A 55,634-nucleotide genomic window follows, 5' to 3' on the forward strand; every position below is an offset into this window, starting at 1 on the left:
AAAACAAAAAAAGGGGCCGAACTAGGTATTGCCTCGCTCGTGTCAGTCGTTGACATTGCAACGGTTAACAATACGATTGCGATTTTAATGTCGGGTCCGTTAGCGAAAAAAATTGCCGATAAATACGATGTAGATCCGCGGAAATCAGCGAGTTTGCTCGATATTTTTGCGAGTTTTTGGCAAGGGATGTTACCGTATTCACCCCAATTATTAGCAGCAGCCGGCATTTCAGGTATTTCAACGGTTGGTATGTGGCAAGTGTATTCTATTTATCCATTGTTGATGGGTGCGATGACGATTATGGCGATTTTAATTGGTTATCCAACATTGAAACGAAAAAAATAAGTGAGCAGGAGTTGTGCTACGGCATAACTCCTGTTTTCATTTCTATTAAAAAGCGGGTATAGAGCACAATAAAGGGGTGATAGTGATGATAGAACTGTATGATTATATGACAGCACATTTAGCAGACATTCAGCGAGATATTGTAACGCTCGTTGCAGCGGAATCCCCGTCAATGGACCGCGATGCCGCAAATCAATGTAAAGAAGCCATTCAACAATTGCTTGTACGTGAATTTCAAAAACGAGCGCAAGAATTTCCACAAGACCATCATGGCAGCCATTTACGCTTTGAATACGGGGAAGGGACAGAACAATTATTGTTAGTTGGCCACTATGATACCGTCTGGGAAAAAGGGGCCATACCGTTGAAACAAGTTGGCGATAAAATGTATGGCCCGGGAATTTTAGATATGAAATCAAGTATTGTCATGGCGATTTGGGCGCTCAAAGCATGCCGCGCATTAGCAATTGATATTCCGTACAAAATCGTTTGTATTTTTAATAGCGATGAAGAAGTTGGTAGTAAAACATCGCGCGAATTAATCAAAGCAGAGGCGAAAAAAAGCAAAGTAGTGCTCGTGTTAGAACCGCCAGAAATGAGTGGGGCGTTAAAGACGAGTCGCAAAGGGGTCTTATCGTATGATATTGAAATTATTGGCAAGGCAGCACATGCTGGCAACAATTTTACCGCAGGCGTTAGTGCCATTTTCGAAGCGGCAAAGCAAATTGAACATTTGAGTCATTTAACGGATTTAGAGTTAGGTACAACTGTAAATGTTGGGACAATTCATGGTGGAAGTGCCAAAAATGTTGTGCCAGAGCGCGTACAATTAGGCGTTGATGTGCGCGTGTTAACGAAACATGAAGAAGGGCATATGGTACACGTAATTGAGCATTTAAAGCCAACGCGTAGTGATATTACGCTAACAGTAACAGGTGGCGTAGATCGACCACCAATGCCGCGCCTTGATAGCACTGAGCATATTTTTGACGAAACGTATGCGATTGCTGGTGAACTGAATTATATTGTGACACAAATTGCGGCTGGTGGTGGCAGCGATGCAAATTTTACGAGTGATATTGCGCCAACACTAGATGGTTTAGGCGTTATTGGCGAAGGGATGCATGCGCGCGAAGAGCATATCCTCCTTTCAGAACTTCCTAAACGCTTTGCGCTGCTTGCCAAATTGTTGAGTGAACTGACCTAATGCACGAACTTTTTTTGTAGAAATTGTGTGGAATGTCGCACAATTGGTAAAACGTGTGATTTTCCGTTGCGAAGTGACTGTTAGAGTTGAAATAGAAAAGTTATAATAGATAGGAAGTGAACGATAAGGAGAGATTTATATAATGAAAGGTTTAAAATGGAGTTTAGCTACTTTTGCCACAACGGCGTTACTACTTGCAGGTTGTAGTGAAGATGCAACACAGCCACCAAAGGGTGAGTTGTTGACAACGAACAATAAAGATAAAGGTGTATTAGGCGATTATTGTTGGGAAGTTGAAGGCAAGGAAAATTGCGAAAAAGGTGACGATATCGTGGAGTCATTAGAAAAAGCAGAAGCGATTCCAGCAACGATGGGCACAGCACTTACGCTATCGATTAATAGCGACGACCGGCCAACATCAGGCGAATTAGAATGGATTTCTGAAGAAGGAACAAAAGGGAAAGAAAAACTAAAAGGTTCGCTATTATTTGCACCACAGGAAAAAGGCGTTTACTACTACACGTACACAGCGAAGTGGGACGGTTCTGGTAAAAATGGTTATAAAGGCGAAGCGGAATACTATTACAAATTACGCGTGCAATAAACAGCGCAATGACAGCTCAGCAACCGTCTAGTCAAACGATTGCTGAGTTTTTTAGCGCTAGTTAACTAGCAGCGCGTTTACAACGATGCCTAATCTATGGCATCATAAAACAGATGAATGATGTAAAGGAAGCGATAGAATGACAAATAAATTTACCGTAAACAATATGCTGACAGAACGCGAAACAGGGCGCGTTACAAAAATCTATGCGATGACGCCGGACCGCCAACCGTTTGATTTACTTGATGTTAGTATTTTAAAACATTATGGCGTCGTGACAATCGACGGTTTAAAAGAAAAATTAACGTTGCATGATATTGCTGGCGATTTACAACAGCAGGGCCATAGCATGACACTGACACTAGCAACGCGCGATGATGCCACTAAATTTATTGAACATATTGCACCGTTGTACAACGATGTATTGCCATAATTAATAGCAGAAACAAAGAGGCTGGGACATACGTGTAAAAACACCTTCTCAGATGAGCATAAGAAAAACCGGAATCGCGCTGTGGCGCGGTTCCGGTTTTTTGTTGCGAACGCTAAAAAGGAACATGAACTGTTTTGTCCCAGCCTCTACTGTACGACAACTTCTAAAAAGGTTAAGTCAATGCAGTCTTCAGGCGCTAGTAGTATGTCATCTAATTCGCCATACGTTACTGACATATATTGAACTGAAGCGTCATGCTCACGTGCTAATTGTGCAGCCGCTTCTTCATTAGTGAAGGCATAGGCAGCTTCTTCGTCCGATAGGAACGTACTGCCGTGTGAATAAAAAAGGCCGTCTTTTTCGACGACATAATAATGAATACAATCGCTCGCTTTCATACGCTTAAGTCCTTTCCGTTCTAATTTAAGACACAAAGAGTAATTTAACATAGTTTATTCGAAAAAGAAAGAGACATTTCTGCTGAAAAGGCTAAATGCGTGGGTATTTATCACGATAAAAATAGAAACAGCATGCGGGGTGACAGCAATGGAATTTTTTAAAAAGCGCCGAGAACAGCACAGTATTCAGCGTACATATGATAAGCGTGGTTTTGATAAGGAAGGTCTGCATTTAAATGGCACACGTTATGATTACGAGGGTTATGATTGTGCATATTATAATGCGCAAGGCTTTAAGCGTGATGGTTACAATGATGCGGGCTTTGATAAAGAGGGCTTTCAGCGTAGTGGGTATGATCGCACAGGCTATAACCGGGCGGGACAAAATCGCCACGGCTACAATCGTCAAGGGTTTAATGCACGTGGTTTTACAAAGGAAGGAAAACGTTATAATTTACGTGGTTTTGATGCACAAGGCTATAACGTACGTGGCTTCAATCAAAAAGGGCGCCACCGAAACGGCACGATGTTTAATGATGCGGGCTATAACGCGGTCGGTTATGACGCGCACGGTTATAACGCGCAAGGCTATAATGCCTCGGGTTATAATGCGTTGGGTTATGACAAGCAAGGACTTAATAAATACGGAGAAAAGCGCTTTGAACAGCAAGTAGCTGCATTGAACCAACAACAGCAACCACTAACAAAATTAGAGCGGCAATTGATTCAATTTGCGACGCAGCAACAAGCGCCAAAGCCAGTTGTAAAAGCGCAACGTGATTATACGACGCAAAAAGCGTATCATCCAAAAGGCAAGGCTGCTGGTCCATTTGATGCGCGCGGCTTTAATGAGTACGGTATGCATCAAAATGGGACTCCACTTGATGCAGATGGTTATTCAAAAGAAGGTTTTGATAAATATGGTTTTGACCGCGACGGATTTAATAAAGCTGGTGTGAATGCACAAGGGCAGTCGCGCAAAAAAATGGATAGGTCCTAATAGATGAGGGTGACAGTTGAGCATAGCTGTCGCCTTTTCCTCTATGCAATTATATAACAAAGTCAGAAAATTTAGATTTTAAAAAAACCGTTGACACCTTTTCATGACCGTGATAACATTTCAATACATTAGTGATTTAGCAGGCGAAAGTAAAATGGTAAAGAGCTAGATAATAGGTTATGAAATAGGGGGACATGAAGATGAAACGTATCGTAGCATTGCTCTTCATGCTAGTAGGGATTGTTTCTGTCCTTGCGGCATGTGGCTCATCTGATGAAAAATCAGGAGCAGAAGGCAAAGACAAATTAATCGTTGGTATTGATGATAAATTCGCACCAATGGGATTCCGTGATGATAAAAATGAAGTTGTCGGTTTTGATATTGATTTAGCAAAAGAAGCAGCAAAACATATGGATATGGACGTTGAATTCCAACCAATCGATTGGTCAACAAAAGAATCAGAACTTGCAAGTGGTCGTATCGATTTAATTTGGAACGGTTATACAATTACGGATGAGCGTAAAGAAAAAGTATTATTCTCAAAACCATACTTAGAAAACGCACAAGTAATTGTCACATTAAAAGATTCTAAATTAACAAAAATTGCAGATTTAGACGGTAAAAAAATGGGTGTTCAAGCGCAATCTTCTGCACTAGACGCATTTAATGATAATGCCATTAGCAAAAAAGTAAAAAATGTCTCAGAATTTAAAGACAATGTGTTAGCATTAAACGATTTAAAAGCAAAACGTGTTGATGCGGTCATTATCGATAAAGTTGTAATTGATTATTACATGACAAAACAACAAGACACATTCAAAATTATGGATGAAGAACTAGCACCTGAACAATATGGTGTTGGGATTAAAAAAGGCAATGAAGAGCTTCAAGCAAAATTACAAGAAGCTTTAGATAAAATGAACGAAGACGGTACAGCTGAAAAGATCTCAGATAAATGGTTTGGTGAAAACAAAGTTCTTAAATAGTGTATCTTTCGGAAGGGGATGTCCTAAAATGGGGCATCTCCTTCTGGTCGTTTCAACACCCTATTGTCGTTCAATATAAAGGAGGAATTTAATGATGGCAGATTATTGGTCATCCGTCATTTTGCCAATGCTTGAAGGCGCACAAATGACGCTGTTACTATTCTTTATCGCAATTATCGTATCCGTGCCACTCGGATTTTTATTAACGCTTGCGGTAAACAGTAAAATAAAGCTATTTTCTTGGCTTGCAACAATTTATATTACAATTATGCGTGGGACACCACTATTACTACAATTATTAATCATTTGTTTTGGTTTACCGATGATTCCAGGAATTGGCGAATATTTAACGATTGATCGTTTCGCTGCAGCATGCTTAGGATTTATTTTAAACTATGCGGCCTACTTCGCCGAAATTTTCCGCGGCGGCCTATTATCGATTGATAAAGGGCAATACGAGGCAGCAAAAGTGTTAGGCTTAACAAAGTCGCAAACAACACGTAAAATTATTTTGCCACAAATGTTCCGCGTGGCATTACCATCGGTTGCGAATGAATCGATTACGTTAATTAAAGATACAGCGTTATTATATGCGGTAGCTGTACCAGAGTTACTGCACTTTGCAGAAACAGCGGTAAACCGCGACTTCTCAATTGTGCCGTACTTTATTGCCGGTGCGATTTATTTAATTATGACGATTATTTTAACAATTTTCTTCAAGTGGTTAGAACGCCGCTTTAAATACGAGTAGGAGGTATCGACATGGCATTAATTGAAGTTCAAAATCTAAAAAAATCATTTGGCGATAATGAAGTATTGAAAAATATTACGTTTACAGTCGAAAAAAATGATGTGATTGCGATTATCGGTCCTTCAGGTTCAGGGAAAAGTACGATGCTGCGCAGTTTGATTCATTTAGAAGAAATTAACGGCGGTACTGTAAAAATTGCCGGCGAAGCGTTTGTTGAACAAGGTGTTTACAAACGCCCAGATGTCATTAAAAAGGCAACGGCTAAAATGGGCATGGTCTTTCAACAATTTAACTTGTTCCCACATTTAACGGTGAAAGATAATTTAGAATTAGCACCAAAAATGGCTGGCAAAAAGGCTGATATTGCGGCGATGACAAGCGATTTATTGCAAAAGGTAGGGTTATCTGCGAAGGAAAAAGCCTATCCAAAAAGCTTGTCGGGTGGTCAACAACAGCGTGTAGCAATTGCGCGTGCATTAATGATGAATCCAGAGATTTTATTATTCGATGAACCGACATCAGCACTAGATCCAGAGCTGACTGGCGAAGTATTAAAAGTAATGAAAGATTTAGCTGAAGAGCATATGACGATGATCGTCGTCACACATGAAATGGGTTTTGCGCGCAGCGTAGCGAATAAGGTCGTCTTTATGGACGGCGGCGAAATCGTTGAAGCGGGGACGCCAGATGAGCTGTTTGGCAATCCACAGCATGAGCGTACAAAAGCATTTTTAGCAAAAAATTTAAAATAGTATTTATTGTGTAACAGACGAAAGAGCGCATCGGTTTTTTATAAATCGGCGTTCTTTTTTGCTGTTTTGGCTACTATAAAAGCAGCTATTGCTGAAATTTTTGCTTCTTTCCTTGAAAAAGGTGTTGTACAATAAAAACAGTTATCATTGAAATTGGCGATATTTGGATGATTTAAATTACATAAAGGAGGCTCTTTTGACCATGGAAAAATCGGATTTGATGAAACAAAAAATTGATGAGCTTTCAGAAAATCAAGCGAAAAATTTATTGCTCGATTTATATACGGAATTAGACGCCAACGATGAAAGTTGGTTTACTGAACAGTTAAAACACCAATTGGAATGGGATACATCGACGGTGCATATTGTATTTGGACGAACGGCTGCACTTAGCTTAAAGCAGGCGATAGATGAGCGCGTCATCGCTTTTCCAGACGTTTTATCGATGGGACCGATTAAAGCAATTGACACGTGGAAAGGCATGGAAGCACGTTATGCATGGTTTAAATTGCATTTAACAGATACATATAATGAATTTAAAAAAATGAAACGCAACATGATGCAGTCGTTTCGTGATTTAAAACGCTTAACAGCTGAACAAGATGTCGTTATTTGGACATGTGCCAATTCAGCCGAGCAAATCGGTTTGCGTATCGTGATGGCGGCGTTACCAATTGTACAGTCAATCGGCGTTATTGATACATATCAAGGTTATCGCGATATTGAACAACATGATACGCCGGGTTTTCCGCGGACAACCGGTGAAGTAGTGCCCGAGCTATTAACGAAAATTGCACAACTTGAACTCGCGATGTTGTCAGATGAGGTCATTGCGACGCTAAAAGAAGAAGGACAGCGTTGGTTGACGAGCGAAGCACTGTTGCATTTATTTGAAGCGGGTGAATTAACAGCTTTCGACGAAACGATTTTAGATGATTTTATTTTAGAGCATGTAGAACGGTTGCAAGTAGATGGTTATGTAAAAGCTGCCGAACTGTTAGGTGAAGTTTATAGCACGATGAAAGATTATACGGGTGATAACTTTTTAGAATACCGTGTTCGTGCGTTAATTGCACAACAGCAACTACTCTACCAAGGTGATTTACACGATATGATGTTATACGATATTAAATTAGCAGCAGAACCGAGTGATGACGATGTGGACAAATTACTTTAGTAAAATGAAAGGGGTTGGACAAAACCCCTTTACGGTATACTCGAAAGATATTATCGTAACATTTATTGGCACTTTTTTAACGATTGCCGGATTAATTTATTTAACGCAACATTTGCATTCACAGTGGATTATGGCGTCACTTGGTGGTAGTTGTGCCCTGGCGTTTGGATTATGGCAAGCACCGGTATCACAACCGCGCAGTATTATTGTTGGGCATGTATTATCATCAACGATTGCCTTAGTGATGTATCATCTAGCTGGTAATGGGGCCATTATGATCGGATTGGCGGTAGCATTAGCAGTGGCCGCTATGATGCTAACGCGTACGATGCATCCACCAGCTGCTGCCAATCCATTAGTAATTATGCTTGAAGGTAGTCATCACTGGGGATTTTTATTATTCCCGGTCTTAACCGGTGCCGTGTTCGTCGTCATTATGGCATTGCTTATTAATAATTTACGCCAAACACGTAGATATCCAACGTATTGGTAGCAATTTGTCACCGGTTATTCATTGCTCTTCATAGCTGAAATTGCTACTATTAAAAAGATACTGGGCGTATGCCTATTAGACAGAGGAGTATAGAAGAGCATGAACATTGTTATTCTCGTAGTTTTCTACTTAGTGTCTGTATCGTTAGGGATGCTAGCTATTTATTTAGGCGTACCAACAAAATATGCGGTAGGATTTTTCGCCGTATTAGCGTTTGTACTTGTCATTGGTTATTCTTATACGATTACCTCAAGTAAGAACACGAAACTTATTTTACGCTTAATGCGTATGCAAAAAACAGACCCATTATTCCAATACCCAATTACGTTATTGGAAGGGACAAAAGAACAAGAAGTAGATGAAATCGACCGCATCTTACATAAACATCGTAAAAATGCAGATACGCTATCAGATTTCCAATTCCGTAAAGCTATTCTTGAAGGTGATTTAACGGCAGCAAAAGCAGTTGTTGGCTCAATGAAAAAAAGCCCATTAAAACGTTTTAACCAAGCACAGTGTGAAGTATACATGGGCAAGTTTGGTATGGCGCGCGAAATTCCACAAGTGCAATTTTGGATGGACCATGCGATTGAAGCATTAATTGCTTATGAACAAGGTAATAAAGAACAATATATTGAAGAGATGGATAAATCCATTGATAGTGCAAAAGGTACTTACCGCGTACAACAATATGCACTGAAGGAAAAAACATTACGAGAATGGCCCGAAACAAAACCTTCTCGTAAACGTTTCCGCTAATAAAAAACGACAAAAGCGCTCGTTATGCTCATGCATGACGGGGGCTTTTTGTTATCGCCCGAGAAAAGCATTTAAGTTATATTGAAAAAGAATTGAAAGTTCGGTAAACTTGAAAAGAATAATGCGTTATTTTACACATAAATTAGAAAAATAATAACAGCTAGTGAGTTGAACGTATGTGAGGGGCCAGAAAATGAAGAAGACACTTGAGAACTTCCAAGAATTGTCGACGAATCAAAAGTTTTTAGAGTTTATCGCAACGGATACACCCTTTACTTATAGTGAAATGTTGCAAAAAAATTCAGCCAATATTTTATATTTAGTAGAAAATCGCCGAACACAAGAAAAGATTGTTTTAAAGCGGATGCGCAAGCGTACGTTAAATCGTTCGAAATATGAAAAACGGTTTGAACAGGAGCAACAAATATTACGAGCACTCCAACTAGAAAATGTACCTCAATGGTTAGCCAATGGTTTCGTCGCTAAAGTTCCTTTTTTTATGATGAGCTATATTGAGGGACGTCCAATTTTAGATAACGGGCCCTATGCGGTAATCGATGCCCTTCGGATGATTCAACGTGTCAGTATCGTACTGAAAAAAATCCATCTGCAAGGGTATGTTCACCGCCATTTAACACCAGAAAATATTATTGTTCATGCAGAAAAATTGGCGATTGTTGGGTTTGATCAAGCTGCAAAAATAACACTGCAACATTCGCCAACTGAAGAATTATATAAGCAAACGACCGTTTGTAGTGATATCGACCAATTAGCGCGGTTGTTTTTACTACTGACCGATGAAACGGGGCGTTTAAAGTGGAGGAAGGCTGAGGTCGTACTTGAACAGCGCCGCTATACGCAAAAAATCAATGAGCTATTGTCACGCGCTATGGGCCTGAATCCCCTTTTTGAGTCATTGGAAATGTTTGATGAAGCTTTAGCTACGTGTATAGATGAATTATTATAACTAAAAAAAGAGGTGTCGTTAATCAACCGCGACACCTCTTTTTTTGAAATTGGATAGTTGACAAAATATTCAATAAATTTTACTGTTATAGTAGATAGATGGGAGGAATTTACATGTCAGTAGAGTTATTTCAAACGTTACCAACAACAGCTGTGAGCGATGCGTTAAATGGCAAAAACCATTTGCCAGCAACGATTAAACCACTTGATGCGCGTCATCATATCGCTGGGAAAGCGGTGACCGTTAAACTACCAATTTATGAAAATGGTGCGGTTATGGAAGCGATGTTAGGAGCAGAGCCAGGCGATATTTTAGTTGTCGATATTGAAAATAATACGTCGCGCGCAATCGCTGGAGATTTTGTTATTGGAATGATGCAAAAACTTGGCATTGGCGGCCTTGTTGTGAACGGTGCGATTCGCGATGTTGATGCGGTATTAGCACTTGATTTTCCAGCATTTGTGACAGGTATTACACCTGCTGCTGGCGTCAAAAATGGCGGTGGGAAAGTCAATGTTCCGGTGACAATTGGTGATACAACGGTGCAGCCAGGCGATATTGTCGTGGGCGATGCGAATGGCGTAGTAATCATACCAACGGAAGTGGCGGCCGAAGTTGCGCAGCGTGCCATTGACAAGTTAGTCAAAGATGAGCAGCGTGAACGTACCGTTACAGCGTCACACGAGAGCATTATTGCGCATTTAACAAAAGTGACAGATGCTTTAAAATAATAGTATACTGACTCATGAGGTGTTTTCATGAATCGTTTCGGAATTTATTCTATTTTATGTGGTGTCATAGCGATACTTACGCTATTTAGTTTGAGTGGCGTACATATGCACATCTTGTTATTTGTTACCTTGTTTGCTACGATAACAATTACGGGGTTAGTATTTGCTGTAAAAGCAAAAGATGCTGTGTATTTATTAAGTGGCGGCCTCTTAAATGGCTTATTATTTATTTATACCGTTCTTTTAACATTCGCATCATAATAACGATGACAGAGTCCTGTAGTATGCAGGGCTTTTTTTGTGGCCAATTATAGGCTTGTACATGGTAACAACGATTAGGTAATGTTAAAATTTGGGTAACGATGATTAGGAGGGATAATAATGGGATTAATTAAAGCAAGTGTGGGTGCTGCAAAAGGTGTCTTAGAAGATCAATATCGCGATTATTTTTATTGCGAGGCAATGTCAGCAGATGTCCTCGTACAAAAGGGTGTACGCCGTCAAACGAAGCGCGGTTCGAATAAAGGCAACGAAAATATTATTTCAAATGGTTCGATTATTGCGGTTAATGATGGGCAATGTATGATGATTGTTGAGCAAGGGAAAGTAGTCGATGTTTGCCAAGAGCCCGGTGAATTTGTATATGATACATCGACAGAGCCAAGTATTTTCTATGATGGTAATGTTATGGACAATTTAAAAGAGACGTTTAAAGAAATCGGTAAACGTTTTACATTTGGTGGTGAACCAGCGAAAGACCAACGTATTTATTTCTTTAATACGAAAGAAATTATCGGGAATAAATATGGAACACCGGCACCGATTCCATTTCGTGTTGTCGATCGCAATATTGGTTTAGATATTGATATTTCGATTCGTAGTCACGGAGAATACTCCTATCGCATAACGAATCCGTTATTATTTTATACGAATGTTAGTGGCAATGTCGCCGATTATTTTACGCGAGATGTATTAGATGGGCAGTTAAAGTCCGAAATGATGACTGCATTACAACCAGCATTTGCGCAAATTTCAGCGCAAGGTGTGCGTTATAGCGAAGTGCCGGCACATACAATTGAATTAGCCAATGCGCTTAATAAAGTATTATCGGAAAAATGGGAGCAAACGCGCGGCATTAAAGTAGGCACAATTGGTGTGAGCACGATGAAAGCATCGGATGAAGATGAAGCCATGATTAAGCAGTTACAACGCAATGCAGTACTACGTGATCCAACGATGGGCGCGGCACAAATTACCGGAGCACAAGCAGATGCGATGATGAACGCGGCAAAAAATGAAAATGGTGCGATTGGTGGCTTTATGGGCATGGGGATGGCGCAAAATGCGGGCGGTATGAATGCCGGCGAGTTATATAAAATGGGCGCTAAAACGCCATCACAGCCAACCGCAGCAAATGCATGGACGTGCGACTGCGGCACGACAAATAGCGGTAAATTCTGTTCAAATTGTGGCAAAGCTAAACCTGAAAAAGAAACATGGTCATGTAGTTGTGGCGCTGAAAATAGCGGGAAGTTTTGTTCGGAATGTGGCAAGCCAAAACCAACTGCGCAAATATGTTCGAAGTGTGGTTATGAAGTACTTACAGGTCAACCGGTTCCGAAGTTTTGCCCCGAATGCGGTCAAGCCTTTAATCAGTAAGGGGGCTTTAATATGACGCAACAACATGACGGTGACGCCAGTGCAGTAAAAGTTGATTTTGATACCGAGTGTCCGATGTGTAGCGCTTCGATTGTATTTGACCCGACATCGGGAAAGTTGACTTGTCCGTATTGTGGCTATGAGGCCGAAATTGCAACTCCTGAAAAAGAAGCACAGCGTACGGCGCAAGAGATGGATTTTAAAGCGGCAGACCGCCGTGAAAGTTATGACTGGGGTGTCGATAAAAAAACACTCGTCTGTGAAGAATGTGGTGCAGAGTCAATTTATGATGCGTTACAAGTTGCGGATACATGCCCTTATTGTGGTTCGCACCAAGTGATGGAAGCATCTACGATTGAAACATTGGCGCCTAATGGGGTGTGTCCGTTTCATGTGACTGAAAAAGAAGCGGGCGCAAACTTCCAAAAATGGATAAAAGGGCGATTTTTTACACCGAGTGCTGCAAAGAAATCGGCAAAACCAGATGCCTTTAGTGGTGTGTATATTCCGTATTGGACGTTTGATTCCAATACGATGTCGCATTATACGGCAGCGTATGGCATTATGCGTATTGTTGAGGACCGAGACGGGAATACGCGTACTGAAATTGATTGGTACCGCACGTCGGGTGTTTATCAACGTTTTGTAGATGATGAGCTTGTGCTGGCATCAACGCGCTACGACGGTGAATTATTACGGAAAGTCGAGCCGTACAATACAGTTGATAACAAGGTCTATAAACCGGATTATTTATCGGGCTTTTTAGCGGAGCGTTACAGTATCGGCTTAGATGAAGGCTGGGGCATTGCGCAGCGGCAAATTCATGCGACGCTTGATTCGGAAATTACACAGCGCATCTTGCGGCAGCATGGCGCTTCGCAAGTTGCTAATTTACAGTTTTCAACGACGCATGATCAAATTACCTATAAATATTTACTGTTGCCGATGTGGCTATCGTCATTCCGCTACAAAGAAAAAGTGTATCAATTTATGGTGAATGGCCAAACGGGGAAAGTCGGTGGTCGTGCACCAATTTCACCAATTCGCGTGACGCTTGCGGTAATTGTTGCATTAATTTCCATCTATGTAATATATGCCTTTACTCAATCGTAGTCGGAATATGCTACAATAAAAGAAAAATGTATAGAGGAGTTATTCGTTTTGTTATGGTTTAAGCGAATCTTCTTTTCAATCTGGATCATTGCAGGCTTATTTTTCACAATCGTGACGTATGATAGTTTATCACGTGAAGCGAATATGGTCATGCACTTAACAGCAGCCGCAGTGTTAGCTATTGGTGCAGCGCAAGTATATTTTACATTTGAAAAGAAATAATAACGTGTTGAAGAGGTTAAGTATTGAACTTAACCTTTTTTATTTTCAAATTTTCGGTAATTGTGTAAAATAAGAGCAACAACGTATGAAGAACTAGCAAATAGACGCTTTAACTAGGGGGATGGACATGAATACAACAACTGCGTTAGAAATGAACGCTTTACGCATACCGCATGAAGTGTGTTTAGAATTCGAACAGCAACGTTATACGTGGAAAGAGTTAGATGAGTTGTCCAATCGCTATGCGAAAGGCTTGGCAGATCGCGGCATTCGACGAGGGGACCATATTGCGCTATTAATGAAAAATTCCGATGATTTTGTGATTGTTAGTTATGCAATTTGGAAAGTTGGCGCGATACTTGTGCCGATTCATTATTTATCTGCAATGCCTGAAGTGGCTTACATATTACAAAATGCCAATGCCGTTGCATTTATCGTAGATGAAGCCTTTATTCCACTGGTGGAACAGGCTGTTTCACAGTTAGAGCAATCATTAAAATTTGTCGTTCATCGCGGGACGCAACTACATGCCAGCTTTTTGCCGCTAAGTGCCTTATGTGCAACATCGACAAAGCCGGTCGGAACGCATTTAGAAGATTCACATTTTGCGGAAGTGCTTTATACGCAAGGGACGATGGGCAAGCCAAAGGGTGCGCTTTTTACCCATAGTCAGGTGATGGATACCGCGTTTATTTACGAGCGTTTAAGTCAGATGACGCGCCACGATGTTTATGCGGTGAGCGTGCCATTATGTCATGGAATGTCGCTCAATGCCATTATGCTGATGACGGCATTAGTTGGCGGCAAACTAATGATTCAAGAGCATTTTGATGCCAATGAAATTTTACAGTGGATGCAGACGAAAGGCGTTACACATTTCTTTGGCGTGCCATCAATGTACCATGCGTTAGTTCAACAAGCGCCCACTGATTTTTCAGCGCCAGATTTGCGCGTTGCGAGCTACGGTGCGTCACCGATGCCTGTCGAGCTTATTGAGCAGGCAATGGCATTGTTTTCAACTACGCAATTTTTTAATATTTATGGTACGACCGAAAGTGGACCAACAGGGTTGATGTTGTTGCCGTCTGAGCAGCTGCATCATAAAGGGAAAACGGGGAAGCCAATGCCATTAACAGCGGTGCGCATTGTCAATGATTATATGGAAGATGTGACACCGGGTATGCAAGGAGAAATCATTATTAAGAGTCCAGCAATGATGACCGAATATTATAATGACCCCGCCGCCACGTTTACGATGAAAAAAAATGGCTGGTTATTTACGGGTGATTTAGCGGTTGAAGATATCGATGGTTATATTACGATCGTTGGGCGCAAGGATAATATGATTTTATCTGGTGGCGAAACGGTATATGCGGTCGATATTGAAAATGTGTTACTCGCTCATCCAGCGGTTGAAGATGCGGTGATTATGGGGATTCCTGATGCTGTGTGGGGTGAGATTGTTGCGGTCGCAATCGTTCCAAAAGACAATCAAACGGTAACAGAACAACAGCTTATTGCGTATTGTAAAGAGCATTTAGCAAGTTATAAAATTCCAAAGAAGTTTTTATTTGTCGACGAGTTGCCGCGTAGTACTTCTGGAAAACTGTTAAAAGACTATTTAAAAGAAACGTTAAAAAAATAATTTTTTGCAAAGGAATGACACATCGGTGTTATTCCTTTTTTGTTTGTGCGAACTATTGGTGTCTACTAGGCGTCGTTATGTATAATAATAGTGAAAGAGCAGGTGTTGTATGAGAGCATTATTTAAATTAGTGATGATTGCGCTCGTGTTAGCCCTTTGTTTTCAATATGTAAAAGAAGAGCAACCACAATTGTTAGATGACGCGGCTGATAGCTTGGAATGGTTGGCGCAAGGTGGTCAACAAGTTGTCGAAATCGCACAAAATGGCGTCAATTCAATTAGTGATACCGCGAGTGAACCACAAAAGAAAATTACCGTTGATACATTAAACGAAGTAACGCGCATCAAAAGCGAGTACGGCGTTGATTGGATTGTATCGCATAATCAATACAAAGATTTCACATTAACGTTAGCAGATGAGTCGGGTGGTTATGTGGCAGGCGAGGGCCGCAAAATTTTAAATGTTACGATTGGTCAAACGACTCGAGCAGATGTTCAAAAATTATATGGAGAACCACTAGATGGCATTCGGCATGGTTTGACGATGTATCAATTTTCAAAACAAGATGAACAACAGCAACTTGTCTATGAAAAAGATGGCTATTATTTATGGTTCTTTATTGATGAACACAATAAAAATCGTGTACGAGCCGTGCAATATGTTACCGTTCAAACAGAACAAAAAATGAAAAACTATTATGCGACACCGGATAAGGAATTGCGCTTAAGCTATGAGCGTTTAATGGTATTATTAATGAATCAAAGTCGCGTAGAAGCGGGATTAAAGCCGTTACTGTATGATAAAGAGTTAAAAGTCGCAACGCGTGCACATAGTCAAGATATGATTGATAAAGGTTATTTTTCGCATACTGGAAGTGATGGCAGCCAGCCGAAAGATCGTATGACGGCAACCGGTTATACAAATGAACGTCTTTATGCTGAAAATTTAGCATATGGTCAAATTAGCCCGATTTTTGCACATGAAGGATTAATGAATAGCTTAGGGCACCGCGAAAATATTTTACGCAAAGAAGCAACGAATGTCGGGGTAGGTGTCGCATTTGACGAGAAAAATGTGCCGTATTACACGATTAATTTTTATACGCCAATGTAAATAACTTATATGAAAGAAGAGTGAGTAGGAAAGTGGAAACTCATTCTTTTTTTATCGCTTTTTATGATACAATAGAATTACTAGGTAGTATAAAAAAACTATTATCCATTATCAATAATGAGGTTCAAAAGTATTAGAAGGTTGAGGGGAACATAAGATGGATATGATTCAAGCACAGCGTGATACACGAGAATTGATTGTTAATACACAATATATTATAAAGATGGCGGATGGCGATGCCTATGAAGGTTTTAATAGTGCGTGGGCGAAAATGCGTACGATTAGTGCACGTAAAGAACAAATCTGTTCAAGTTGTTCAACGACGATTCGCTATATGGAGCCGATGAATGTCTATTTAGCGTTGTCGAGTGATGATGGCCATTTTCATCGTCAAAATATGTGTATGGCGTGTATGACAAGAGAACGTCGGCAAGCGGCAGCCTATATTGCGACAACATTTGAGCATGAGTTAAGTAGTGCAGCGCGCCTTGATTCCACACATTTGAGAAATATGACATTGGAACAAGGGCAACGAGTCGCTGAACAAATGTGTTTAGATGCGGTGTATTTACGTGAACATATCCCGGCGAATATCATTGTGCGAGATGGCATGTATCTTTACGAAAATATTCGCGCAGTAGCGGCGCGTTCAAAACATTATTGCTATCGCTGTAGTGCCATGATTCCAGTAGAGGAAACAACATTTGTCATTCCAGCAAAAGCAAAAAGTTTAAATCGCCAAGAAATGAATTTTATTTGTCAAACATGTGCGACAAAATCATTGCGTGCTTCTGTTAAACGGATTGAACAATATGAACGTGAAAAACAACTTTGAAAAAGAGGTTTCCTAATAAAAGGAAACCTCTTTTTTATGTAGGGAAATAATCTCAATATAGCATAGTTCTTATAACAAAAAAAGATAACAACACGCTATTCATCTCAAAAAAAGATAAACAATACGTTATTTATATATGAAAACGCTTACTAGTTGAAAAAAATAACTGAAAAAATGCGTGTAATTAACAGAAAATATTGAAAACAATCTCAATTTGAGCAAAAATAAATATATCAATTAAATGTTAGGAAAACTCACATATCAAGAAAAAAAGTTGGTTTCCTAACATAACTAGGAGGAGAAGTAGATGGATGACGTGATGTACTTGATGAACAGTTTGTGGACGATGGTGGCCGCTATTTTAGTCATTTTTATGATTGCTGGTTTTATTTTGTTAGAGGCAGGTTCACTACGCATGAAAAATGCCGGACACGTAGCTGGGAAAACAATTTTTACATTTGGTTTAGCCTCATTAGTGTTCTGGGCAGTTGGATACGGCTTTATTTTTGGAGAGAACGCCAACATATTTGTCGGCATGTCTAATTTCTTTTATGATGGTACGCTGACTTCGGGTGATAGTTTAGCTGCTACAGTATTCTTTGTGTTCCAATTAGCATTTGCAGGTATTTCAATCACGATTGCGCTCGGAGGTTTTGCAGAGCGCGCAAAATTTTCAGCTTATGTTATGTTTACGATTTTATTCGGTATATTCGTTTATCCGGTAATTGCCCATTGGATTTGGGGCGGTGGTTGGTTAGCAGAGCATGGGAAACAAGACTTTGCGGGTTCAACGGTTGTGCACTTAACAGGTGCTATGGCAGCATTAGCGGCAACAATCGTCTTAAAACCGCGTATTGGGAAGTTTAATAGCGATGGTTCAGCGAATAAATTTGCTGGTCATAACCAAGTGTATTCAGCATTGGCGGTATTAATTTTATTTGTCGGTTGGTTAGGATTTAATGCGGGTTCAACGGTCTCAGTCGATGGCGCATTCTTTGGTTATGTGGCGTTAAATACCGTACTTGCAGCATCAGCTGGTGCTGTAGCTGCAACGATTATTTCATGGGTTGTCTTAGGGAAATCAGATATTCCAACGATTTTAAATGGTTTATTAGCAGGGCTTGTGGCAATTACGGCATCGTGTGCCTTTGTTGATGTTTGGGCATCGGTTGTCATTGGTTTAATAGCGGGTGTTATCACATTCTTTGCGGCGCGTTTCTTAGAAGCAAAACAAATTGATGACCCAATTTTTGCGGTATCTGTACACGGTATTCCAGGGATTTGGGGTACATTATCAACAGGATTTTTTGCTACTGGCGCATTGGCTGAGTCAACAGGTGTTGGTCGAGCCGGGTTGTTTTACGGTGGTGGCTTCGAACAGTTATGGGTACAATTTATGGGTGTAGCGGTTTGTAGTATTTATGCATTCGTTGTATCATATGTGATTTTAGTAGTGATGAAAAAAGCAATGGGTGGCATTCGTGTTAGTGAAGAGGAAGAAATTATGGGCTTAGATATTTCAGAGCATGGCGGCTACGGTTATCCGGAGCATTTAGGTGCTGAACCTTCTACAATAATGAGCGCGGGAAAACAACAATCAACAAATGCGAAGCAACAACCAAAACATATTTAAATAATCGATAAAAATCATTCTATGCCGCATGTAATCGCATGAACGGCTAGGGTGCTTTTTTATCGTATAGGATGTGAAGTGGTCGTGAAATGTACAAATGAACAGCAACGGCAACAATATTTTGCGGCGTGTCCTTCTGTAAGCGCATTAAATGAACGACATGATGCGCTAATGCAAACATTAATTGCTGATACGTTAACGCAGCTTGGGCAAGCGCCATGTCGATTTACCGTATTTATTACAGGCAGTGGTGGTCGAAAAGAACAAGGATTTTGGAGCGATCAAGATCATGGGTTAATTTATACAAATGAAGCATATACCGATTATTTTATGGCGTTTGGTCAAGCGTTATCGCATCGTTTAGCGGCAGCTGGGTATGCCTATTGTGATGGCGGCATTATGACGTCAAATCCTCAATGGAATGGCTCCGTTGACATGTGGCAACGGCAGCTGAATCAATGGTTACAAGCAGCAGCGTGGTCTGAGATTCGCTATACACAAATTTTTTACGATGCGCGGTCGTTGTTTGGTGATGACCTATTATTACTTGAGTTAAAACGACAAATTGATGGCTATATTTCACAGTATCCACAGCTATTGAAGCGATTTAGTACGAATATTATGCATTTCAAACGAGCTTTAGGTCCATTTGGTCAATTACTGCCAGAGCGCTACGGTGAGTATCAGCGAAAGCTTGATTTAAAATATAGCGCCTTTTTACCGTATATTAATTGTGTGCGATTATTAGCGTTAGAGCATCATGTCCACGCGACATCTACGCAGGAGCGCATCGCAATTTTAGCGCCGCAGCAACGAATTTTACTAGAAGATGTGGGTTATTATTTTGAGGCATTGTTATCGTTGCGTTTTCGTTATCAACAACCTAAAAAATATCAGGACACGTATTATATTTCGCTAAACGAGTTATCAACAGCAGATAGGCGCCTATTAAAAAAGATATTGCAACGCGCAAAACAGCTCCATGAAGCGGTCATGGCGCGTTACACATAAAGGATGAGGACGATGGAGGCATTTGAAGCTTTTTTACGATTCGTACGTACATTGACAGGGAAATCGCTTGTGTCGGGTATAAGCGATGTGCAAAATGCTGAACAGATGGCATTTTTACGAAGTTTGCGCCAACAAAAATTAGTCGATGCTCATGCGCTTACAACACCGCTAAATGAGCTAGAACTCGTCATTTTTGATATTGAAACAACGGGTTTTCGTCCACAAAAAGGTGATGAAATTATTTCGATTGGTGCTGTTAAAATGCACGGATTCCGCATGTTAAATGAGTCTTTTTATACGCTCGTGAAGCCAACGCAGTGCATTCCGCAAACTATTATTGAATTAACGGGTATTGATGAATCGATGACGGCGAATGCGCCATCGATTCGTGAGGCATTACTAGCATTCCTCGTTTTTGCAAAAGGTTGTACGCTCGTTGCACATCACGCTAGTCATGAGCGGAATTTTATGAAACACTATAGCCAGCATGCCTTACAAGTACCATTTAATCAGCGCATTGTCGATACGGCTTTTTTAATTCAAATTTGTGAAGACAATCGTGAACTTGTAACGTTGGATGATGTTTGCACACATCAAAATATTGCAATTGTTGCGCGACATCATGCGCTAGGAGATGCCAACATGACAGCGCAAATTTGGCAACATTATGTTACGCAAGCGATGAAGCGAGGATGCAAACATTTAGAAGATGTTTATGAACGCTTCGCGAGATTGTGACGATATATTGCGACTATATTTTTTGACTGAAAGGTGCCGCAATTGTTAATTTTTCGTTAATAATGTCTAAATTAAAGTGTTTTACGTTTACTTTTCGCTATTTTGTGTTATATTTATTCTATCATCTTTGCATTAGATGATTTCAATAAAATTCATATTAGGAGTGGATGTATATGTTAAATGTTACGGTTTCAAAGCAAGATGCGCATTATGTAGTAGCTTATATGACAGAAAATTTTGAACGTCAAGTTGTTCATACAGCGGAATCATTTGTTGATAGTATTTATAACTTAGGACGCAAGTGGCATTTAAATGAGGTTCACTTTGAATTGCCAAAAGAATTAGTTGGTTCGGTCATGTCATTTTTACGAGTTGAGTATCCTGGAGAGTTATATGAACACAGAATTACAGTTGCATAGCGATGATCATACATGGCAAATGAGGTGAGATTGGTAAACCACAGCGGACGGTTTCCAATCTTTTTTTTCGTTCTGCTAGTGGTTTTGAGTATGGTATACTTTATAATAAATAATCGATATGTGGAGGAAGTCATGAACAATAGTAAAGTTGTCCTGTTTTATGGACTATCATTAATTGGAGCATTGTTACTTGTCTTATGTGCATCGAAGTCAACGCTTGCTCAAACAGGTTCATTGGAGAATCAATGGATGGGGCCGGGTATGTGGCTTGCCATTATTTTTATCGTTATCATTTATGCTATTACGACCGCATTGTATGTATTTTTAGAAGAAGCCAAGGCGATACATAGTAGCTTACAAATTATCGGCATATTTATAGCTGTTATCTTGGGTATGATTTTAGGTATGGACGCATTAAGCGGTCATGACAGCGTATTAGCTTACATGACGTTTATTGCGGGCGGTATTGTCGTTATTGCCAATATTATTAGTTTAATTTTATTATTAAAACGACCAAAAAATAATTATTACGGTAATTTTTCAATGTATCGTTAATAGCAAACATAAAAAAAGAGGCTTTTACAAAACAGTTCCTATTCCTTTTTTAGCGTTCGCCACAAAAAAACGGAACCGTGCCAAGCGCGATTCCGGTTTTTCTTATGCTCATCTGAGAGGGTGTTGTTACACGTATGTCCCAGCCTCTTTTTGTTTAGGCGCCAAAGACATTGCCTGGAGTCATAATCTCACGTGAAACCGCAATAGCTCCAAAGCGGCGCAAGTAGACGATATTATCAGGGGTTGTATTAATAATTTTATCGATGTAATAATGTTGTTTTTTGGCGTCGATACCCATGCTATTGAATTCATCTTTTAATGCATAAATGTAGACGTTGCGTTCATCGTTTGTTAGAACGCTAGGGTCTTTTGATGTTTCCATATTCATATCGCAAAACTCCTTCTTTTATAACGGTCAACTTCAGTATAGCATAAGACATAAATTATAGTGTTTATGCTTATTATTACAATTCGGCGAACATTGTTGAGTTATATTGCTTTTCGTCTATCATATTTGTTAGAATAGGCAAGACGATATAAATGCAACATGTAAGAGCTGTCGTATAATTATATGAAAATGCAGGAGATGACAACAATGAAGAAAAAATCTTTATTTGCAGCCGCAGCACTTTCAGCGGTATTACTAGCTGGTTGTGGCGAAAAAGCTGTAACATCTGAACAAGTGGATGCTTCTAAATTAGAAGACTTCGCAACTGAGTATTACAATGAAGCAAAAGACGGTAAAGATGCAGGTCTAATCGTTATCGAAAATGCGACAAACCAATATTTATATGTAAAAGATTTAACAGACAAAGACGGTAACCCAGTGAAAATCACGGACATGAAATTCACAAAAGAAAATAATACACGTCACTCAAACTACCGCGTAGACGTTACAACTGAACCTGTTGCAAACGCTGCAGACAGTGAAGCAATCTACAAGTTTGAAAATGCTAAAAACGTAGAAACACTTGATTTCTATGTGAACGGTAAACGTGATAGCGTAGATAAAGTTTACGCAAATCACTAATCAACTATAAAAAAGAGAGCTTGTGCTTTAGCACAAGCTCTCTTTTTTTGTTTAACTAAAGAAATAATCATACGTATTTTTAGCAAGTAAGGCAATCGTCACAACGATAAATAGCCCGCGTACATAACCGCTGCCCTTTTTTATAGCAAAGCGTGTACCGACGATTGCGCCAAACACTTGCGCAATCCCCATTGGCAAGCCATAAGCGTAGTTGATTTGTCCAAGCGATGCGAAAACGAGTAACGCGGCGATATTACTACCGAAGTTTAAAAATCGAGCACTCGTTGCAGCGCGTAAAAAATCAAAGCCAATCATTAAAAAGGCAAAGATGAAAAATGACCCTGTCCCAGGACCTAAAAAGCCATCGTATGCACCAATTAAAAAGATAATCAGCATAAAGCTTACGAAGCGTTTTGTCGTTAATTTCTTATACGTTGATGTAGAGCCCCAATCCTTTTTTAATAATGTATAAATCAAGACGACAAAGAGCATAATGAGCATCAGTGGCTTCATGACAGCAGGATCGATTAAATGAACCGCCCAAGCACCGAACATAGAACCAACAAAAACAAGTGGAAAAAGTTTTTTCACGGCAGATAAATCGAGTTTTCCTGAACGATAAAATGTAATGACAGACGTTAAGGAGCCCATTGTTCCAGCTAATTTATTTGTTGCAACAGCGGCGGCAGGATTTAAGCCTGCAAACAATAGCGCAGGCAAGCCAATCAATCCACCACCGCCAACAACAGAATCGATAAAGGCAGCTAAAAAACCAAAAAGTACAAGAATAATAAGCAGTTGTGGATCTAAATCAAACATTAAAATATCTCATCCCTTTCTTTTGTTACTACCGTAATAGTAACTTAATGTGTTATAGTTGTAAATAATAAAAAAAGTGATGGAGGGTATTACATGGATGAATTAATTCTCCAATTAAAGCAACTAGGTTTAACAGAATACGAAGCGAAAGTTTATATTGCACTTGTACAAGAAAGCCCAGCAAATGCCGCGCAAATTAGTAAATTATCAACGGTGCCGCGCGCGCGCGTTTACGGCACATTAGATGCCTTAGTTGAAAAGGGTATCGCGTTAAAAGAAAATGCAGAAAAAACAGCGATTTATCGCGCATTACCTGTAGCTTTATTTATTGAAAAAGCGCAGCAAGATTTCACGACAACAATTGAACACATGAATGGGGCATTGTCGGCATTAGAAGCGGAGTCTGTAGAGCAACAAGCGCAAGTACTCACGCTGCAAGAAAAAGAATCGATTATGCAATATTGCCGTCACTTGCTTGAAAAGGCCGAGCAGTCGATTATGATTTCGATGTGGGATGATATGTATGACTTATTACGCGAAGATATTGAACGAGCCGCTAAGCGCGTTGCTGTCAAGGGGATTACAATTCGTGCAAAAGATGTTGTATCAACGGTTGACGCACACCGCACAACGTACCATTTAGCAACAACACAAAATCCACACTGGTTTATTATCGCCATCGATCATCGTGAAGCATTATATGGTTCGCCTGTTACCGAGCGTTTGTCGGCATTTTTAACTGACGATGAAATGCATCTCTATATTTTAGAAGATTACATTTGGCATGATGTGCTGGTGAATCGTTTAGTAAAAAGAAATGGCGATGTATCACTCGAACAGTGGGTGAAAAAAGAAAGGTTTGATTTTTTCGATAAATAAAAACTCGCTAGTCTATATAAAAATAAAAAAACAAGCAATTACGCTTGTTTCTGAAAATCGGCTAACAATTGATTTAACTTTTCTTTTTCTTTTAAATATTGCTGTTCGGAAATAGCAGGATTGTTTAATAATTGCCCAAGTCTTAAAATTTCCTGTTGAATCATTTCTTTAGTAATTGGTTTTTTTTCAGTCATCACGAAAACTCCTTTAACTATCATAATACTTATTGTACTATGCAAAAAAAGGCTTGTCACGCTTCTTGAAATTTTGCAAATTCGTGACAATCGATAGCGACAATGTTGTTTCAGCGCTCGTTATGCTATGCTAAATAATGAATGATTTAAAAGGAGCATTGTCGCATATGGATGGTAAGTTAAATTGGATTGGTTTTTTATTTTTATACGTTGGGTTATTTTTAATGACGCAACCGTTTAGCGCAGATTTACGCATTGAAGCAATAGCAAGCTGGACAACAGTTTTTGTCGGCTTTTTAATTTATTTTGTTGGTGTTATTTTTGGTATCTTTGGATTTCTTCGCGAACAAACACCTCTGCGTTGGATTAATTTAATCGGTATATTTATCGGGATTGTCTTAGTAAGTGTCTTTATGTTTCTTCCAATGTAACAAATTGTATAAAAAAGAGAGCCTACGATGTTAACGTAGTGCTCTCTTTTTTATATTATGGCTGGCCCGTTAGCGGAAGCTTATACCATATACGAACGAGTGCGGTAGTGAGGGGTTCCATAATCACACGAAGCTGCGTGATTACTGCTGCCGCAATAAAACCAATAGCAATACCGGCTAAGACATCGCCAGGATAATGATTGCCAACGTAGATGCGAGAGAAGCCTGTTAACAATCCAAATGCAACCGGAAGCCAACCCCATTTTATGTGACGTAGTAATAACATAAATGTGATACCCATCGCACCAGCGGTATGGTCACTAGGAAATGAAGCATCTGCAGCATGTGGTACGAGCACGTTAATATCATGATAGGTGATAAATGGCCGTGGTTCATAATAAAACTGTGCGATGCAGACATTTATTAAAATTGCACAAACGCCAGCAATCCCTGCGTAAATTGCGGTCTTTTTCGTATAGGCATTACCAAATAAAAATAATGATAACAATAATATAGCGAGGATATAGAGCGCGGCATTCGTCGTAAAAATCATAAGTTGATCGAGTGGTGTTGTGCCGTTTCCTGCTAGGCTATTAATGGTTTTTAATACTTCGTAATTCACATAAACCCTTCTTTCCGTTTGCAACTATAAACGATTTTACGTTCAGAAAGTTGCACATGAAAAAAATACCGAGGAAAGTGAAAAAAGCCTTAAAAAAAACGCGAAAAAAGCACATACGTCATATTTCCTAAAAAATACAGAACGTGGTATCATTTATGAAGTAATAATTATGAAAATAGCGTTCATTTCAGGAGGAGAAGAACATGAAATATAACATTAAAGTAGCGGCAGCTGTATTAACAGCATTTACAGCATTGTCAACCCCTTTAATGACATCTACTGCTAGCGCAGAAGAAGTGGTAGTAGGAAATACACCGTTGACGCAAGAAACTGCTACCGGCAACGCATTTATTGATATGATTTCAACAGATGTTGTGACGATTGCAAATGAATACAATTTATATGCATCTGTTATGTTAGCGCAAGCAGCACTTGAAAGTAATTATGGTAAAAGTGGCCTTGCATCGGCACCAAACTACAACTTATTTGGCATTAAAGGCCAATACAATGGCCAAAGTTCATCATTTGCAACAAATGAACAAACAACGGATGGTACCGTTTTCCGTACAACAGCCTCGTTTAGAAAATATGCCTCTTATGAAGAATCGTTAAAAGATTATGCGGTATTGTTAACAGGTGGCACATCAGGGAATAGTACATACTATCAAGGTGTATTAAAACAACATACGATGTCTTATAAACAAGCACTTCAAGCATTAGAAGGTCGCTATGCAACGGATACAAACTATGCTAGTAAGCTGCAAGCCATTATTGATGACTATGATTTGACGCGTTTTGATACGATGGCTGGCTCAACAGAAATCGTTGCCAATGAAGATGGTACGACAACAACAAATGTTGAAGCGAAAAAAGTAATTGCTGTTGTGTCTGGTGATACGCTAGGCGCCATTGCTAAAACATACGCGATAACGGTTGAACAGCTAATGGAGTGGAATGGCTTAACATCAACATTATTAGCCATTGGTGATGAGCTCGTTGTCGAAGTGAATGACGGGACTGCCGTCGAAGAACAACAAGTAGTTGTTGCACCAGCGACGCCAAAAGTTGTAAAGAAAACGTACACAGCAACGAAAAAATACAGTGTTAAAAAAGGCGATTCATTAACAGCGATTGCGAAGCACAACGATATTACAACAGCGCAATTAAAAGAGTGGAATGACCTATCATCAGCCTCACTTAAAAAAGGTCAAAAATTAGCGGTAGCTGTAAAAGAAGAACCGAAAAATAGCGCACCAAAAGCAACGCAAAAAACAACGGTTGCGACTAAAGAAAAGAACGTAACAGAAAAAGCGACAAAATCATCACCGGAAGTACAACAAGTATCAGCAGAAAAGAAAACAAAAGCAAAAATACATGCGCGCTACTATACGGTGCAAGCAGGTGATTCATTAGCCTCGATTGCGCGTGCCTTTTTAACGACCGAAACAAAATTAAAACAAGCGAATAAGCTGTCATCAAATTTAGTGTATGAAGGTCAAAAAATTAAAATTCAATAATAAAAAAACCCTTTCCATTAGTTGGAAAGGGTTTTTACGTACCTTGAATTAAAACATCGGTTAATTGATTTTGCAATGTGTTAATTTCATCCATTGCGTACTTTTCAAGCGCTATATATTGCGTATCTTTTTTAATGATATTTCGTTTTAATTCATTATTTTGTTTGCGTAGATCGGACACTTCTTCTTGTAATAGACGCACCAAACGATGGTATTCCCAAGAAGGTTGTGAAACGACTAATTTTTTTGTCATGTGAATCACCTCTACTCGTTCTTAGTAGCATAATACCCCGTTGAAAAAGAAAGAAACCTGTTCAGCTTAGGATATAAGTTTACAATTAATTGGCAGAAAAATAGATTTACCCTATAATTAAGAGAGAAGTTATAAGGAGTGACAGCGATGACAATGAATTCCGAGGGATATGACAACTTAAAACGCAACTTACGAAAATATGATGATGCTGGTTTTGACAAGCGTGGATTACATAAAAATGGCACGCCATATGATGATGCTGGCTATGATGTGAATGGCTACAATTATTTTGGTTTTAACCGACAAGGCTTTAACCGTAGTAAGATTCATGAGAATGGTACCGCATATGATAAAGCTGGGTATGATGCTTTTGGTTTTGATATGACAGGATTTAGTGCAAAAGGCTATGATAACGCTGGGTATAATAAAGAAGGCTTTGATGAGCAAGGTTATAACCGACAAGGTTTTAGTTTGTCAGGGATTCATCGAAATGGCACGAAATATAATGAACAAGGGTACGATGAACACGGCTATGATACAGAGGGCTTTGATAACAATGGGTATGACGAAGAGCATTTTAATCGCGATGGTTTTAACGAAGCGGGCTATAGTCGTACTGGGTACAATCAGCTTGGTTTTAATAAAAAAGGAAAGCATGAAAATGGTACAAAATATGACGACGAAGGATTTACTGTTAAAGGCTATAATCGTGCTGGGTACAATCGGCAAGGCTTTAATAAGAAAGGGTTCAATGAACAAGGGATTCATGAAAATGGCACATTGTTTAATGAAGTAGGTTATGATGCAGCGGGCTATAATGCACAAGGTTTTAATAAAAAAGGGTACGACCGTGCCGGCTACGATGCAGCGGGCTATGATAAACAGGGCATTGATATACATGGCTTGACGCGCGCGGGCTATAATCGATATGGCTTTAATGAGCAAGGACTTCATGAAAATGGCACGCCTTTTGATGAAGCGGGTTTTGCTTATGATGGTTATAATCAAGCGGGCTATGATCGACAAGGCTATGACCGCGGTGGCTACAATAAGGCAGGCTATAATGAAGCAGGGTATAATCGCGCTGGGTATACGAAAAAAGGCTACAACGAAGCGGGTTTTGATATGTATGGTTTTGATAAAAAAGGCTACGATGTAGAAGGCTATGATGCAGATGGCTATACGATATTTGGTTTTAATCGCGATGGTTTCGACCGACAAGGCTATGATGAGCAAGGTCAATTTGAACCATTTATGGATGCCTTTATGGACAAGCAACATCAACAAATTCAACAGCCGGCCTATTACACCGTAGAATGGAAACATATTTTGTGGCAGTTAGCAGAAATTGAACGCCAATATGCTAATTATCAATATGAACATCTTGTTGAAGCGTTACAGCAAGTGGTTGATTATTTTGTCGTCGAATTGTTGAAAAAACACCAATTAACACAAGGTTTTGCCTGTCGTGAGCTGCAGTACGACGCTCTGTACGATAAAAAAGTATTGACGCCGGCGCATTATGATTTATTAAAAACGATTGCATCACTTGAAGTGTACAATGAAATGACGTATGTGGCTGTGCGTAAAATGATTGTATTAACACTTGCAAAATAATTTAAAAAAGAGGCTGGGACATACGTGTAACAACACCCTCTCAGATGAGCATAAGAAAAACCGGAATCGCGCTGTGGCGCGGTTCCGGTTTTTTGTGGCGAACGCTAAAAAAGGAACATGACATGTTTTATTAAAGCCTCTTTCGTTTAGTCCTCGTGTACCCATTTTTCTTGAAAGCGGGCTATATCGCGATATTCATCTTTGAATAATCGCGATATACGAATGTAGATCGGAATCAACTCTTTATAGATATCAAAATGTTCTTGAATAGGGGTATGTGCATGTGTTGAGCCAACCCACGAGGCAACAATTGAAAAGTCATCAATTTCGCCAAGTGCATACATACCTAAAACGATGGCACCAAGGCACGAGCTTTCAAAGCTTTCAGGTACTGTGACTTCTTGGTTGAAAATATCAGCCATCATTTGACGCCACAAATCGGAGCGGGCAAAGCCGCCTGTTGCTTGAATTTTTTCAGGAGTACCGATGACTTCTTCTAATGCAATAAAAACCGTATAGAGATTAAAAATAACACCTTCAAGGACGGCGCGAATCATATGCTCTTTTTTATGATGCAATCCTAGACCGAAAAAGGAACCGCGCGCATTCGCATCCCAGAGTGGGGCACGTTCGCCAGCTAGATAGGGATGGAACAACAAACCATCCGCACCGGGTTTTACGCGGGCAGCAATTTTGGTTAGCACATCGTATGGGTCAATGCCTAAACGTTTGGCGGTTTCGACTTCGCTTGAGGCTAGCTCATCGCGAACCCAGCGGAAGGTCATACCACCATTGTTGACAGGACCGCCAACGACCCAATGTTTATCAGTTAAGACATAGCAGAAAATACGGCCCTTTGGATCGGTAATCGGTTTATCAACGACCGTACGAATGGCACCAGATGTCCCAATTGTGATGGCCACGACACCGGGGTCAATGGCGTTGACACCAAGGTTAGATAAAACGCCGTCATTGGCACCAATAACAAATGGCGTGGTCGCTTCAATACCTAACTCAGTTGCAATAGCGGGGCGTAACGTGCGTAAAATATGGGTTGTCGGAACGAGTGTAGATAATTGCTCGGCTGTAATATCGGCAACGGCTAATGCGCCAGCATCCCAATCGCGCGCTTCTAAATTAAATAATCCCGTTGCAGAGGCAATCGAATGATCGACGACATATTCGCCGAAAAATTTCTCGAAAATATATTCTTTAATACCAATAAATTTATGAGCAGCTTCAAAAATAGCACGATGCTCATGGCGTAACCACGTAATTTTTGCGAGTGGTGCCATTGGATGAATTGGCGTCCCTGTACGGCGGTAAATGTCGTGACCATTATGGTCGGTTAAAATTTTTTCTGCCGATGCAGTGGCGCGACTATCCGCCCACGTAATCGATTTTGTTAGCGGTTTGCCATTCGCATCAACCGCAATAATCGAATGCATCGCGGCGCTAAAAGATACGAGATGGAGAACTGTTGTATCAATATGGCTTTTTTGAATGGCACCAGCAATGGCTTTTTTACAAGCAATATAAATTTCATCGGGATCTTGCTCGGCAACTTGTGGTGTCGGGCTATAGAGTGGGTATGTTTCATGGTGCATACTGATGACCTCACCATTATTTGAGAACAATACCGCTTTTGTACTTGTTGTGCCAATGTCGACACCTAAGTAATAAGCTGATTTTGACATAAACAATCATCCCTTCATGATATAAAATTTTATTTCAAATATAATTATTTATTTATGAAAATTATTTTCCTGCGATATAATTTTACTCAATTTCAGTGATAATTGAAAGTGTTTTCTTTCACACACATGAACTATTCCGATAACAGGCTATTTGCAGTATACTAGAACCATTCTATGAGAAATGAAGGGATTCGATGCAACAAATGACGACGATTGTCGAAGGATTGTTAGCAAAAAAAAAAGAGGGGCCGCAATAAACTGCGGTTCCTCTTTTTTTGTCTTATAAACGTATTGTCCAATTAAATTCATCGGTAAGCGCGCCTGATTGAATACCTGTTAATGTATCATACAGTAGTTGCGATACGTCACCGATTTGTTCATTGTTAATGACTAATTCTTCGCCTTCCCATAATAAGCGACCAACTGGAGAAATAACAGCAGCAGTACCTGTGCCAAAAACTTCTTCTAATGTGCCGTTTTTATGTGCTTCGATTACTTCATCGATTGCGATATTGCGCTCTTCAATCGCGATGTTTTTATTCTTTAATACTTGAATCATCGAGTCGCGTGTAATACCCGGTAAAATACTCCCCGTTAATTTAGGTGTAATAACAGTACCGTTAATTTTGAAGAAAATATTCATGCTGCCAACTTCTTCAACATATTTATTCTCTTTACCGTCTAGCCATAAAGTTTGCGCATAGCCTTTTTCATGTGCTTCTTTTGATGAAATTAAGCTTGAGGCATAGTTGCCGCTCGTTTTTGCTTCACCTGTGCCACCAACTACAGCGCGCACATACTTGTTCTCAACCATAATTTTAACAGGGTTAATCCCTTCTGCGTAATACGAACCTGATGGCGACATAATGATCATAAATTTATATTCTGTTGATTCATCAACGCCTAAATCCGCTTCCGTTGCGATGACAAATGGGCGAATATAAAGCGATGTACCCGCTTCAGTCGGAATCCATTCGCGGTCAACATCAACTAATTGTTTAAGTGCTTCAAGTGCGTACGCTTCGTCAATCGCCGGAATGCATAGGCGCTCTGCCGAATGATTTAAACGCGCAAAGTTGCGGTCTGGGCGGAATAATAGCGCATCGCCATCCACTGTTATGTATGCTTTTAACCCTTCAAAAATTGCTTGACCATAATGGAATACTTTACTTGCCGGGTCTAATGTAATCGGTTCATATGGTACGATACGTCCATCATGCCAACCTTCTTTTGTTGAATAATCCACGATAAACATATGGTCTGTAAAAATTTTACCGAAACCAAGATTGTCCGCGGCAGGTTTTTGTTTTGGCGACGTGGTGAATGTTACAGGTATTGACATATAGAAAAACTCCCTTCGATTGTGTATTCCTATCGTAACATTATTTTAAATTTTTAGAAAGTTCATAATAATGCATTTAAAAAACGAGCTAACATTCGCGTTAACTCGTTGAATATTAGGATAATAAAATTTTAGCTAAGTACGGGAAAAACGTTTCAGAGAGGATAATGCTCACGAGTGCTGCAACAATCATCGCAAGCGAAGAAAATGTTCCTTCTAATTCACCAAATTCGAATGCTTTTGATGTCCCACAGCCATGTGCGCCCATGCCGAGTAATAAACCTTTTGAAGCGGCGCGGCGGAATCGTAATGTACGAATAACAATCGGACCGACGATGCTACCGGTAAGGCCTGTAACAATAACAAAAACAGCTGTCATCGTTGGGTCGCCACCAATAATCGTCGAAATATCCATCGCAATTGGTGTTGTGATGGAACGTGGGACAAGGCTGTTGATCATGTCATTGTTTAAGCCGGCTGCTAATGCCAACATTAACGACGACACAATCGCAACGATGCAACCGACAAGTAAACTAGCGAAAATAGCGAGCGCATTTTTCTTTAACAATGCGTAGTTTTTATACATTGGTACAGCAAATGCAACGGTTGCCGGGCCAAGCAATGTGGATAAAATATCGGCACCGCTATTATATTGTGCATAAGATGTACCCGTCGTTAATAAAATAATAACTAAAATTAATGGGCAAATAAGCAATGGCGAGAGCCAAATTTTCTCATAGCGCGCATAAAGCCACTTGCTAGCATAGAAAATAACAACCGTACCAATTAAGCCGAATGCAACGGTCATTTTGCAGCATCTCCCTTCGCAAAACGTTCAGCCACAAAACCTGTACTTGCCATAACGACAATCGTGCCCAAAATAATGACAACAATTAATTTGATGCCAATAATACCGAAAATCTCATCATATTGAATAACACCAACAGCAGCTGGTACGAAAAACAATAATAGCTCACCCGTTAAAAAAGTAGCACCAGCATCGACCCATTCCAGTTTAATAAGATGTGTTTTTAAACAAAGAAATAATAATAATAGTCCAATAATACTCCCTGGAATTTGGAGATGGAGTGCGGAACTAAGCCATGTACCAACAAGTAAAAATCCCCAAATAAAAATAGTTTGTACGATGATTTGCACGACTTTTTGCACGGTTTTCAAGAAAATCACAACCTTTATAGTGCACTAGCGTCGATTAAAAAACGAGTGCTTTGTTCATTCGTTATTCAGTGTATAACAAAATATGTCATTCGTAAAATACATAAATATTATTATAACTATTCCAAATTGGAATTATTTTCAACGTACGCAATAAAAGCGCGCATCGCTCGTGAGCGGTAGCGGTCTTTTTTTAAAATAAACGCAATCTCCCATAAAATCGGCTTTTCAAGCGGAATGATGTTGACGACATCGCGATTCGTTTTTTGTGCAAATGGTTCTGGGAAAAGGGCGATGCCTAAATTATGCTCGATCATTTGACTAATAAATTCCCATTGTGAACTTTCAAACGCAATGGTCGGTTCAAAGCCAAAATCTTCACATTCTTGAATGATGCGGTCATGGAGCGTAAAATCCTCAGAAAACAATAGCAACGGTTCATGTTCTAAATCGCGCATAGCAATGTTTTTACGATGCGCTAGAGGATGATCTTTGTGCATGACGACAAAAACGTCTTTTTTAACAAATGGAATAATATCATAATCCTCCTCATGTGCCGGCAGCATAACAAAACCACCATCTAAGTCGCCTGCTAGGACACGTTCTTTAACGATATTGGCACCAATTTCATCTAATTGAAACGAAATGTCAGGGAATCGTTGTTGGAAGCCTTTCATCATTTTTGGGAAAAATAAAATACCAATCAAAGGCGGCATACCAAGCGTTAAATGCCCGGTTTTTAAATGTGCCATATCTTCTAAAGCTAAATGGACTTCATCAACCATTTGAATAATTTGCATCGCGCGTTCAAATACGACATCCCCAGCATCTGTTAATTGGACATGCTTGCTTGAACGGTCGAGCAGCGTAGTTCCAAGTTCGGATTCTAGTTGGCGCACCATTTTAGAAATGGTTGGCTGCGTCACATGCAATTTACGCGCAGCCTTTGTGAAACTTTGTTGTTTTGCGACTTCTATAAAATAAGTTAGTTGACGGACATCCATAAAAAAATCCTCCTAAAACGTTGTGAAGTGGAAAAAATGTTGGAGTTTCATCGTAGATAATGATGAATTTCCATATTTTTTCAGTATACTACAAGACGTTAGAAAAATGAAAAATCGAACATTATGTGAAGGGATAGTAAATTTTCGAAGTTTCGGTATAATAAATGCAATCTATATTTAGACAAAAATGAGCGCTATGACTGCTTTTGATGTAGATTTAATGGCACATTTTAATTAAAGTCGTACGAAATAGGGAAAAATAAAATAACAACTGTTTCGTCAACATTCTCGTGAGTTACGGCTCTGTAGGGTAGATGCTGCTTGGAAATTATGATGCTAGCTATTATGTTTTACATGATTCACCGCTTCGTTGCTCGTATACGACGCATAAGGAGGGGAGAGATTATGCGAATTACTTGGACGGTTTTTCATGACGATGAGCTTATTGAAAAAAACGAATTTAATCAATTTTTTTGGCGTGGCGGTCAATTTAATGTGTTACTAGAAGGCAATCGTACGTTATCGATTGAATCGAATGTTAATCATGGTATTTTAATCGAAGATATTGCAAAAGCTTTAGTAGAGGCACTTGATACGGATGAACCGCAAACATTTCACACGTATAGTACATCAAAATCATATGATGTTATTTTTTTAGGACGCATTATGGAATTTCGTAATTTTGATCCCGAAACAATGCATACATTGAAACGGACAATGCTACCAAAACTGGCGTTTATCGACGCATTTACACATGCGCTTTGCACGTATTTAACGGCATTAAAGGAACGCAATAGCGCTATTTTACAAAATGAATTGTTTAGACGGCTTGCAGGACAATTACAAACCTTACAACAATTAACGACATGACCGTAGTGCAGGAACGGTGAAAACCCGAGCTTGCGCTATTTTTTTTGATTCGCTTCTTTTATAATGGACAGTGGAGGTTGATTTTTTGAGTAAATTAGCGTGGTACATTTCATTAGCGATTTCACTATTTGGCTTTTTTATCGTGCGTTATTATTTTACATTGATGCCAGATGAGCCGTTAAAAAATATAAATCCGGCATTTATTCCACTTGTATTTCTTGTACCGTTTCTTGGCATGAGTTTAGTTATTAGCTTTATTATTGGCGCGCGTTATTTTGCGCAAGGAACAGGCAAACAACTCATTACATATGTTGTCATCTTACTAATTGTGCTCACATTTAGTACCTATCTTGAATACACACAAGTGCAAGCAGATTTACAGGCATTCGGCGGAGGAACGATGACGGAAGGCTCGGTCATTTTTAATTTCCCGTTATGGAATAGCTATACAAATGGTTGGTTTGTAAATGAAATGACCTTTTTTACATTGCATACATTGGCATTTGGTGCGGGCTTTTTCAAGCGACATAAAATTGCAGCGGCACAACAGGAGGGGGGCGAATAGCCACCTTTTTTTTAATAGAGCTATTTGATTTTTCAAAATTTAATGCTAAAATGAAAGCAATTCAATATGATTGATGGCGCTAATTGTTAGCTTAATAGGGAAATCGGTGCAAAGCCGATGCTGTCCCGCAACTGTAACTTGGAGTGCTTTACAACAACCACTGTGTTAACGGGAAGGTGTAAAGTGCGATGAAGAGAAGCCAGGAGACCTACCATTTAATCTTCGGTGATTCACCCTACGAGGATAGGTGCGGAATAAGCAATGGACAATTGCGTTTTTTAGTGCACTTTTTTAATGGGAAAGTGTCTTTTTTTATGCCTGTTACCTCGCGTATGGGAATCATCTATCATGAGGGGGAAACAGAGCAATGACAACGTGGAATTTGAATAAAATGGAGCGACATTTAATGATTTGTAATGGAGCGACATGTATGGGTGCAGGAGCAGAAGAAGTGACGCAACAAATTCGAGATGAGATTTTGACACATAAATTAGATGACGTCATTCATACGTCGCGTACGCGCTGCAATGGGCGTTGCAAGGATAAATGTGTCGTCATTGATTATCCGAAAGGCACATGGTATTCCGTACAGCAAGAGCAAACAGCTCGCAGTATTGTCCACAATGATGTGGCCCGCGAAGCGATTATTTATGAAATGCTTAACGGCGAACGGATGCGTCAACAGGGGCGTATTAAAGGCATTGAAAAATATCGTAAAAAACGCGGCAAAAAAAAGGCTGCGGTCCTGTTTGTTGGGCATGGGAGCCGTTTAGAAGCGGGTAATGAGGAAGTGCGTACATTTATTAAACAAATGAAACCGGCGATTGATGCAAATTTATTAGTAGAAACTTGTTTTTTAGAATTTGCGAACCCGAATATTGAAGATGGTATTCAAGCGTGTATTGAGCAAGGGGCCACAGAAATTCATGTCATTCCGATTATTTTATTACATGCAGGGCATTCTAAATTACATATTCCGGCAGAAATTGAAGAAGCGAAGGCACAGTTTCCAGAAATTCGCTTTACATATGGACAAACAATTGGTATTCATCAGGCGATTATCGATATCTTAAAGGCGCGTTTACAAGAAATTCAATTTGATGTATCCATTCCTCATAAAGATACCGTTATTTTATTAATTGGTCGCGGGAGTAGCGATGAAGATGCTAAGCTGGATTTCTATAAAATTGCGTCGATCTTGCAATCACAGCTCACTGTTTCGACAGTAGAATGTGCCTTTATGGGTGTAACAACGCCAACTGTTGAGCAAGGAATTCAAACATGTATAGCGCACGGTGCAAAGCAAGTAATCATGTTACCTTATTTTTTATTTACGGGTATTCTAATGGAACGAATGGCATTGATGGCACAACAATTCTCTGACATAAATCCAAGTATATCAATTGAGCTTGCCTCGTATTTTGGTTATCATCCAAATTTACAAACCGTGTTATTAGAGCGTTTGCAACAAGCCATTGATGGCACTTCAACGGGTATGCAAGATTTAGCGAATTTCCGTGAATATGTAAAAGAAAATGATTATGTTCATCATCATTAACGTATACTAGAAGTAATTTCCTTAATGGAATAGCAAGAAAAGAGTTAAAGTAGCATTAAATTAAATAAACAAGAAAAGTGTTTTTTAGACAGAAATGTTGTATAAAGTACAAATAAGAGTATAATAATAGTTGTAAGTTATGAATAGAACTTACCTATTTGCCTACTTAGTTTAATGGCAGAACAACGGTCTCGTAATCCGTAGATGAGAGTTCGATTCTCCCAGAAGGCATATCTTTGTTCAATTACAAAGCATCATAAAATTTAGAAAAAGTCGATAAACGTTGATATAACAGCGTTTATCGGCTTTTTTGTTTTTTCAGTATGCTATGGAGAATGCATTAAAACACCTTAGAATATCGTAGCATAGTGACCAAATAGTGACCAAAAAAATGAAATAGTGACCAAAATAGTGACCAAATTTAAGGTGTGAATAATTGCACTGTAACCGCGTCGTTCTGGGCTTCAAGCTCTTTAACAATATGCGTGTACGTATTTAACGTTGTTTGAATATCACTATGACCAAGTCGTTTAGAGATGTATTGAATGGACACACCAGCATATAAAAGTTCAGATGCATGCGTATGTCGTAGCCCATGAACAGTGATAGGGTCTATACCTAATTCATTTAAAACTTTTCGTAGTGCTTTATTAGTTCCTTCATTGGTGAAACTATCAGTAGGGTGGTGCGGGCTACGGAAAATAATCATTTCACGTAATCGTTGATTAGTAATTGCATCGATTAGTTCTTTGAAAATAACCATGACATTTGGATCTACGGTAATTTTACGATAAGATGCTTCATTTTTTAATTTGTCGAAGCCGCTTTGATGTTTATAATCCCATGACTTATTGATGTCGAGCGTATTGTCATTGAAATCAAAGTCATTAGGCGTTAAGCCTAATAGTTCCTGAAAGCGGAGTCCAGTAACTAGAGCGAGTAGCAGCAGGTGATGGATTAGCCCAAAACCATCCTCTAAATGATGATATAAATACGAATACAGCTTTTGTGCATCTTTGTGATTTGCAATGTATTTATCGTGAGCCCGTTTACCGGTGTGGCTTGCTTGAATTTTACGGCCGCGCGTAATGTTGTAACGAATATCCCCAACATCGTGTGCGTGGCGCAAACAGGCCCCTATATGACTATCTAGCTTCTTTACACTTTCTTCGGAGCGGGTAGAGCCAAACCAATTTAAAAATTCTTGATAGTCTAAAGCAGTGAGCGTGTTAATTTTAGTATTTTCAAAGTAAACTTTTACCCACTTTAAGCTATTTTGATAGCGTAACTGCGTATTATAATGAACATCTGCTTTATATGCTTTTATCCAGCGTTCAAAGTATGTCGCAATAGGAATAGCGCTATTAAGCTTTAGTGAACCTTCACCTTTTTGCGCTTCAATGGCTGCAGCCGCTATTTCTGCTTCACGTTTTGTACGAAAGCCGCCTTTTTTAATTTGTTTATTAACGCCGTCTACATAGTTACTAACAGTATATGACCATGATTTACCGCGTTTTGTGATACTTGCCACATAAATCTCCTCCAAATAAATTCCTTTCTTAATCATTAGCGCAAAACTCAGTAAATGATGCGTTGCGCTTTTGCCAATTCAATTTAAATTATGTATGAACAATTTCAAATATGTTTTTATCGCGCCATTCTAGCTGAAATAAAAAATCATCAATTCGCTTCGTAGCAAACTCTAAAGTCACACCAAATAACTCGGCCATCTCATAATACAAGTGCTTCTTTGTTCGGTAAGCTTGAAGATCTAGATTTAGCAGCATAAATGTTGGCATGCAGTAGTGATTCGCAAATGTATCGGCCGTCCATTCCTGGTACTCTGTCCAAAAGTCTGGCATGAGCATTTGATTAGTTACGTGCCAGATAGAGTGACAAAGCTCATGAGCGAATTGTTCATGCTGCTCTTCATCAGGTATACGACTATCTACTACAATTAGTGCTCCTAAACGCTTTGAGTCGATAGGAGCGGGCATAATGGTCAGCCCGAGCATATCGGCAATATTGTAGTCGCTAATTTGTGCTGGACTATGTATGTTAGCTGTTTTGTATAACTTTTGTATAAATTCTTCCTTACGTGTGAGTGTCAATTTCATCTTAAATCCTCCGAATATTCCCATATAAGGAACGTATGTTCTTTTAAGTATAAAATAAAACCCCACTCTTGTGAAGTGAGGTTTTTATTTAGAAATAATGTTTTTAGTTAAATTTAAATAGACTGTTTCTAAAAAATCAATATAAGGGTATATTTATATGTAAATAATAACAATATTAATCTAAAGGGGTGGTGATTTAGATGCAAAGCATACAGAAAATAGTTGGAACTCTATGGTTGTCTTCCATACTTTATTGGATAGTGAAAATTCCGCTTTTTTTCACAACATTCAATGTTTCGAATTCAATATTATTTATTCTGGCTCTTGGGTTGATTGTTCTTGCTCTAAAGGTCTATCCCCATCCTGTGAGTCAGAAGAATCCGTTTGCCTTTGAGTTGAAGGTAAGACGAGTCTACCTGCTTCATTGGCGGTAATACGCATTTCAGGAACTTGTTCAGCAACGCTAGGTTGGTCAAGTTCTCTTTTTATTCTATCAATTTCCAATTGTTTCAATTGATTATCTAAATCTATAGATTTGTTAATTCTTTTTCTAGTGAAGAGCCAAGGTAAAAGTCCTTTTACTTCTGTTTCTTTATATCTGACATGAAGAACTTTTACCCCCAACATTATTAAAGCTCCTGTAAAATAAGGAGTGGATACATCAACGATATTTTTAACAGTTGAAATCATTTCAATATAGCCGGGAGATTGAATATTCTGTTTCAAGAAAAATTTTTTTGCATCTCTATCTCCTAAACGTTTTGCTAATATATTATGATAGTTGCTCCATGTTTGAATAGAAAAATCAGATGTCCCTTGTGCATAAAAATTAGCATGGAATTGTTCATTTTTTATATAGAAAGGAAAAGTTATGCGATCAATAATATTTGCATATTGATTAATATTAATTAAAGCTTGTTGAGTATTTCGTATTTTCAAAAAAGAATTGTCAATTTCATTTTTATGAACTTCTTTTAACCAAATAACTTTTCTTCTTAATAAATACGGCGAATGTTCAATTTCTTCTACGCTACCACTAGGAGTAAAATCTTCAAAGAAAGCACTATTTTCCTCATATAGCTTTCCAGCATATCCTAATAAATAGTATTCACTTCTTTTAGAAGGAGTTAAAATTAAATCGTACTGTTTAATCTTGTTTATAAAAGTATAAAGTTGCTTTGAAATATAGTTGATATTATGGTTGCTTTCTATCAAATAATTGCTAATGATGTCTGCATAGTCGTTTTCAGTAGCTTCAATTAAACTACTACTTTCTATAAATTCTTGTAATGGGATATTATAATTTTTTATAGCAATATAAGATTCTTTTAAAAAATCTTGATAGTAACGTCCACTATTAGCTCGTAAAAGCCAATAATTTTGTTCTTTTGGGATTGTAGGGATATTTTCATAAAAACTTTGGATTAATTTCTCTGTTGTCATACTACACCTCTAATTAAAATGATAAGTAGTTTAATGGAGTGAATTCCTGGCTTTTCGATAATTATATTTTATAGAAATTCAAATTAATCAGCGATTTGAGTGTCTATTATTTTTTTCATAAGAATCAGTGCAAATTTAAAGCCTTCTTTTTCTGATAAAATCTCTTTAAGATAAACTTTAGAATGTTTGTCATAAGTATTAGGAAAGCTGATATTTAAATAGGTCATTTTTTTCTTTTTTTCTTCCCATATTCTATATTTTACAGACTCTCTTCCTTTATATTTTTCTAAAAATTTATCAATAGTTTGCCCTTTTTTATGCCAATTTATTATATTTTTGTTTACGATGACTTCATCCCATGATTCAAAGAATGGAAAGTGTGCAAAAATATTTCGGATACATTTAAATAAATCACTAGCTATTTCAGCCTCCATAGGAGGTCGATTTCTTTTCATAGACTCAATTATCCATTTGATAGGTTCATAGTGTAATATTTCTGCATAAATTTCAAATGCAGTTTTTATTTTAGTTAAACGATAATAAGCTGTTTCTTCCCAAAAGACATCTTCGAATGTTTCCTCGAAAATATCATAGAATTTGTTATAGGATAGGGTTAAAAATTCAATTTCTGCTTCAGTAGGTCTTAAGTAATCCTCCAAAGTAATCCTCCTTTATTTAAATACAATCTTTCTATACTATTCATTAAAAAATAAGATGCGCTAGATAGCGCATCTTATTTTGCACTGTTTATTAATGACTAATGGTATTCACTATTTCAAAGCCATTAGCTTTTTTGAAGAAACTGCTTTAATACCAAAACTTCTTATTTTGGTCCGCAAAAGTTTGATAATAAGTTGTTTTGGTCCATTTGTATTTAGAAGATTTTACAGGGTATGATCCACCACAACTCATGCACCAGCCTTCTAATTTCAACATAGTATTCTTTTTAACTTTTATTTTCTTTAATACATAGTCCTGAGCGTGAGAAGGACCTTTTTTCATTTTGTAGATATAAATATCTTGTTTGATCTTCACTTTTTTAAAGCCTTTCCAGCTTCCTGGTTTTGGTGAAGAATAAGACTTCGCCGTAACAGTAGAGGTATCATTGGGAAGGGAAGTAGGACCAGCGAAAATTGTAGCACCAAGAGCTAGAGCAGCAGTAACTTTTAAAATAGTCTTTTTCATTTTTAGATTCATTCCTCTCAAATTAATGATAAATATTTACAATATATAACCAAAAGATAGGATGCATTCATTGTGCATCCTATTTTTTGCGTTCTTCACGTTTTTTCAGCATTTCATAAAAAATCTCGAATTCCTCTAAAGCATCCAGTAGATTTTCAGGCTTATCATGAAATGAAAGACTTTCGCTATTCATAAAGAAATCCATAACTTCCTTCTGATAAGGTGTAAGTGCAGCATACTCATCGTTCTTGATGCCAGCGTAAGTAATTTCTTCTGGATTTTTGATGTCGCTATTACCTAATAGATAATCAGTTGTTACATTAAAATAAGTGGCTATCTTTTTTAGAGTTTCGTAATCAGGGTTTCTTGAATCTTTTTCGTAAGCTGTATATGCAGGTCTAGTAACCCCTAAGTAATCAGCTACTTCTTGCTGCGTTCTTTTTTTCTCTTTTCTTAATTGTACGAGTTTTTCACCGATCATAAAAAACCCTCCTTCTGTATCCTATATTATAATGTAACATTTAGTTACTCTAAAGTCTTTGTAACTAAACGAAACATATTTAGAAAAATCTATTGACAATGTCACGAAATGAAACTATTATTAATGTAACAAAACGTTACAAAAAAGGTGGTGTATTGATTGAATAAACGATATTGGTTAATATCTCAAAGAAATTCAAAAGGTTTTACGCAATGTATTGTAGCTAGAAAGTGTAATATTTCTAGAGAGTACTACACTATGATTGAGCTAGGAAGTAGAAACCCTAGTCCTAGTGTCGCTCAAAGGGTTGCTGAAGCATTAGATTTTGACTGGACTATTTTTTTTGAAGATAAAAGTAACGTAACGTTACTAAAAAGTGTGTAAAGGAGAAAATATAATGACAAACATCCAAGTAACATATGCAGCGCAAACTATCACTTCAATTGAAGTGGCTGAGATGGTAGGGCGCGAACATAAAAATGTAATGCAAGATATTCGTAAAATTTCATCTGACTTAGGGGTGCTGAAAATTCAGCATACCCTTTACTTCAAAGAAACAACGTATATTCATCAACAGAATAATCAGAAGTATCCAATGTTCCACCTTACTAAGCAAGGCTGTGAACTCTACGGAAACCGTATGTCCGGTATTGAAGGAACAGCATTTGCGGTTGCTTACATTGAACGCTTTAACGAAATGGAAGCGGCTGAACAAACAGCATTACCTGCGGATCCAATCGCACTCGCATTACAAGCTGCACTCGATACACGTCAAGAAGTGCAAGACATCAAACAAGATGTGCAAGAGTTGAAAGACAGCATGCGCATTAACACTCACCAGGAGAAACAGTTACAGGATATGGCCAAACAGCGTGTGCTAAAAGCGCTCGGTGGTTATGATTCGCCAGCATATAAAGCAATGTCCAAAAAGGTATTTCCAACAGTTTGGCGCGACTTTAAAAACAAGTTCGATTTACCAACGTATCGTGCGCTTCAAGCGAAACAATTCGAAGAAGCGAGGTTTTTCCTAAGCATTTGGGAACCGTCATCATCAATGAGGTACGACATCGCTGTGCATAATCGTCAATTGCAACTGGCTGTTTTTAATCAAACTAATTCCTAGAAAGGTGGTGAGAAAATGCAAAGTTTAGCAGTGAATTTAACAATTCCTATTCCAGAGGATCATATTCTCATTTCAAAGGTAGAACTTGCCGACTTGAAAGAACAAGCAGTAGCGGGTCGTTATTGGACACTGAAAGATATAGAAGTGCGCACAGGTTATCGCGGTCCTTGGATTAAAGACAATATTTTATACAATCCTAAATTTCGTAAAGTTCTTGATGTTGAACAAGGTGGATTTGTTTACTATCCAAGGTCGTCCGGCGAGAAATGGACCTTCCTTGCTTCTAAAATGACAGAGTTTTTAGAATTTCATTTCAAGGATATTTTCAAGGCCCTATAACTATTACCAAAAACCATGTAATTAATACAGTTGTTAAATGACGTTTGGAAAGGCGTGAGGGAAATGAAGAAAGCAATTAATGCGCAGAAGCCATTAACACAGCTTATTGAGGATGAAAAAATCCCCAATACGCAACTTGCTGTAGAGCTGAATTATAGTAATTCGGCGATTAGTAGGATTAAGGTTGGGGATCGTGCCATGTCACAGGAAACAGCAAAGGAAAGCATGCTTATACACGATAATGCAAAATATATCGCAGGTATTACGCATGAATTTACAGACGGCTTTACGCCGCCTGTATTAGATGGAATTGGATTTGATATGCATCGCTTGGTATTGCTCAATCAATTTAAAAATCAAGAAAAAGAAGTTTATGCGCTTCTCCAACAAGTTGATTTTTCTAAAATGCCATCAGAAATTGATGAAAAAAATCTAAAAGATATAAGGGATGTGATGGATGGGTTACTAACGCTCCGCTTCTTTTTAGAGAATAGCGTGATTCAGCTGCAACAAGATTACGAAATCAGTATTAAAAAGCGAATGAGAGCTTTGATGCTGCACTGGAAAATGAAAGGGTGGTTAAAATGAGTATTTCAAAATTTGATTTGCGCTTGGCAGCAATTAAAGAGCGCGAGGGTTGGCAAACAGAGCAGGATATGCGCCTGAATTGGACGGAGGAACGAATCCTAAGTCATTACAACATGTACTACAAGCATTTCGAGTTGGATGCACCCGCAAGTGAAGTAAAAGATGCAGCTTTAGATGAACTAAGTGATAAAGAAATTGCTGTAATGATTCGTCGGTGGAAGTTTACAGATGTATTGGAGTTACTTCAAAAAGAAGGTTATTTAACGGTCCTTCATGGACACTGGATTTTATCGATGGATATGTTTTTGGGTTGCAACGAATAAAAAAAGACCGCTTTACGAGAGCGGCCTTAGTCATAGGCGAACAAGTCGCCTACTGTATAAAAATAACTACGTAAAGTATACCACAAAATAAGAGGGGGCAAACCTAATGGAATCAAATGATGCAGGGCAAGTTCAAACGGCCGGCACATTAAATCTTTTTCAGAAGCTAGTAGAGGTGCGTAAGCATATTCCAGCGCTACGAAAAGATGGTGAGGGCTACAAATACTCGTATGTAACAGGTTCACAAATTTTATCAGGTATTCAAGAATCTATGAATAATTTAGGGGTTCTTCTTTTTCCGCGAGTCGATACACAGAATGTAGAAAGAGAAGAAGTTACGACTGGTAGAGGAAAAACATCTACGCAATTTAAGGTTTATGGAAAGATGACTTATACGTGGATAAATGCAGACAATCCATCAGAAATATTGGAAGTTCCTTTTATGTATGGTGCCACGAATGAGGATGTCGCCAAAGCGATAGGTAGCGCACTGACGTATGCGGAGCGGTACTTTTTGATAAAGTCATTTAACTTACCGACTGACAATGAAGATCCTGACTACAATCAACACAATAATCAATCCAATAATCAACAACAGCGACAGTATGAGCAACCGTATCAAAAGCAGCAATATCGTAATCCACAGCCACCAATGCAGCAACAACCGGCGCGTGCAAATAAGGATGGCGAAAAGCTCATAACTGAGGTGCAATCGCAAAAACTTAAAAATGCGCTAAAAATCGTTGCAGGTCCAAAAGTGGAGGACAAACAAACAGCATTCGAGTCGGCTTGCTACGCCTGCAATATTCCGGAGGGTACATCAACAAAGGCCCTCACATTTACGCAAGCAAGCGGTGTGCTGATATATTTTGACGGGCTTGTTAAAAGCCGTCAAAAAGGTGGTGCGTAAGCGTGGTAATGCAAAAAATAGAACTGCAACAAGATTTAGAAAATACGTTTAAGCAAGTACGTACGACTAAAGACAATTTTGCCGAAATAATCGAGCGTTTAGCGGCACTTAATATAAAAGTGGAAAGGGTCCTAAAACATGAAAATCTTAAAAAGGATATATCGTATGTTTGCGACAGAAAATGCAGTCGAGGATGTTAGCTTTGTAGTCTACTTGCTGCTAATGATAAGTGTTGGTTTGTATGTGCTTTCACTTACAGCCACAAAAGAAATCATGGTTATGTGTGTAAGTATGTTAGGCGCGCTAGCCATTGTAGTAGTTTACTGCGCGTTGGCTTGGCATAAGGAGGAGTAAGAAAAGTGAGCAATATTATTCGAGTAGAAAAAAATAATAATTATGTTGTGATGAACCGAACAGCGTTGAATGATGAAAGGCTTTCTTGGAAAGCAAAAGGAATTATAGCATATATGCTTTCGATGCCAGATGATTGGGTGTTCTATATAGATGAATTAGTAAAACATTCAAAAGATGGTCGTGACGCTTTTCGAAGTGGATTAAAAGAGTTAAAAGATTGTGGATATGTTGAACGAAAACCTATAAAGGATTCGGAAACAAGAAAAATAATAGCTTGGGAAACAATTGTAAGAGAAATTCCACTTACGGATTCTCCACAAGTGGAAAGTCCACAAATGGAAAAGCCACTTATGGAAGAACCACAAGTGGTAAATCCGACACTACTAAGTACTGATGTTAACCAAGTATTGAATAAACCAAATACTGATACTAACCAAGTACTGACAAACCAACATACAGACCTTCCGTTAGATACTGATTTTGCAGAAGTTCTTAGTATCTATGAACAGAATTTCGGGTTAGTTAGTGGGGGCTTTGATCAAGAGGATTTAGGTGACATGGTGGATAACTATAAAAAAGATCTCATTATCGAAGCTATTAAAGAAGCACGTAGTAATCAGAATGTGAAGAAGCCTTTACGCTTAATTAGCAAAATCCTTAAAAATTGGGCTGCTGAAAATATTCATACAGCGATAGACTTGCAAAACTATTTACAACAAAAGGAGCGTGAGCAACATGGTCAAAACAATCGAAGAAGTACTAGCGGCACTAAAAAACAAACAAAGTACCCTGGACTTGCCAATTACAACTCACAAATGCGATAAGTGCAAAGACCAAGGTGGATGGACTGAAATGCGTGAAGCAGACGTATTTGGAAACGGCCAAGTAATTCGTGACGAGGAAGTGTGGGTGGAATGCACCTGTGCTATTCAACGTAAGATTGAGCGTATTGTAACTGCTTCTGAAATTACCGCAGAGTTCCAAAAGATGGGCTTTAAAAATTATCAAACGGACAACGACATTCGAAAAGAAATGCGAAGCCTTGCAGTGGATTACTATAAGCATTTTAAAGACATCCGTAGCACACGTGAAAATAGCATCGCATTTGTTGGCCAAGTTGGCTGCGGTAAAACGCATTTGTTATCCGCTGTATCAAATGGGCTCATGCGAGAGTGCTTTGTACCAGTTATGTATTTTCCATTCGTAGAAATGACAGAATCAATGAGTGCAAACAATTACGAGCATAAAGACACCATTATCAAAAAGGCGCAGCAAGCAGAAGTGTTGTTTATCGATGACTTGTTTAAACCAGCCACTAAAGAAGATCGCGAGGGAAATATGATTCAATTGCCGCGCGCTACACCATTCGAGCAAAAGGTGATGCAGGCCATCATTAATTATCGCTATCTCAACAATAAACCGATTCTGTTATCGAGTGAGCTAGACTTTGCCACTTTACTTTCAATTAACGAAGCATTAGGAAGTCGATTATTTGAAATGTGTGGCGATTACACAATGCAAATCGAAGAAGATGTCATGCTCAATTGGCGCATGCGTAAATTGTTCAAGTAATTCAGAGGAGAGAAGAATATGAAAATCAATTTTTATGGTTCATCTATTTCAAGTGATACAGGGATTTATTTAAACGCAGCAATTGACCGTACGTACACAATTAAATTAGTTCAAACGAGTGAACGTAATTTTGATTTGGATGTGTGGTACATCAACACAGCTGGTAAAAGAGTCAATCTAGGTCCATTACACGACATCTTCTTAAAAATAAAGGTGCAATTAAGAGATTTTCTTCGATACCGTACATTGGTGAGTAATAAAGTTGAAAATACAGTCGCTAAGATGACAGACGTTGCACGTGCAAAGCTTAATGAGTATTTGGATATTAAGAGACCTATTAGTAACAAAACGTCTGAAAAAAGCGTAAAAGAGCTTTTAGCATTTACTGCTGCTTTAGAAGAAGCGGAAACTTTGCTAACAGAACATGCAAAACTTTTAGCGATTGATTCAGCTTTGGATAATCGCGATGCAGAATTATTCTATCAGTTAGTACAGGAAGCGAATTAATGCATTCGATTCAAAAGAAAACGAAGCAATTACAGGAATCGCTACAGTTATTAAAATCAGAAATTTCAGAACAATTATTCCTTATCGAAAAAGATAAGGCGCATGAAAAGGAGAGAGAAAATGAGAAACGATTCAAACAAGCACGGGATTGCAGTCACACAACATAGCTATAAACGTCGCTACAACCGTCGTAATCTTTGCCGCACGACCAATAAACAGCGAAAGGACATGGATAAACAAGTACAACGTCCTGCAGCACGTCCGAAAGTGCCGGTTGTATTTTACAAGGTGCGTAAAGGCCGTGAAATCATAGAAGTATCTGAGCGTGATGTAGACGTAATGAGCTTACAGTTGGACGGATATCGTGTGATGGATAAGTGGCGGGAGTGGTTGTAATGCAAGGTATCTGCATTAACGAAGGTTCATCAAGTAATTTAGTCGATGGACAACAATATTATTTGTTTGAGCACAGTAAGACACATTATTATGCAAGCTTATTTAATAGAGCAGGTTCATTTTTTGGAATCTATCGCAAGACACTCTTTGAAGTAATGGAAGTGATAGAAGAAGCGCCGGTTGTTACTCCACAACCAGCAGTATGTGCGGCTTTAAAGGCCGAAGTTTTATATAGCGCAATTATGATTAGTGATTACGGTGAAAAGCTAAAACCAATGCGACGCAAAGGTGATACTTTTTATCTGAAAGTTCGGCCTGCTCGTACACACGCACTTTATTATGCTGATCCTCAGATGACACAACTTAGAGGGTGCTCTTTGCTGAATAATTTTGATTCATTTGTTGAGCATAGTGTAGAAATAATACAGCCACGTTCGATCGAAGAAATTAGCGCAGAGATGAAAATGTTTAGAGAGCTAGATGATTATGATTCACGTAATACACTGGTCAATGAATATAAAGAAGCGTTTGAAGCATTGTCAAATCCATTCAGTGTAGGCGACCAGGTCGAACATCTAAACGGACGGAAATGGGAGCTAACTACGATTATAGCGATATATAGCAATAGTGAAGTTGTAACAAAAGCAATAACGGCACCGTTCAATCAATTTAGGTTTCCTGAAATAGTCGAGGAAACAACAGAGAAGGTTGAAACAGAACGAGCGCCAGAACAGTTAAGTTTGTTTTGAGCGACATTCATGGACCGAAAATGAATTGTTGAATTAAAACGGGTGGGTGGGATGGAGTAAGGAGCGGCACTATGCGTAGAAACGAATTAGTACATCACGAGCATTACGTCGCGAAAGTGCAACAAGATTTAACGCACTTTTTATTAAATGATGAATCGTTAAAAAATGGTGCAATCAAATATTTGCGATGGGATAACGAAATGAAGCTATTTGATGTATATGACGATGCTGAGCACAAGGTTTTCATCACACATACATTTTATGAGCGCTTTCGTGATATACAGCTCGCTAAAGGGATTGTATGCCAGCGATGTGGCAGAAAGTTAAAAGATACGAAGTGGACGCCGATTGGTTATGGTCGCCGTTGCTATAAAAAGTTTCTGAAAGAAGAATGGGAACGAAATCAAATGACGATTTTCGATTTTATTGAAGATGAAATGTACGACGCATGCATAGAACAAGAAATGGAAGAAGCGGATGCAGGAAGAGGGCGGCTAATGTTTTTACATGAACAACATGAACAAAACTTCGCGGCTATCACAGAGCAATACAAGTTTGATATTGTAACAGAATCAGATTTAATTGTTGCCTACATCACAGCGGTTCCTGATGTATACGAGAAAGTGTCCGGGGCATCTTTAGCATACGATAGCTGGTTACTGGACGAACAATTTGCTACAGAGCAAAGCGATACATTTAACGCGCTGCTAGGTGTGGCACTGTCATATCGATTAGGCGTGGAGCCAAGCAAATTACGAGCGTATGAACAAATGCTTGATGGACCGTATTGGGTAGTCGTTGCACTCGGAGCGGCAGATATATATACAAATGGCATGTTTAATACATTGAAGAGCATGGAGGTTTTATAGTGATGATAATTAAAACACCAATGGAACAAATAGAAGAATTAATTAATGAAATGCCACTTCCAGTCTTAAAAGATATACAGCAGCGCCTAACGGATTGGACATCAAGTGGTGGTAAAGAAGATGATCCATATGTTGAAAAACAGCTTTGCTATATGAAGCACGTAAGACATGCGCAACATGCTAATAAATAAAAAAAGCGTTTGTAGTTACCGCTACAAACGCTTCTCCCTACAAAAACATGATTTTCGCAAATCTATTATACCAAATTTATTCTGTAGGGGGAATTACATAATGCGTATGAAAAAATTAGAAATTAGTAATGAAGGATTACTCAAAGTTGATATAATGGAACTACCTGAAAATTGTGTGATTGTTGTTTCTAAGGGTCAAGCGAAGGTTTCAGAGCTACCTGAGCATGCAGAAACAAAAATCATTACGCATCAGGGAAAAGTGAAGCGGTTGCGCTGGGATGAGGGGGAAGAATTTTGAATTTCTGAAAGGAGGAATTTTTATCATTGAAGTAACAAATAATGAACAATTAAAAATGAAAGTGAATATTCGAAATGATTCATTAGAAATTAATGAAGTTGTTGATATAAAAAGTGAAGCTGCTTATGTTCCAGAGATTTTGGAAGTTTTAAATGAAAGTCCATTTTTTGAAAAGAAAGCTGATTATTATGAATTTAAAGTCAACCCATTTCAAGATTGTTTTAAAGTACATGATAGAATAGTAAATAATGCATCAAAAAATAGTAAAAGGTATATAATTATTTTGGAGTCTCCGCACATAGATGAATATGAGTTAAAAGAAAATAAATATAAAAAAGGAACTCTTTTAACTACAGATGTTTTAAAACCATTAAAGGCAGCAAATGGAGAAACAGGAAAAAATTTAGAGAATCTTTTCTCGATTTTTAAGTTCTTAACTAATCAAAAAGATTTTGAATATGTATTGATTAATAGAGTGAATTATCAGACATCATTAGGGTCATTTTTAGGTAATAAAAAGAACACTTATCCTATAATTAGAGATAATATTTTTAAGAAAATATGGCGTGCTGAAAAGGTTCAAGAAGATTTTATGAATAGATTAAATAATTTTCTTGAAGTAGATAAAGAAGTTATTATCATAAATGCATCAACTACTGCTGTAGATGTAGGAGCCAATGAATTTAAAAATTTTTTACTAAAACAAGAAAATTTACAAGTCTATAATATTATGCATTTAAATCATCCATCTGCCTGGAATATTGAAATGAAATAATAAATGTTCTACCAGCCATCTGGAGGACAACATTTGTTAGTAGCAAAAGCTACTGGCATTTGTTGTCCTCTTTTTTATTGCCAAAATAAAAAGGAGTGAATGTATGCGAACACTACAAGATGAAATCAAACGCACTAACCCTTTGACGAATGACAATGAACAACAACTAACGAATAAATGTAATTCACCTAAAAAAGCGGATAAGCAACAGCTTGAAAGCTTAACAAGGTATGAAATTGAAGAGCTAATGGGTATACGCCGTCCACGCTATGCACGACGAAAAGGTGTAATCAAACAAAAATAAAGAGGTGTTGTAGAAATGACGACGATAGAAGAACACGACTATACAAGTAAAGAATTAGAAAACTGGGCAGACAAGTTGCTGGAAGAGTACGATCATAGTCTAAGCGACTTGCGTGCGGTTAAGAGAGCAGCAGTTGCAGAAGAGTGCGAAGCAACAAATATCTCACCGTTTCAAGATAAGAAGTCTATTCTAAATAGCATGGAGAACTCAATGGTATTCGCAATGGACTGGATGGAAAAAGGTCGTAACCCTGATTTACAGCGTGGAGCGGATAAGCACGCAGTATACCAGCGTCAATTTTTCGAATCGCTTGATGTGATTCCAGACATTGCAGAGCAAGTATATGATATCAATACAAAAGAGCTGCACATGACGAGCGCTGAAAAAAAGCAGCTGGCAAAGATTTATAGTATGTGGAGTCATCGCGAGAGACTTTGTTACATTGCTCATACGGTTGAACAAAAAAGTTTTCAACAAATCGCAGACGAATTAAAAGTAAGTAAAGGTACTGTTCAATCATATATTAAACGTGCTCGCTCAAAAGTCAAAGAGGGCCTACAAAAGAAAACTTCGTAAATCTTGCCTTACGTTGCCTTACGGATTCTATATAAGTGAGAGCAACATTTTCTCATGCGTGAGCAAGCACGCAATCATTTATGGCCGCTTCGACAAGGAGAGTTACCTGTGCACTACTCACAATTGCTGTTCAGGGCAAACATGTTAAGCGACTAATCATCAAGCCGCCACGTGCGGCACATACATATACTAGCGCCATTAAATAAACAGTATGCATCACAGCAGGCGCTATACTGCGGTTACTTATGACTGCACCTCTCAAGCCGCTTCTTGTCCAGGAGCGGTATACATAATTTATAGTCAAACTTTTGTCATGCAAGTCAAGTAGTTGATATACGTCATTTCCTAATATTGTTATTTTGAGGTTAGGAGGTGATTAATTGGATTTAGTTGGTGTGCTGTTTACAGAAGAAAATATCAGTACAATTTTAGTATTCTTTGCAGGAGCTTCTATTTTAGGAGTTGCTGCAGGGTTATTTAAAAAATATGTTACTGGGTAAGTAGAAGGAACTGTTTCGGTATTGCTGGTTTTGAGTTAGGAGGTGAAAATATGGGTGTTAAATTTAGAGGTAATTTTAATGAAGTTACAAAGCACATCGGGAAAGCTGCTGAAAGTATTAACGGCGCTATCACTATTGAAGATTTATTTAATGATTCGTTTGTTAATGACAATACGAATTTCGATAGTGTAGAAGCTTTTTTAAATGAATTGCCAGTAGAAGTTAAACAAGAACTAAGTGATGAAGAAGTGGCTCGTTTAGATGGATTTGTCGAAGAACATACAAATTTTAAAGATTGGAAAGAGTTGTTCGAGAGCGCTGTCCAAACTTACGCAATGAATAAACTTAAAAGTGAACTAGGTTTTTAATAAGTGGCATCTACTTAGGTAGGTGCTTTTTATTATGCCTAAAAACAGAGGGGAGCGGATGATGGTATGAACGAAATCAAATTTACAATTGGTGGACCAGTACAAGCACAACAACGTCCGCGCTTTTCACGACATAATGGCCATGTACGTACATATGACGATAAAAAGTCGCGTACTTATAAAGCGCACGTACAAAAATGCGCTGCACGTTATGCACCTGAGCAACTGATTGACTCAGCGATTGAGTTGCATATCGATGTATTTCACAAGTTGCAACAGAGCGGTAGTAAACAACTAAAGGCGGATAAGTTAGCGCATCGTGTACGTCCAACGGTTAAGCCAGATTTGGACAACCTTGCAAAAGGTATTAAGGACGCGCTCACAGGCATGATGTGGATAGATGATGCACAAGTGGTTGACTTAATTATGCATAAATACTATGCAGTCGAACCATATGCAGTAGTTACGATTAAATATTAGAACTAGTTAGTCTATATAGATTTAAAAAGAGCGCTGGTAAAGATAGCTGACTACTGGCGCTAGGAAGGAAAGAGGTGGTGAAACATGAATGGCTGAAAAATATGAACTTGCTAAAGTCGATTATGACAATGGCATGAAGTACAAAGATATCGCTAAAAAATACGATGTCACAATCAATACAGTGAAGTCGTGGAAAACACGCAAATGGAATAAAACCAATGAGAAAGCGGATAAAAAAAGTGTGCACACAAAAGAAAAAGGTGTGCACACAAAAAAGAAGCAGACACATACAGAAGAATCAACTAGGGAGCGGCTGTCTATCGTAGAAGAATCACTAAGTAAGGAAAACAGTGATTTAACCGATAAACAGTGGCTTTTTTGTCGTTACTACACAAAATATTGGAATGCCACGAAAGCCTATCAAAAGGTTTATGACTGTGATTACATGCAGGCTATGTCCAATGGCAGTCGCTTGCTGAGAAATGATAAGATACGCGCGGAAATCAGCGCAATCAAACAGGACATTGCAGATGGCATCATGATTGAGTCTCGTGCAGTGCTGCAGAAGTGGATTGATATTGCATTTGCAGATATCTCCGACTACGTGGCATGGGGCACCGAGAAACGTTTGATTCCAGACGTATTTGTTGGGCGAGATGCGAACGATAAAAAAGTATTCGAGGATAAGGAAATCAATGTGAACTACGTTCATTTGAAATCCGCTTCGAATATAGACACATCGATTGTGACAGAAATCAAAGAAGGCAAAGATGGCGTGACGGTGAAGCTTGCCGACAAAATGAAAGCACTCGATTTCTTGACGAAGTATATGGACTTGCTTAATGATAATGAGCTGAAGCAATTAAAAATTGAAAAAGAGTTGATTGCAATTCGTAAAGCAAATGGTGACGATCATGACGAATACGAAGATGATGGATTCATTGAAGCGCTGAAAGGTGTGGAGGTGGATTGGGATGCTGACTAATGTAAAGAAGCTATTAACAGAACAACGTAAGAAGCGGGAGCGTAGGCGAAAAAAGAAGCCTGCGCTTTTTAAATTTACTCCTTTTAGTGCTAAACAGAAGAAGGTGCTCACTTGGTGGTGTCATGCCGCTTCGCCATATAAAGATTATGATGGCATTATTTGTGATGGCTCGGTGCGAGCAGGCAAAACGGTTGTGATGTCACTTTCTTTCGTCATGTGGGCCATGGAAACATTTAACGATGAAAACCTCGGTATGGCTGGTAAAACGATTGGTTCATTTAGACGTAACGTATTCAAACCGCTTCAAAAAATGCTGCGTGCACGAGGGTATACCGTAAAAGAACAACGTACCGAAAATATGTTCACTGTTACAAAAGGTGAACAAGTTAATTATTTCTATTACTTTGGCGGTAAGGATGAAGGTTCTCAAGACCTTATCCAAGGGATTACATTAGCTGGAATGTTTTTTGACGAGGTGGCGCTTATGCCCCGCTCCTTCGTAGACCAGGCAACGGCACGTTGTTCTGTAGAAGGTGCTAAATTTTGGTTTAACTGTAACCCAGCAGGTCCATATCATTGGTTCAAAGTAGAGTTTCTAGATAAATTAAAAGAAAAGAATCTATTTCAAATTCATTTCTTGATGGATGATAACCCTTCGCTTTCAGAAAAAGTGAAGGAACGCTATAAACGCTTGTATTCCGGTGTTTTCTATAAGCGCTATATCTTAGGCTTATGGGTGCTTGCAGAAGGTGTTATTTATGACATGTTTGAGAAGGATAGGCATGTTGTAAAAACAGAGGAGCGGCCATATGAGAAGTTTTATGTCAGTTGTGACTATGGTACAAAGAATCCAACAACATTTGGTTTGTGGGGTTTCTGTGGAGATATTTGGTACAAGGTGAAAGAGTATCACTACGATGGTCGTAAGAAAGGCAGACAAAAAACAGATGAGCAGTACTGTGATGATATGGCAACATTTATCGATGGGCTTACAAATTTCAAAGGAATTATCGTAGATCCATCGGCCGCTTCATTTATTACGGCGCTAAAGAAACGTGGGCACCATGTAATTAAAGCGAA

The 55,634-nt window shown here is 38.7% G+C and carries 72 protein-coding genes, 1 tRNA gene and 1 riboswitch (2 of these 74 running past the window's edge); of the genes, 56 read left to right on the top strand and 17 right to left on the bottom strand.

Features of this window, described 5'->3' with window-relative positions; genetic code table 11:
* The 4 genes from V514_RS0104830 to V514_RS0104845 all read left to right on the top strand — a co-directional run.
* Positions 1 to 345, top strand: partial view of a Na+/H+ antiporter NhaC family protein gene (locus tag V514_RS0104830; protein ID WP_029498649.1) — the 3' portion only. The gene continues 945 nt to the left of window position 1, outside the view; only the last 345 of its 1,290 coding nucleotides appear in the window; the start codon falls outside the window, past its left edge; the stop codon is at positions 343 to 345.
* An 85-nt stretch (positions 346 to 430) separates the two neighbouring features.
* A complete protein-coding gene (locus V514_RS0104835; RefSeq protein ID WP_029498650.1) occupies positions 431 to 1,552 on the top strand; it encodes a M20 family metallopeptidase in 1,122 nt (373 codons plus the stop codon).
* A gap of 142 nt (positions 1,553 to 1,694) precedes the next feature.
* A complete protein-coding gene (locus tag V514_RS0104840) occupies positions 1,695 to 2,156 on the top strand; it encodes a hypothetical protein (protein WP_029498651.1) in 462 nt (153 codons plus the stop codon).
* A 139-nt stretch (positions 2,157 to 2,295) separates the two neighbouring features.
* Positions 2,296 to 2,589 carry a hypothetical protein gene (locus tag V514_RS0104845; protein WP_029498652.1) on the top strand — a complete coding sequence of 98 codons (294 nt, stop codon included), beginning with the start codon at positions 2,296 to 2,298 and terminating at the stop codon, positions 2,587 to 2,589.
* 146 nt (positions 2,590 to 2,735) lie between these two features.
* Here V514_RS0104845 and V514_RS0104850 read toward each other — a convergent pair whose 3' ends face one another.
* Positions 2,736 to 2,987 (bottom strand): hypothetical protein, encoded by a 252-nt coding sequence (locus V514_RS0104850; RefSeq protein WP_029498653.1) that lies wholly within the window; start codon positions 2,985 to 2,987, stop codon positions 2,736 to 2,738.
* 148 nt (positions 2,988 to 3,135) lie between these two features.
* Between V514_RS0104850 and V514_RS20195 the strand changes: the two genes are divergently transcribed.
* The 21 genes from V514_RS20195 (at position 3,136) to V514_RS0104955 (ending at position 21,547) form a co-directional block, all read left to right on the top strand.
* Positions 3,136 to 3,987, top strand: a complete 852-nt coding sequence (locus V514_RS20195; RefSeq protein ID WP_029498654.1) for a hypothetical protein — start codon at positions 3,136 to 3,138, stop codon at positions 3,985 to 3,987.
* A 200-nt stretch (positions 3,988 to 4,187) separates the two neighbouring features.
* Complete coding sequence (locus tag V514_RS0104860; protein WP_029498655.1) at positions 4,188 to 4,973, top strand: amino acid ABC transporter substrate-binding protein; 786 nt, start codon at positions 4,188 to 4,190, stop codon at positions 4,971 to 4,973.
* A 94-nt stretch (positions 4,974 to 5,067) separates the two neighbouring features.
* Positions 5,068 to 5,724 carry an amino acid ABC transporter permease gene (locus V514_RS0104865; RefSeq protein WP_200864017.1) on the top strand — a complete coding sequence of 219 codons (657 nt, stop codon included), beginning with the start codon at positions 5,068 to 5,070 and terminating at the stop codon, positions 5,722 to 5,724.
* 11 nt (positions 5,725 to 5,735) lie between these two features.
* The gene (locus tag V514_RS0104870) at positions 5,736 to 6,476 is read left to right on the top strand and encodes an amino acid ABC transporter ATP-binding protein (RefSeq protein ID WP_029498657.1); all 741 of its coding nucleotides are present in this window, start codon (positions 5,736 to 5,738) and stop codon (positions 6,474 to 6,476) included.
* Positions 6,477 to 6,678: 202 nt separating this feature from the next.
* On the top strand, positions 6,679 to 7,653 hold the full coding sequence (locus V514_RS0104875; protein WP_029498658.1) for a DUF1835 domain-containing protein: 975 nt from the start codon (positions 6,679 to 6,681) through the stop codon (positions 7,651 to 7,653).
* Positions 7,634 to 8,146 (top strand): HPP family protein, encoded by a 513-nt coding sequence (locus V514_RS0104880; protein ID WP_029498659.1) that lies wholly within the window; start codon positions 7,634 to 7,636, stop codon positions 8,144 to 8,146. Before V514_RS0104875 ends, V514_RS0104880 begins: the two co-directional genes overlap by 20 nt.
* Positions 8,147 to 8,245: 99 nt before the next feature.
* Complete coding sequence (locus tag V514_RS0104885) at positions 8,246 to 8,905, top strand: hypothetical protein (protein WP_029498660.1); 660 nt, start codon at positions 8,246 to 8,248, stop codon at positions 8,903 to 8,905.
* Positions 8,906 to 9,098: 193 nt separating this feature from the next.
* Positions 9,099 to 9,872, top strand: coding sequence for a protein kinase domain-containing protein (locus V514_RS0104890; protein ID WP_029498661.1), 774 nt, complete (start codon positions 9,099 to 9,101; stop codon positions 9,870 to 9,872).
* A 113-nt stretch (positions 9,873 to 9,985) separates the two neighbouring features.
* A complete protein-coding gene (locus tag V514_RS0104895) occupies positions 9,986 to 10,603 on the top strand; it encodes an RraA family protein (protein WP_035944313.1) in 618 nt (205 codons plus the stop codon).
* A 27-nt stretch (positions 10,604 to 10,630) separates the two neighbouring features.
* A complete protein-coding gene (locus V514_RS0104900; protein WP_029498664.1) occupies positions 10,631 to 10,864 on the top strand; it encodes a hypothetical protein in 234 nt (77 codons plus the stop codon).
* Positions 10,865 to 10,984: 120 nt separating this feature from the next.
* A complete protein-coding gene (locus V514_RS0104905; RefSeq protein WP_029498665.1) occupies positions 10,985 to 12,262 on the top strand; it encodes an SPFH domain-containing protein in 1,278 nt (425 codons plus the stop codon).
* Between the two features lie 12 nt (positions 12,263 to 12,274).
* Positions 12,275 to 13,375 (top strand): TFIIB-type zinc ribbon-containing protein, encoded by a 1,101-nt coding sequence (locus V514_RS0104910; RefSeq protein ID WP_029498666.1) that lies wholly within the window; start codon positions 12,275 to 12,277, stop codon positions 13,373 to 13,375.
* Positions 13,376 to 13,423: 48 nt separating this feature from the next.
* Positions 13,424 to 13,597, top strand: a complete 174-nt coding sequence (locus V514_RS20325) for a hypothetical protein (RefSeq protein WP_161630168.1) — start codon at positions 13,424 to 13,426, stop codon at positions 13,595 to 13,597.
* 127 nt (positions 13,598 to 13,724) lie between these two features.
* Positions 13,725 to 15,242: a class I adenylate-forming enzyme family protein gene (locus V514_RS0104920; RefSeq protein WP_029498667.1), complete on the top strand. Its 1,518-nt coding sequence runs from the start codon at positions 13,725 to 13,727 to the stop codon at positions 15,240 to 15,242.
* A 109-nt stretch (positions 15,243 to 15,351) separates the two neighbouring features.
* Entirely contained in the window at positions 15,352 to 16,356 is a 1,005-nt protein-coding gene (locus tag V514_RS0104925; protein ID WP_029498668.1) for a CAP domain-containing protein, read from the top strand.
* Positions 16,357 to 16,513: 157 nt separating this feature from the next.
* A complete protein-coding gene (locus tag V514_RS0104930; RefSeq protein ID WP_029498669.1) occupies positions 16,514 to 17,191 on the top strand; it encodes a hypothetical protein in 678 nt (225 codons plus the stop codon).
* 307 nt (positions 17,192 to 17,498) lie between these two features.
* On the top strand, positions 17,499 to 18,824 hold the full coding sequence (locus tag V514_RS0104935; protein WP_029498670.1) for an ammonium transporter: 1,326 nt from the start codon (positions 17,499 to 17,501) through the stop codon (positions 18,822 to 18,824).
* An 84-nt stretch (positions 18,825 to 18,908) separates the two neighbouring features.
* Positions 18,909 to 19,835 (top strand): DUF294 nucleotidyltransferase-like domain-containing protein, encoded by a 927-nt coding sequence (locus V514_RS0104940; protein WP_029498671.1) that lies wholly within the window; start codon positions 18,909 to 18,911, stop codon positions 19,833 to 19,835.
* Between the two features lie 12 nt (positions 19,836 to 19,847).
* A complete protein-coding gene (locus V514_RS0104945) occupies positions 19,848 to 20,573 on the top strand; it encodes an exonuclease domain-containing protein (RefSeq protein ID WP_029498672.1) in 726 nt (241 codons plus the stop codon).
* A 173-nt stretch (positions 20,574 to 20,746) separates the two neighbouring features.
* Positions 20,747 to 20,992, top strand: a complete 246-nt coding sequence (locus tag V514_RS0104950) for a hypothetical protein (RefSeq protein ID WP_029498673.1) — start codon at positions 20,747 to 20,749, stop codon at positions 20,990 to 20,992.
* Positions 20,993 to 21,124: 132 nt separating this feature from the next.
* Entirely contained in the window at positions 21,125 to 21,547 is a 423-nt protein-coding gene (locus V514_RS0104955) for a hypothetical protein (RefSeq protein ID WP_029498675.1), read from the top strand.
* Between the two features lie 154 nt (positions 21,548 to 21,701).
* On the opposite strand, the gene V514_RS0104960 is transcribed toward V514_RS0104955, so the two are convergent.
* Positions 21,702 to 21,935: a hypothetical protein gene (locus tag V514_RS0104960; protein WP_029498676.1), complete on the bottom strand. Its 234-nt coding sequence runs from the start codon at positions 21,933 to 21,935 to the stop codon at positions 21,702 to 21,704.
* A gap of 207 nt (positions 21,936 to 22,142) precedes the next feature.
* Here V514_RS0104960 and V514_RS0104965 point away from each other — a divergent pair, with 207 nt between their 5' ends.
* A complete protein-coding gene (locus V514_RS0104965; RefSeq protein WP_029498677.1) occupies positions 22,143 to 22,577 on the top strand; it encodes a hypothetical protein in 435 nt (144 codons plus the stop codon).
* A 51-nt stretch (positions 22,578 to 22,628) separates the two neighbouring features.
* On the opposite strand, the gene V514_RS0104970 is transcribed toward V514_RS0104965, so the two are convergent.
* The gene (locus tag V514_RS0104970; RefSeq protein WP_029498678.1) at positions 22,629 to 23,396 is read right to left on the bottom strand and encodes a TSUP family transporter; all 768 of its coding nucleotides are present in this window, start codon (positions 23,394 to 23,396) and stop codon (positions 22,629 to 22,631) included.
* Between the two features lie 93 nt (positions 23,397 to 23,489).
* Here V514_RS0104970 and V514_RS0104975 point away from each other — a divergent pair, with 93 nt between their 5' ends.
* Entirely contained in the window at positions 23,490 to 24,275 is a 786-nt protein-coding gene (locus V514_RS0104975; protein ID WP_029498680.1) for a TrmB family transcriptional regulator, read from the top strand.
* Positions 24,276 to 24,313: 38 nt separating this feature from the next.
* Here V514_RS0104975 and V514_RS20330 read toward each other — a convergent pair whose 3' ends face one another.
* Complete coding sequence (locus tag V514_RS20330) at positions 24,314 to 24,469, bottom strand: hypothetical protein (protein WP_161630169.1); 156 nt, start codon at positions 24,467 to 24,469, stop codon at positions 24,314 to 24,316.
* Positions 24,470 to 24,606: 137 nt separating this feature from the next.
* Between V514_RS20330 and V514_RS0104985 the strand changes: the two genes are divergently transcribed.
* Positions 24,607 to 24,900, top strand: coding sequence for a hypothetical protein (locus tag V514_RS0104985; protein WP_235073109.1), 294 nt, complete (start codon positions 24,607 to 24,609; stop codon positions 24,898 to 24,900).
* 55 nt (positions 24,901 to 24,955) lie between these two features.
* On the opposite strand, the gene V514_RS0104990 is transcribed toward V514_RS0104985, so the two are convergent.
* A complete protein-coding gene (locus V514_RS0104990) occupies positions 24,956 to 25,522 on the bottom strand; it encodes an undecaprenyl-diphosphatase (protein ID WP_029498682.1) in 567 nt (188 codons plus the stop codon).
* Between the two features lie 203 nt (positions 25,523 to 25,725).
* On the opposite strand from V514_RS0104990, the gene V514_RS0104995 reads away from it, so the two are divergent.
* Positions 25,726 to 27,039, top strand: coding sequence for a LysM peptidoglycan-binding domain-containing protein (locus tag V514_RS0104995; RefSeq protein ID WP_029498683.1), 1,314 nt, complete (start codon positions 25,726 to 25,728; stop codon positions 27,037 to 27,039).
* 34 nt (positions 27,040 to 27,073) lie between these two features.
* Here the strand turns inward: V514_RS0104995 and V514_RS0105000 are convergent, their stop codons facing one another.
* Positions 27,074 to 27,292 (bottom strand): hypothetical protein, encoded by a 219-nt coding sequence (locus V514_RS0105000; protein WP_029498684.1) that lies wholly within the window; start codon positions 27,290 to 27,292, stop codon positions 27,074 to 27,076.
* A gap of 147 nt (positions 27,293 to 27,439) precedes the next feature.
* Here V514_RS0105000 and V514_RS0105005 point away from each other — a divergent pair, with 147 nt between their 5' ends.
* Positions 27,440 to 28,909, top strand: a complete 1,470-nt coding sequence (locus V514_RS0105005; RefSeq protein ID WP_029498685.1) for a hypothetical protein — start codon at positions 27,440 to 27,442, stop codon at positions 28,907 to 28,909.
* A gap of 146 nt (positions 28,910 to 29,055) precedes the next feature.
* Here V514_RS0105005 and gntK read toward each other — a convergent pair whose 3' ends face one another.
* From gntK to V514_RS0105030, 5 genes are all read right to left on the bottom strand, one after another.
* Entirely contained in the window at positions 29,056 to 30,606 is a 1,551-nt protein-coding gene (gene gntK / locus V514_RS0105010) for a gluconokinase (RefSeq protein ID WP_029498686.1), read from the bottom strand.
* Positions 30,607 to 30,886: 280 nt separating this feature from the next.
* Positions 30,887 to 31,948, bottom strand: a complete 1,062-nt coding sequence (locus V514_RS0105015) for a branched-chain amino acid aminotransferase (protein WP_029498688.1) — start codon at positions 31,946 to 31,948, stop codon at positions 30,887 to 30,889.
* Between the two features lie 115 nt (positions 31,949 to 32,063).
* The gene (locus V514_RS0105020) at positions 32,064 to 32,756 is read right to left on the bottom strand and encodes an LrgB family protein (protein WP_029498690.1); all 693 of its coding nucleotides are present in this window, start codon (positions 32,754 to 32,756) and stop codon (positions 32,064 to 32,066) included.
* On the bottom strand, positions 32,753 to 33,127 hold the full coding sequence (locus V514_RS0105025) for a CidA/LrgA family protein (protein ID WP_081714996.1): 375 nt from the start codon (positions 33,125 to 33,127) through the stop codon (positions 32,753 to 32,755). The genes V514_RS0105020 and V514_RS0105025 overlap by 4 nt, the downstream gene beginning before the upstream one ends.
* A gap of 116 nt (positions 33,128 to 33,243) precedes the next feature.
* Positions 33,244 to 34,128, bottom strand: a complete 885-nt coding sequence (locus V514_RS0105030; protein ID WP_029498694.1) for a LysR family transcriptional regulator — start codon at positions 34,126 to 34,128, stop codon at positions 33,244 to 33,246.
* Between the two features lie 405 nt (positions 34,129 to 34,533).
* Here V514_RS0105030 and V514_RS0105035 point away from each other — a divergent pair, with 405 nt between their 5' ends.
* The 4 genes from V514_RS0105035 (at position 34,534) to V514_RS0105055 (ending at position 37,352) form a co-directional block, all read left to right on the top strand.
* Complete coding sequence (locus tag V514_RS0105035; RefSeq protein ID WP_029498696.1) at positions 34,534 to 34,998, top strand: hypothetical protein; 465 nt, start codon at positions 34,534 to 34,536, stop codon at positions 34,996 to 34,998.
* 85 nt (positions 34,999 to 35,083) lie between these two features.
* Entirely contained in the window at positions 35,084 to 35,563 is a 480-nt protein-coding gene (locus V514_RS0105040; RefSeq protein ID WP_029498697.1) for a hypothetical protein, read from the top strand.
* 57 nt (positions 35,564 to 35,620) lie between these two features.
* Positions 35,621 to 35,793, top strand: a riboswitch (cobalamin riboswitch).
* Positions 35,794 to 35,930: 137 nt separating this feature from the next.
* Positions 35,931 to 37,121, top strand: coding sequence for a CbiX/SirB N-terminal domain-containing protein (locus V514_RS0105050; RefSeq protein WP_029498699.1), 1,191 nt, complete (start codon positions 35,931 to 35,933; stop codon positions 37,119 to 37,121).
* A 160-nt stretch (positions 37,122 to 37,281) separates the two neighbouring features.
* Positions 37,282 to 37,352: transfer RNA gene (locus tag V514_RS0105055), tRNA-Thr, on the top strand.
* Positions 37,353 to 37,542: 190 nt separating this feature from the next.
* On the opposite strand, the gene V514_RS0105060 is transcribed toward V514_RS0105055, so the two are convergent.
* The 6 genes from V514_RS0105060 to V514_RS0105085 form a co-directional block, all read right to left on the bottom strand.
* Complete coding sequence (locus V514_RS0105060; RefSeq protein WP_029498701.1) at positions 37,543 to 38,652, bottom strand: tyrosine-type recombinase/integrase; 1,110 nt, start codon at positions 38,650 to 38,652, stop codon at positions 37,543 to 37,545.
* A gap of 88 nt (positions 38,653 to 38,740) precedes the next feature.
* Complete coding sequence (locus V514_RS0105065) at positions 38,741 to 39,238, bottom strand: ImmA/IrrE family metallo-endopeptidase (protein ID WP_029498702.1); 498 nt, start codon at positions 39,236 to 39,238, stop codon at positions 38,741 to 38,743.
* Positions 39,239 to 39,550: 312 nt separating this feature from the next.
* Complete coding sequence (locus tag V514_RS0105070; protein WP_029498704.1) at positions 39,551 to 40,681, bottom strand: hypothetical protein; 1,131 nt, start codon at positions 40,679 to 40,681, stop codon at positions 39,551 to 39,553.
* An 83-nt stretch (positions 40,682 to 40,764) separates the two neighbouring features.
* Entirely contained in the window at positions 40,765 to 41,340 is a 576-nt protein-coding gene (locus V514_RS0105075; protein ID WP_029498706.1) for a hypothetical protein, read from the bottom strand.
* Between the two features lie 148 nt (positions 41,341 to 41,488).
* Complete coding sequence (locus V514_RS0105080; protein WP_029498707.1) at positions 41,489 to 41,866, bottom strand: hypothetical protein; 378 nt, start codon at positions 41,864 to 41,866, stop codon at positions 41,489 to 41,491.
* A 79-nt stretch (positions 41,867 to 41,945) separates the two neighbouring features.
* Positions 41,946 to 42,347, bottom strand: a complete 402-nt coding sequence (locus V514_RS0105085; RefSeq protein WP_029498709.1) for a helix-turn-helix domain-containing protein — start codon at positions 42,345 to 42,347, stop codon at positions 41,946 to 41,948.
* Between the two features lie 159 nt (positions 42,348 to 42,506).
* Here V514_RS0105085 and V514_RS0105090 point away from each other — a divergent pair, with 159 nt between their 5' ends.
* The 22 genes from V514_RS0105090 to V514_RS0105200 all read left to right on the top strand — a co-directional run.
* Entirely contained in the window at positions 42,507 to 42,731 is a 225-nt protein-coding gene (locus V514_RS0105090; RefSeq protein WP_029498711.1) for a helix-turn-helix domain-containing protein, read from the top strand.
* Between the two features lie 13 nt (positions 42,732 to 42,744).
* Positions 42,745 to 43,470: a Rha family transcriptional regulator gene (locus V514_RS0105095; RefSeq protein WP_029498712.1), complete on the top strand. Its 726-nt coding sequence runs from the start codon at positions 42,745 to 42,747 to the stop codon at positions 43,468 to 43,470.
* Between the two features lie 15 nt (positions 43,471 to 43,485).
* Positions 43,486 to 43,809, top strand: coding sequence for a DUF771 domain-containing protein (locus V514_RS0105100; protein WP_029498714.1), 324 nt, complete (start codon positions 43,486 to 43,488; stop codon positions 43,807 to 43,809).
* Positions 43,810 to 43,872: 63 nt separating this feature from the next.
* The gene (locus V514_RS0105105; RefSeq protein ID WP_029498716.1) at positions 43,873 to 44,397 is read left to right on the top strand and encodes a hypothetical protein; all 525 of its coding nucleotides are present in this window, start codon (positions 43,873 to 43,875) and stop codon (positions 44,395 to 44,397) included.
* Positions 44,394 to 44,720 carry a hypothetical protein gene (locus V514_RS0105110; RefSeq protein ID WP_029498717.1) on the top strand — a complete coding sequence of 109 codons (327 nt, stop codon included), beginning with the start codon at positions 44,394 to 44,396 and terminating at the stop codon, positions 44,718 to 44,720. Before V514_RS0105105 ends, V514_RS0105110 begins: the two co-directional genes overlap by 4 nt.
* Positions 44,721 to 44,826: 106 nt before the next feature.
* A complete protein-coding gene (locus tag V514_RS19625) occupies positions 44,827 to 45,630 on the top strand; it encodes an ERF family protein (RefSeq protein ID WP_029498718.1) in 804 nt (267 codons plus the stop codon).
* Positions 45,631 to 45,989: 359 nt separating this feature from the next.
* Entirely contained in the window at positions 45,990 to 46,808 is an 819-nt protein-coding gene (locus V514_RS0105125) for a DnaD domain protein (RefSeq protein ID WP_051392430.1), read from the top strand.
* Complete coding sequence (locus V514_RS0105130; RefSeq protein ID WP_035944318.1) at positions 46,720 to 47,556, top strand: DnaA ATPase domain-containing protein; 837 nt, start codon at positions 46,720 to 46,722, stop codon at positions 47,554 to 47,556. The genes V514_RS0105125 and V514_RS0105130 overlap by 89 nt, the downstream gene beginning before the upstream one ends.
* Before the next feature lie 18 nt (positions 47,557 to 47,574).
* Complete coding sequence (locus V514_RS0105135) at positions 47,575 to 48,063, top strand: IDEAL domain-containing protein (protein WP_029498725.1); 489 nt, start codon at positions 47,575 to 47,577, stop codon at positions 48,061 to 48,063.
* Positions 48,063 to 48,230 carry a hypothetical protein gene (locus V514_RS20335; protein WP_161630170.1) on the top strand — a complete coding sequence of 56 codons (168 nt, stop codon included), beginning with the start codon at positions 48,063 to 48,065 and terminating at the stop codon, positions 48,228 to 48,230. Before V514_RS0105135 ends, V514_RS20335 begins: the two co-directional genes overlap by 1 nt.
* Complete coding sequence (locus tag V514_RS0105140; RefSeq protein ID WP_029498727.1) at positions 48,184 to 48,459, top strand: hypothetical protein; 276 nt, start codon at positions 48,184 to 48,186, stop codon at positions 48,457 to 48,459. Before V514_RS20335 ends, V514_RS0105140 begins: the two co-directional genes overlap by 47 nt.
* Positions 48,459 to 49,208: a hypothetical protein gene (locus tag V514_RS19630; protein WP_029498729.1), complete on the top strand. Its 750-nt coding sequence runs from the start codon at positions 48,459 to 48,461 to the stop codon at positions 49,206 to 49,208. The genes V514_RS0105140 and V514_RS19630 overlap by 1 nt, the downstream gene beginning before the upstream one ends.
* Before the next feature lie 71 nt (positions 49,209 to 49,279).
* Positions 49,280 to 50,077, top strand: a complete 798-nt coding sequence (locus V514_RS0105150) for a hypothetical protein (RefSeq protein WP_029498731.1) — start codon at positions 49,280 to 49,282, stop codon at positions 50,075 to 50,077.
* 2 nt (positions 50,078 to 50,079) lie between these two features.
* Complete coding sequence (locus V514_RS0105155; RefSeq protein ID WP_035944321.1) at positions 50,080 to 50,268, top strand: DUF6877 family protein; 189 nt, start codon at positions 50,080 to 50,082, stop codon at positions 50,266 to 50,268.
* Positions 50,269 to 50,368: 100 nt separating this feature from the next.
* Positions 50,369 to 50,566: an XtrA/YqaO family protein gene (locus tag V514_RS0105160; RefSeq protein ID WP_029498735.1), complete on the top strand. Its 198-nt coding sequence runs from the start codon at positions 50,369 to 50,371 to the stop codon at positions 50,564 to 50,566.
* Positions 50,547 to 51,341, top strand: coding sequence for a hypothetical protein (locus V514_RS0105165; protein ID WP_029498737.1), 795 nt, complete (start codon positions 50,547 to 50,549; stop codon positions 51,339 to 51,341). The genes V514_RS0105160 and V514_RS0105165 overlap by 20 nt, the downstream gene beginning before the upstream one ends.
* A gap of 103 nt (positions 51,342 to 51,444) precedes the next feature.
* On the top strand, positions 51,445 to 51,645 hold the full coding sequence (locus V514_RS20510) for a hypothetical protein (RefSeq protein ID WP_029498739.1): 201 nt from the start codon (positions 51,445 to 51,447) through the stop codon (positions 51,643 to 51,645).
* 15 nt (positions 51,646 to 51,660) lie between these two features.
* Positions 51,661 to 52,221 carry a sigma factor-like helix-turn-helix DNA-binding protein gene (locus V514_RS0105175; protein ID WP_029498741.1) on the top strand — a complete coding sequence of 187 codons (561 nt, stop codon included), beginning with the start codon at positions 51,661 to 51,663 and terminating at the stop codon, positions 52,219 to 52,221.
* A 550-nt stretch (positions 52,222 to 52,771) separates the two neighbouring features.
* On the top strand, positions 52,772 to 53,089 hold the full coding sequence (locus V514_RS0105185; RefSeq protein ID WP_029498742.1) for a hypothetical protein: 318 nt from the start codon (positions 52,772 to 52,774) through the stop codon (positions 53,087 to 53,089).
* A gap of 66 nt (positions 53,090 to 53,155) precedes the next feature.
* Positions 53,156 to 53,569 carry a RusA family crossover junction endodeoxyribonuclease gene (locus V514_RS0105190; protein WP_035944323.1) on the top strand — a complete coding sequence of 138 codons (414 nt, stop codon included), beginning with the start codon at positions 53,156 to 53,158 and terminating at the stop codon, positions 53,567 to 53,569.
* An 88-nt stretch (positions 53,570 to 53,657) separates the two neighbouring features.
* The gene (locus tag V514_RS0105195; protein WP_029498747.1) at positions 53,658 to 54,554 is read left to right on the top strand and encodes a terminase small subunit; all 897 of its coding nucleotides are present in this window, start codon (positions 53,658 to 53,660) and stop codon (positions 54,552 to 54,554) included.
* On the top strand, positions 54,544 to 55,634 hold the 5' portion of the coding sequence (locus V514_RS0105200; RefSeq protein ID WP_029498748.1) for a PBSX family phage terminase large subunit. The gene runs 238 nt beyond the window's last position; only the first 1,091 of its 1,329 coding nucleotides appear in the window; it begins with the start codon at positions 54,544 to 54,546; the stop codon falls past the right edge of the window. Before V514_RS0105195 ends, V514_RS0105200 begins: the two co-directional genes overlap by 11 nt.

It is taken from the genome of Kurthia huakuii LAM0618 (assembly GCF_000505545.1).
Classification (GTDB): Bacteria; Bacillota; Bacilli; order Bacillales_A; family Planococcaceae; genus Kurthia; species Kurthia huakuii.

Excerpts from the sequence above, each read along its gene's own strand:
- V514_RS0104860 (WP_029498655.1), top strand. The coding sequence starts at position 4,188 with ATGAAACGTATCGTAGCATTGCTCTTCATGCTAGTAGGGATTGTTTCT.
- V514_RS0105155 (WP_035944321.1), top strand. The coding sequence starts at position 50,080 with ATGATAATTAAAACACCAATGGAACAAATAGAAGAATTAATTAATGAA.
- V514_RS20510 (WP_029498739.1), top strand. The coding sequence starts at position 51,445 with ATGCGAACACTACAAGATGAAATCAAACGCACTAACCCTTTGACGAAT.
- V514_RS0104995 (WP_029498683.1), top strand. The coding sequence starts at position 25,726 with ATGAAATATAACATTAAAGTAGCGGCAGCTGTATTAACAGCATTTACA.
- V514_RS0104870 (WP_029498657.1), top strand. The coding sequence starts at position 5,736 with ATGGCATTAATTGAAGTTCAAAATCTAAAAAAATCATTTGGCGATAAT.
- V514_RS0104835 (WP_029498650.1), top strand. The coding sequence starts at position 431 with ATGATAGAACTGTATGATTATATGACAGCACATTTAGCAGACATTCAG.
- V514_RS0104900 (WP_029498664.1), top strand. The coding sequence starts at position 10,631 with ATGAATCGTTTCGGAATTTATTCTATTTTATGTGGTGTCATAGCGATA.
- V514_RS0104905 (WP_029498665.1), top strand. The coding sequence starts at position 10,985 with ATGGGATTAATTAAAGCAAGTGTGGGTGCTGCAAAAGGTGTCTTAGAA.
- V514_RS0105050 (WP_029498699.1), top strand. The coding sequence starts at position 35,931 with ATGACAACGTGGAATTTGAATAAAATGGAGCGACATTTAATGATTTGT.
- V514_RS0105140 (WP_029498727.1), top strand. The coding sequence starts at position 48,184 with ATGAGAAACGATTCAAACAAGCACGGGATTGCAGTCACACAACATAGC.
- V514_RS0105150 (WP_029498731.1), top strand. The coding sequence starts at position 49,280 with ATGCGTAGAAACGAATTAGTACATCACGAGCATTACGTCGCGAAAGTG.
- V514_RS0105020 (WP_029498690.1), bottom strand. The coding sequence starts at position 32,756 with ATGACCGTTGCATTCGGCTTAATTGGTACGGTTGTTATTTTCTATGCT.
- V514_RS0105190 (WP_035944323.1), top strand. The coding sequence starts at position 53,156 with ATGAACGAAATCAAATTTACAATTGGTGGACCAGTACAAGCACAACAA.
- V514_RS0105185 (WP_029498742.1), top strand. The coding sequence starts at position 52,772 with ATGGGTGTTAAATTTAGAGGTAATTTTAATGAAGTTACAAAGCACATC.
- V514_RS0104970 (WP_029498678.1), bottom strand. The coding sequence starts at position 23,396 with ATGTTTGATTTAGATCCACAACTGCTTATTATTCTTGTACTTTTTGGT.
- V514_RS0105105 (WP_029498716.1), top strand. The coding sequence starts at position 43,873 with ATGAAGAAAGCAATTAATGCGCAGAAGCCATTAACACAGCTTATTGAG.
- V514_RS0104925 (WP_029498668.1), top strand. The coding sequence starts at position 15,352 with ATGAGAGCATTATTTAAATTAGTGATGATTGCGCTCGTGTTAGCCCTT.
- V514_RS0105000 (WP_029498684.1), bottom strand. The coding sequence starts at position 27,292 with ATGACAAAAAAATTAGTCGTTTCACAACCTTCTTGGGAATACCATCGT.
- V514_RS0105175 (WP_029498741.1), top strand. The coding sequence starts at position 51,661 with ATGACGACGATAGAAGAACACGACTATACAAGTAAAGAATTAGAAAAC.
- V514_RS19625 (WP_029498718.1), top strand. The coding sequence starts at position 44,827 with ATGGAATCAAATGATGCAGGGCAAGTTCAAACGGCCGGCACATTAAAT.
- V514_RS0105015 (WP_029498688.1), bottom strand. The coding sequence starts at position 31,948 with ATGTCAATACCTGTAACATTCACCACGTCGCCAAAACAAAAACCTGCC.
- V514_RS20195 (WP_029498654.1), top strand. The coding sequence starts at position 3,136 with ATGGAATTTTTTAAAAAGCGCCGAGAACAGCACAGTATTCAGCGTACA.
- V514_RS0104895 (WP_035944313.1), top strand. The coding sequence starts at position 9,986 with ATGTCAGTAGAGTTATTTCAAACGTTACCAACAACAGCTGTGAGCGAT.
- gntK (WP_029498686.1), bottom strand. The coding sequence starts at position 30,606 with ATGTCAAAATCAGCTTATTACTTAGGTGTCGACATTGGCACAACAAGT.
- V514_RS0104935 (WP_029498670.1), top strand. The coding sequence starts at position 17,499 with ATGGATGACGTGATGTACTTGATGAACAGTTTGTGGACGATGGTGGCC.
- V514_RS0104910 (WP_029498666.1), top strand. The coding sequence starts at position 12,275 with ATGACGCAACAACATGACGGTGACGCCAGTGCAGTAAAAGTTGATTTT.
- V514_RS0104945 (WP_029498672.1), top strand. The coding sequence starts at position 19,848 with ATGGAGGCATTTGAAGCTTTTTTACGATTCGTACGTACATTGACAGGG.
- V514_RS0104965 (WP_029498677.1), top strand. The coding sequence starts at position 22,143 with ATGAAGAAAAAATCTTTATTTGCAGCCGCAGCACTTTCAGCGGTATTA.
- V514_RS0105110 (WP_029498717.1), top strand. The coding sequence starts at position 44,394 with ATGAGTATTTCAAAATTTGATTTGCGCTTGGCAGCAATTAAAGAGCGC.
- V514_RS0105080 (WP_029498707.1), bottom strand. The coding sequence starts at position 41,866 with ATGAAAAAGACTATTTTAAAAGTTACTGCTGCTCTAGCTCTTGGTGCT.
- V514_RS0104960 (WP_029498676.1), bottom strand. The coding sequence starts at position 21,935 with ATGAATATGGAAACATCAAAAGACCCTAGCGTTCTAACAAACGATGAA.
- V514_RS0105085 (WP_029498709.1), bottom strand. The coding sequence starts at position 42,347 with ATGATCGGTGAAAAACTCGTACAATTAAGAAAAGAGAAAAAAAGAACG.
- V514_RS0104890 (WP_029498661.1), top strand. The coding sequence starts at position 9,099 with ATGAAGAAGACACTTGAGAACTTCCAAGAATTGTCGACGAATCAAAAG.
- V514_RS0104865 (WP_200864017.1), top strand. The coding sequence starts at position 5,068 with ATGGCAGATTATTGGTCATCCGTCATTTTGCCAATGCTTGAAGGCGCA.
- V514_RS0104975 (WP_029498680.1), top strand. The coding sequence starts at position 23,490 with ATGGATGAATTAATTCTCCAATTAAAGCAACTAGGTTTAACAGAATAC.
- V514_RS0104950 (WP_029498673.1), top strand. The coding sequence starts at position 20,747 with ATGTTAAATGTTACGGTTTCAAAGCAAGATGCGCATTATGTAGTAGCT.
- V514_RS0105100 (WP_029498714.1), top strand. The coding sequence starts at position 43,486 with ATGCAAAGTTTAGCAGTGAATTTAACAATTCCTATTCCAGAGGATCAT.
- V514_RS0104885 (WP_029498660.1), top strand. The coding sequence starts at position 8,246 with ATGAACATTGTTATTCTCGTAGTTTTCTACTTAGTGTCTGTATCGTTA.
- V514_RS0105195 (WP_029498747.1), top strand. The coding sequence starts at position 53,658 with ATGGCTGAAAAATATGAACTTGCTAAAGTCGATTATGACAATGGCATG.
- V514_RS0104845 (WP_029498652.1), top strand. The coding sequence starts at position 2,296 with ATGACAAATAAATTTACCGTAAACAATATGCTGACAGAACGCGAAACA.
- V514_RS0105095 (WP_029498712.1), top strand. The coding sequence starts at position 42,745 with ATGACAAACATCCAAGTAACATATGCAGCGCAAACTATCACTTCAATT.
- V514_RS0105065 (WP_029498702.1), bottom strand. The coding sequence starts at position 39,238 with ATGAAATTGACACTCACACGTAAGGAAGAATTTATACAAAAGTTATAC.
- V514_RS0104955 (WP_029498675.1), top strand. The coding sequence starts at position 21,125 with ATGAACAATAGTAAAGTTGTCCTGTTTTATGGACTATCATTAATTGGA.
- V514_RS0105165 (WP_029498737.1), top strand. The coding sequence starts at position 50,547 with ATGAGGGGGAAGAATTTTGAATTTCTGAAAGGAGGAATTTTTATCATT.
- V514_RS0105030 (WP_029498694.1), bottom strand. The coding sequence starts at position 34,128 with ATGGATGTCCGTCAACTAACTTATTTTATAGAAGTCGCAAAACAACAA.
- V514_RS0105130 (WP_035944318.1), top strand. The coding sequence starts at position 46,720 with ATGGTCAAAACAATCGAAGAAGTACTAGCGGCACTAAAAAACAAACAA.
- V514_RS0104930 (WP_029498669.1), top strand. The coding sequence starts at position 16,514 with ATGGATATGATTCAAGCACAGCGTGATACACGAGAATTGATTGTTAAT.
- V514_RS0104920 (WP_029498667.1), top strand. The coding sequence starts at position 13,725 with ATGAATACAACAACTGCGTTAGAAATGAACGCTTTACGCATACCGCAT.
- V514_RS0104850 (WP_029498653.1), bottom strand. The coding sequence starts at position 2,987 with ATGAAAGCGAGCGATTGTATTCATTATTATGTCGTCGAAAAAGACGGC.
- V514_RS0104880 (WP_029498659.1), top strand. The coding sequence starts at position 7,634 with ATGTGGACAAATTACTTTAGTAAAATGAAAGGGGTTGGACAAAACCCC.
- V514_RS20330 (WP_161630169.1), bottom strand. The coding sequence starts at position 24,469 with ATGACTGAAAAAAAACCAATTACTAAAGAAATGATTCAACAGGAAATT.
- V514_RS0105005 (WP_029498685.1), top strand. The coding sequence starts at position 27,440 with ATGACAATGAATTCCGAGGGATATGACAACTTAAAACGCAACTTACGA.
- V514_RS0104985 (WP_235073109.1), top strand. The coding sequence starts at position 24,607 with ATGAATGATTTAAAAGGAGCATTGTCGCATATGGATGGTAAGTTAAAT.
- V514_RS19630 (WP_029498729.1), top strand. The coding sequence starts at position 48,459 with ATGCAAGGTATCTGCATTAACGAAGGTTCATCAAGTAATTTAGTCGAT.
- V514_RS0105160 (WP_029498735.1), top strand. The coding sequence starts at position 50,369 with ATGCGTATGAAAAAATTAGAAATTAGTAATGAAGGATTACTCAAAGTT.
- V514_RS0104875 (WP_029498658.1), top strand. The coding sequence starts at position 6,679 with ATGGAAAAATCGGATTTGATGAAACAAAAAATTGATGAGCTTTCAGAA.
- V514_RS20335 (WP_161630170.1), top strand. The coding sequence starts at position 48,063 with ATGCATTCGATTCAAAAGAAAACGAAGCAATTACAGGAATCGCTACAG.
- V514_RS0104840 (WP_029498651.1), top strand. The coding sequence starts at position 1,695 with ATGAAAGGTTTAAAATGGAGTTTAGCTACTTTTGCCACAACGGCGTTA.
- V514_RS0105035 (WP_029498696.1), top strand. The coding sequence starts at position 34,534 with ATGCGAATTACTTGGACGGTTTTTCATGACGATGAGCTTATTGAAAAA.
- V514_RS0105135 (WP_029498725.1), top strand. The coding sequence starts at position 47,575 with ATGAAAATCAATTTTTATGGTTCATCTATTTCAAGTGATACAGGGATT.
- V514_RS0105070 (WP_029498704.1), bottom strand. The coding sequence starts at position 40,681 with ATGACAACAGAGAAATTAATCCAAAGTTTTTATGAAAATATCCCTACA.